At 70.8% G+C, this 56,830-nt stretch carries 52 protein-coding genes and 1 pseudogene (2 of these 53 running past the window's edge); 24 read left to right on the top strand and 29 right to left on the bottom strand.

The features are described from left to right. The 3 genes in view from JIG36_RS01310 to meaB are tightly spaced (each overlapping or abutting the next) and all read left to right on the top strand, a layout consistent with a single transcriptional unit that may run on beyond the window. Window positions 1-693, top strand: partial view of a methylmalonyl-CoA mutase subunit beta gene (locus JIG36_RS01310; RefSeq protein WP_203374104.1) — the end only. It extends 1,119 nt beyond the left edge of the window; only the last 693 of its 1,812 coding nucleotides appear in the window; its start codon lies beyond the left edge, outside the window; it ends in the stop codon at window positions 691-693. Next, entirely contained in the window at window positions 690-2,870 is a 2,181-nt protein-coding gene (gene scpA / locus JIG36_RS01305; RefSeq protein WP_307872513.1) for a methylmalonyl-CoA mutase, read from the top strand. The genes JIG36_RS01310 and scpA overlap by 4 nt, the downstream gene beginning before the upstream one ends. Further along, entirely contained in the window at window positions 2,863-3,822 is a 960-nt protein-coding gene (gene meaB, locus JIG36_RS01300) for a methylmalonyl Co-A mutase-associated GTPase MeaB (RefSeq protein ID WP_307872512.1), read from the top strand. Before scpA ends, meaB begins: the two co-directional genes overlap by 8 nt. An 84-nt stretch (window positions 3,823-3,906) precedes the next feature. Here meaB and JIG36_RS01295 read toward each other — a convergent pair whose 3' ends face one another. Together JIG36_RS01295 and JIG36_RS01290 are read right to left on the bottom strand one after the other, a co-directional pair. After that, window positions 3,907-4,920, bottom strand: coding sequence for a hypothetical protein (locus JIG36_RS01295; RefSeq protein ID WP_203374103.1), 1,014 nt, complete (start codon window positions 4,918-4,920; stop codon window positions 3,907-3,909). Window positions 4,921-5,017: 97 nt separating this feature from the next. Next, complete coding sequence (locus JIG36_RS01290; protein WP_203374102.1) at window positions 5,018-5,617, bottom strand: TetR/AcrR family transcriptional regulator; 600 nt, start codon at window positions 5,615-5,617, stop codon at window positions 5,018-5,020. 124 nt (window positions 5,618-5,741) lie between these two features. Here JIG36_RS01290 and JIG36_RS01285 point away from each other — a divergent pair, with 124 nt between their 5' ends. Continuing rightward, window positions 5,742-6,812, top strand: a complete 1,071-nt coding sequence (locus JIG36_RS01285; RefSeq protein WP_307872511.1) for an NAD(P)-binding domain-containing protein — start codon at window positions 5,742-5,744, stop codon at window positions 6,810-6,812. Here JIG36_RS01285 and JIG36_RS01280 read toward each other — a convergent pair. Genes JIG36_RS01280 through JIG36_RS01260 form a run of 5 tightly spaced genes read right to left on the bottom strand, consistent with a single transcriptional unit; the run spans window position 6,809 to window position 11,787 of the window. Continuing rightward, window positions 6,809-7,915 (bottom strand): Kelch repeat-containing protein, encoded by a 1,107-nt coding sequence (locus JIG36_RS01280; RefSeq protein ID WP_203374100.1) that lies wholly within the window; start codon window positions 7,913-7,915, stop codon window positions 6,809-6,811. The genes JIG36_RS01285 and JIG36_RS01280 overlap by 4 nt on opposite strands. Before the next feature lie 10 nt (window positions 7,916-7,925). Then, complete coding sequence (locus tag JIG36_RS01275; protein ID WP_203374099.1) at window positions 7,926-8,954, bottom strand: acetamidase/formamidase family protein; 1,029 nt, start codon at window positions 8,952-8,954, stop codon at window positions 7,926-7,928. Continuing rightward, window positions 8,951-10,339, bottom strand: a complete 1,389-nt coding sequence (locus tag JIG36_RS01270) for an APC family permease (RefSeq protein WP_203374098.1) — start codon at window positions 10,337-10,339, stop codon at window positions 8,951-8,953. Before JIG36_RS01270 ends, JIG36_RS01275 begins: the two co-directional genes overlap by 4 nt. A gap of 27 nt (window positions 10,340-10,366) precedes the next feature. Continuing rightward, entirely contained in the window at window positions 10,367-11,158 is a 792-nt protein-coding gene (locus tag JIG36_RS01265; protein WP_307872510.1) for a class I SAM-dependent methyltransferase, read from the bottom strand. Further along, window positions 11,155-11,787: a hypothetical protein gene (locus tag JIG36_RS01260; RefSeq protein WP_203374097.1), complete on the bottom strand. Its 633-nt coding sequence runs from the start codon at window positions 11,785-11,787 to the stop codon at window positions 11,155-11,157. Before JIG36_RS01260 ends, JIG36_RS01265 begins: the two co-directional genes overlap by 4 nt. A 200-nt stretch (window positions 11,788-11,987) precedes the next feature. Here JIG36_RS01260 and JIG36_RS01255 point away from each other — a divergent pair, with 200 nt between their 5' ends. The 3 genes from JIG36_RS01255 to JIG36_RS01245 are packed head-to-tail and all read left to right on the top strand — an operon-like array spanning window position 11,988 to window position 15,073. Then, window positions 11,988-13,691 (top strand): S8 family peptidase, encoded by a 1,704-nt coding sequence (locus tag JIG36_RS01255; protein WP_203374096.1) that lies wholly within the window; start codon window positions 11,988-11,990, stop codon window positions 13,689-13,691. Between the two features lie 3 nt (window positions 13,692-13,694). Further along, complete coding sequence (locus JIG36_RS01250) at window positions 13,695-14,717, top strand: ComEC/Rec2 family competence protein (RefSeq protein ID WP_203374095.1); 1,023 nt, start codon at window positions 13,695-13,697, stop codon at window positions 14,715-14,717. Between the two features lie 41 nt (window positions 14,718-14,758). Beyond that, window positions 14,759-15,073: a hypothetical protein gene (locus tag JIG36_RS01245; RefSeq protein ID WP_203374094.1), complete on the top strand. Its 315-nt coding sequence runs from the start codon at window positions 14,759-14,761 to the stop codon at window positions 15,071-15,073. A 9-nt stretch (window positions 15,074-15,082) separates the two neighbouring features. On the opposite strand, the gene JIG36_RS01240 is transcribed toward JIG36_RS01245, so the two are convergent. The 3 genes from JIG36_RS01240 to JIG36_RS01230 are packed head-to-tail and all read right to left on the bottom strand — an operon-like array spanning window position 15,083 to window position 17,940. Next, on the bottom strand, window positions 15,083-16,090 hold the full coding sequence (locus tag JIG36_RS01240; RefSeq protein WP_203374093.1) for a vWA domain-containing protein: 1,008 nt from the start codon (window positions 16,088-16,090) through the stop codon (window positions 15,083-15,085). Next, window positions 16,074-16,658, bottom strand: coding sequence for a class F sortase (locus tag JIG36_RS01235; RefSeq protein ID WP_203374092.1), 585 nt, complete (start codon window positions 16,656-16,658; stop codon window positions 16,074-16,076). The genes JIG36_RS01240 and JIG36_RS01235 overlap by 17 nt, the downstream gene beginning before the upstream one ends. Window position 16,659: 1 nt before the next feature. After that, on the bottom strand, window positions 16,660-17,940 hold the full coding sequence (locus JIG36_RS01230; RefSeq protein WP_236045477.1) for a hypothetical protein: 1,281 nt from the start codon (window positions 17,938-17,940) through the stop codon (window positions 16,660-16,662). Window positions 17,941-18,153: 213 nt separating this feature from the next. Here JIG36_RS01230 and JIG36_RS01225 point away from each other — a divergent pair, with 213 nt between their 5' ends. Then, on the top strand, window positions 18,154-19,548 hold the full coding sequence (locus JIG36_RS01225; protein WP_203374091.1) for a protein kinase domain-containing protein: 1,395 nt from the start codon (window positions 18,154-18,156) through the stop codon (window positions 19,546-19,548). Here JIG36_RS01225 and JIG36_RS01220 read toward each other — a convergent pair. Then, a complete protein-coding gene (locus JIG36_RS01220; RefSeq protein WP_203374090.1) occupies window positions 19,545-21,590 on the bottom strand; it encodes an MMPL family transporter in 2,046 nt (681 codons plus the stop codon). The two genes, JIG36_RS01225 and JIG36_RS01220, sit on opposite strands and share 4 nt — an antisense overlap. A 167-nt stretch (window positions 21,591-21,757) precedes the next feature. On the opposite strand from JIG36_RS01220, the gene JIG36_RS01215 reads away from it, so the two are divergent. Beyond that, window positions 21,758-22,078: a PadR family transcriptional regulator gene (locus JIG36_RS01215; RefSeq protein WP_203374089.1), complete on the top strand. Its 321-nt coding sequence runs from the start codon at window positions 21,758-21,760 to the stop codon at window positions 22,076-22,078. A gap of 386 nt (window positions 22,079-22,464) precedes the next feature. Continuing rightward, entirely contained in the window at window positions 22,465-22,731 is a 267-nt protein-coding gene (locus tag JIG36_RS01210; RefSeq protein WP_203375046.1) for a hypothetical protein, read from the top strand. Here the strand turns inward: JIG36_RS01210 and JIG36_RS54590 are convergent. Beyond that, window positions 22,628-23,185 carry a transposase gene (locus tag JIG36_RS54590; RefSeq protein WP_369076873.1) on the bottom strand — a complete coding sequence of 186 codons (558 nt, stop codon included), beginning with the start codon at window positions 23,183-23,185 and terminating at the stop codon, window positions 22,628-22,630. The genes JIG36_RS01210 and JIG36_RS54590 overlap by 104 nt on opposite strands. A 205-nt stretch (window positions 23,186-23,390) precedes the next feature. On the opposite strand from JIG36_RS54590, the pseudogene JIG36_RS53085 reads away from it, so the two are divergent. After that, a pseudogene (locus JIG36_RS53085) lies at window positions 23,391-23,573 on the top strand (permease prefix domain 1-containing protein); the annotation flags it as partial. A 348-nt stretch (window positions 23,574-23,921) separates the two neighbouring features. On the opposite strand, the gene JIG36_RS01200 reads toward JIG36_RS53085, so the two are convergent. After that, entirely contained in the window at window positions 23,922-24,908 is a 987-nt protein-coding gene (locus tag JIG36_RS01200) for a LysR family transcriptional regulator (RefSeq protein ID WP_203374087.1), read from the bottom strand. Between the two features lie 66 nt (window positions 24,909-24,974). Here JIG36_RS01200 and JIG36_RS01195 point away from each other — a divergent pair, with 66 nt between their 5' ends. Further along, entirely contained in the window at window positions 24,975-25,760 is a 786-nt protein-coding gene (locus tag JIG36_RS01195) for an inositol monophosphatase family protein (RefSeq protein WP_203374086.1), read from the top strand. After that, window positions 25,748-26,347, top strand: coding sequence for an NAD(P)-dependent oxidoreductase (locus JIG36_RS01190; RefSeq protein ID WP_203374085.1), 600 nt, complete (start codon window positions 25,748-25,750; stop codon window positions 26,345-26,347). Before JIG36_RS01195 ends, JIG36_RS01190 begins: the two co-directional genes overlap by 13 nt. On the opposite strand, the gene JIG36_RS01185 is transcribed toward JIG36_RS01190, so the two are convergent. Then, window positions 26,348-27,181 (bottom strand): tetratricopeptide repeat protein, encoded by an 834-nt coding sequence (locus JIG36_RS01185; protein ID WP_203374084.1) that lies wholly within the window; start codon window positions 27,179-27,181, stop codon window positions 26,348-26,350. Between the two features lie 107 nt (window positions 27,182-27,288). Here JIG36_RS01185 and JIG36_RS01180 point away from each other — a divergent pair, with 107 nt between their 5' ends. Beyond that, window positions 27,289-27,480 carry a hypothetical protein gene (locus JIG36_RS01180; protein ID WP_203374083.1) on the top strand — a complete coding sequence of 64 codons (192 nt, stop codon included), beginning with the start codon at window positions 27,289-27,291 and terminating at the stop codon, window positions 27,478-27,480. A gap of 228 nt (window positions 27,481-27,708) precedes the next feature. Continuing rightward, on the top strand, window positions 27,709-28,017 hold the full coding sequence (locus tag JIG36_RS01175; RefSeq protein WP_203374082.1) for a hypothetical protein: 309 nt from the start codon (window positions 27,709-27,711) through the stop codon (window positions 28,015-28,017). 54 nt (window positions 28,018-28,071) lie between these two features. Here the strand turns inward: JIG36_RS01175 and eccB are convergent, their stop codons facing one another. Next, window positions 28,072-29,460 carry a type VII secretion protein EccB gene (gene eccB / locus JIG36_RS01170; protein WP_203374081.1) on the bottom strand — a complete coding sequence of 463 codons (1,389 nt, stop codon included), beginning with the start codon at window positions 29,458-29,460 and terminating at the stop codon, window positions 28,072-28,074. A gap of 74 nt (window positions 29,461-29,534) precedes the next feature. Here eccB and JIG36_RS01165 point away from each other — a divergent pair, with 74 nt between their 5' ends. Continuing rightward, complete coding sequence (locus tag JIG36_RS01165) at window positions 29,535-30,287, top strand: NYN domain-containing protein (RefSeq protein WP_203374080.1); 753 nt, start codon at window positions 29,535-29,537, stop codon at window positions 30,285-30,287. Here the strand turns inward: JIG36_RS01165 and JIG36_RS01160 are convergent. Further along, entirely contained in the window at window positions 30,284-33,124 is a 2,841-nt protein-coding gene (locus tag JIG36_RS01160; RefSeq protein ID WP_203374079.1) for an NACHT domain-containing protein, read from the bottom strand. The two genes, JIG36_RS01165 and JIG36_RS01160, sit on opposite strands and share 4 nt — an antisense overlap. A gap of 170 nt (window positions 33,125-33,294) precedes the next feature. On the opposite strand from JIG36_RS01160, the gene JIG36_RS01155 reads away from it, so the two are divergent. Beyond that, window positions 33,295-34,041, top strand: coding sequence for an SDR family oxidoreductase (locus JIG36_RS01155; protein ID WP_236045476.1), 747 nt, complete (start codon window positions 33,295-33,297; stop codon window positions 34,039-34,041). Between the two features lie 20 nt (window positions 34,042-34,061). On the opposite strand, the gene JIG36_RS01150 is transcribed toward JIG36_RS01155, so the two are convergent. The 4 genes from JIG36_RS01150 to JIG36_RS01135 form a co-directional block, all read right to left on the bottom strand. Beyond that, the gene (locus JIG36_RS01150) at window positions 34,062-34,661 is read right to left on the bottom strand and encodes an RNA-binding protein (RefSeq protein ID WP_203374078.1); all 600 of its coding nucleotides are present in this window, start codon (window positions 34,659-34,661) and stop codon (window positions 34,062-34,064) included. A 70-nt stretch (window positions 34,662-34,731) separates the two neighbouring features. Continuing rightward, window positions 34,732-35,100, bottom strand: coding sequence for a sigma-70 family RNA polymerase sigma factor family protein (locus tag JIG36_RS01145; protein WP_236045475.1), 369 nt, complete (start codon window positions 35,098-35,100; stop codon window positions 34,732-34,734). Between the two features lie 16 nt (window positions 35,101-35,116). After that, window positions 35,117-36,460: an NAD(P)/FAD-dependent oxidoreductase gene (locus JIG36_RS01140; protein ID WP_203374077.1), complete on the bottom strand. Its 1,344-nt coding sequence runs from the start codon at window positions 36,458-36,460 to the stop codon at window positions 35,117-35,119. 69 nt (window positions 36,461-36,529) lie between these two features. Further along, window positions 36,530-37,402: an RNA polymerase sigma-70 factor gene (locus JIG36_RS01135; protein ID WP_203374076.1), complete on the bottom strand. Its 873-nt coding sequence runs from the start codon at window positions 37,400-37,402 to the stop codon at window positions 36,530-36,532. Between the two features lie 91 nt (window positions 37,403-37,493). On the opposite strand from JIG36_RS01135, the gene JIG36_RS01130 reads away from it, so the two are divergent. Then, entirely contained in the window at window positions 37,494-38,777 is a 1,284-nt protein-coding gene (locus JIG36_RS01130) for an alpha-amylase family protein (RefSeq protein ID WP_203374075.1), read from the top strand. Continuing rightward, complete coding sequence (locus JIG36_RS01125; RefSeq protein WP_203374074.1) at window positions 38,771-39,274, top strand: arginase family protein; 504 nt, start codon at window positions 38,771-38,773, stop codon at window positions 39,272-39,274. The genes JIG36_RS01130 and JIG36_RS01125 overlap by 7 nt, the downstream gene beginning before the upstream one ends. Window positions 39,275-39,420: 146 nt before the next feature. Here the strand turns inward: JIG36_RS01125 and JIG36_RS01120 are convergent, their stop codons facing one another. After that, complete coding sequence (locus JIG36_RS01120; protein WP_203374073.1) at window positions 39,421-40,674, bottom strand: AraC family transcriptional regulator; 1,254 nt, start codon at window positions 40,672-40,674, stop codon at window positions 39,421-39,423. Between the two features lie 74 nt (window positions 40,675-40,748). On the opposite strand from JIG36_RS01120, the gene JIG36_RS01115 reads away from it, so the two are divergent. Then, entirely contained in the window at window positions 40,749-41,726 is a 978-nt protein-coding gene (locus tag JIG36_RS01115; protein WP_203374072.1) for an SDR family NAD(P)-dependent oxidoreductase, read from the top strand. Window positions 41,727-42,530: 804 nt separating this feature from the next. Here JIG36_RS01115 and JIG36_RS01110 read toward each other — a convergent pair. Continuing rightward, window positions 42,531-43,433 (bottom strand): SDR family oxidoreductase, encoded by a 903-nt coding sequence (locus JIG36_RS01110; RefSeq protein ID WP_203374071.1) that lies wholly within the window; start codon window positions 43,431-43,433, stop codon window positions 42,531-42,533. Between the two features lie 249 nt (window positions 43,434-43,682). After that, entirely contained in the window at window positions 43,683-45,185 is a 1,503-nt protein-coding gene (locus JIG36_RS01105) for an MFS transporter (RefSeq protein ID WP_203374070.1), read from the bottom strand. A 140-nt stretch (window positions 45,186-45,325) separates the two neighbouring features. Between JIG36_RS01105 and JIG36_RS01100 the strand changes: the two genes are divergently transcribed. After that, a complete protein-coding gene (locus JIG36_RS01100) occupies window positions 45,326-45,916 on the top strand; it encodes a TetR/AcrR family transcriptional regulator (protein ID WP_203374069.1) in 591 nt (196 codons plus the stop codon). Here the strand turns inward: JIG36_RS01100 and JIG36_RS01095 are convergent. Further along, window positions 45,867-46,775 carry a helix-turn-helix transcriptional regulator gene (locus JIG36_RS01095; protein WP_203374068.1) on the bottom strand — a complete coding sequence of 303 codons (909 nt, stop codon included), beginning with the start codon at window positions 46,773-46,775 and terminating at the stop codon, window positions 45,867-45,869. The two genes, JIG36_RS01100 and JIG36_RS01095, sit on opposite strands and share 50 nt — an antisense overlap. Window positions 46,776-46,905: 130 nt before the next feature. Here JIG36_RS01095 and JIG36_RS01090 point away from each other — a divergent pair, with 130 nt between their 5' ends. Continuing rightward, window positions 46,906-47,949: an NAD(P)-dependent alcohol dehydrogenase gene (locus tag JIG36_RS01090; RefSeq protein ID WP_203374067.1), complete on the top strand. Its 1,044-nt coding sequence runs from the start codon at window positions 46,906-46,908 to the stop codon at window positions 47,947-47,949. Between the two features lie 26 nt (window positions 47,950-47,975). On the opposite strand, the gene JIG36_RS01085 is transcribed toward JIG36_RS01090, so the two are convergent. The 3 genes from JIG36_RS01085 to JIG36_RS01075 are packed head-to-tail and all read right to left on the bottom strand — an operon-like array spanning window position 47,976 to window position 52,317. Then, window positions 47,976-49,685 (bottom strand): vWA domain-containing protein, encoded by a 1,710-nt coding sequence (locus tag JIG36_RS01085; protein WP_203374066.1) that lies wholly within the window; start codon window positions 49,683-49,685, stop codon window positions 47,976-47,978. Beyond that, entirely contained in the window at window positions 49,682-50,464 is a 783-nt protein-coding gene (locus tag JIG36_RS01080; protein ID WP_236045474.1) for a hypothetical protein, read from the bottom strand. The genes JIG36_RS01085 and JIG36_RS01080 overlap by 4 nt, the downstream gene beginning before the upstream one ends. A gap of 59 nt (window positions 50,465-50,523) precedes the next feature. Then, the gene (locus tag JIG36_RS01075; RefSeq protein ID WP_203374064.1) at window positions 50,524-52,317 is read right to left on the bottom strand and encodes a CocE/NonD family hydrolase; all 1,794 of its coding nucleotides are present in this window, start codon (window positions 52,315-52,317) and stop codon (window positions 50,524-50,526) included. A gap of 261 nt (window positions 52,318-52,578) precedes the next feature. Here JIG36_RS01075 and JIG36_RS01070 point away from each other — a divergent pair, with 261 nt between their 5' ends. Beyond that, on the top strand, window positions 52,579-55,572 hold the full coding sequence (locus JIG36_RS01070; protein ID WP_203374063.1) for an alpha-mannosidase: 2,994 nt from the start codon (window positions 52,579-52,581) through the stop codon (window positions 55,570-55,572). Window positions 55,573-55,599: 27 nt separating this feature from the next. Here the strand turns inward: JIG36_RS01070 and JIG36_RS01065 are convergent, their stop codons facing one another. Beyond that, window positions 55,600-55,827: a hypothetical protein gene (locus JIG36_RS01065; RefSeq protein WP_203374062.1), complete on the bottom strand. Its 228-nt coding sequence runs from the start codon at window positions 55,825-55,827 to the stop codon at window positions 55,600-55,602. A gap of 37 nt (window positions 55,828-55,864) precedes the next feature. Here JIG36_RS01065 and JIG36_RS53835 point away from each other — a divergent pair, with 37 nt between their 5' ends. Continuing rightward, window positions 55,865-56,494 (top strand): TetR/AcrR family transcriptional regulator, encoded by a 630-nt coding sequence (locus JIG36_RS53835; RefSeq protein ID WP_307872509.1) that lies wholly within the window; start codon window positions 55,865-55,867, stop codon window positions 56,492-56,494. 14 nt (window positions 56,495-56,508) lie between these two features. Here the strand turns inward: JIG36_RS53835 and JIG36_RS01055 are convergent, their stop codons facing one another. Beyond that, window positions 56,509-56,830: the 3' portion of a DUF1304 domain-containing protein gene (locus tag JIG36_RS01055; RefSeq protein ID WP_203374061.1), read on the bottom strand. 29 nt of this gene lie beyond the right edge of the window; the window shows 322 of its 351 coding nt (coding positions 30-351); its start codon lies beyond the right edge, outside the window; the stop codon is at window positions 56,509-56,511.

The following is a 56,830-nucleotide window of genomic DNA, read 5'->3' as shown; positions in this document are numbered from 1 at the left end:
GAGGAGGCCCACGTGGCCCGCGTGCTCGACCCGGCCGGCGGCTCCTGGTATGTCGAACGGTTCACCGACCAGCTGGCCGTCGCCGCCTGGGAGTGGTTCACCGCCATCGAGAAGGCGGGCGGGCTCGCGGCCGGGCTGGGCAGCGGCCTGATCGCCGACCGGCTGGCCGAGGTGTGGACGGCCCGCGAGGCCAACCTGGCCCACCGCCGCGACCCGATCACCGGGGTCAGCGAGTTCCCGAACCTGGCCGATCTCGTGCCCGAACGAAGGCCCGCCGCACCGCCGCCCGGGGGAGGGCTGCCGCGGCACCGCTACGCCGAGGCCTTCGAGCGGCTGCGCGACCGCAGCGACGCCCACCTGGCGGCTACCGGCGCGCGGCCCGCGGTGCGGCTGGTCACGCTCGGGTCGGCGGCGGCCCACGGCGCCCGCCTCACCTTCACCACCAACCTGTTCGCGGCCGGCGGCATCGAGGTGACGAGCGACCCCTCCCCGGTCGCCTGCCTGTGCGGGCCCGACAAGGTGTACGCCGAACACGCCGTCGCCGAGGCGGCCGCGCTGCGCGAGGCCGGTGCGCGGCGGGTGCTGCTGGCCGGGCGGGGCGACTACGACGGTGTCGACGCGTGTCTCCACATGGGAGGCGACGCGGTGGCCCTGCTCACGAGCACGCTGGACGACCTGGGGGTGGCGCCGTGATTCCCGACTTCTCCGCCGCACAGCTGACGTCGCCGGGGCTCGCGCCCGGCTCGGCCGAGGGCTGGCGTGACGCCGTACGGGAGGAAACCGGACGCCCGGCCGAGGAACTGACCTGGCACACGCCGGAGGGAATCGCGGTGCCACCGCTGTTCACCGGCGCCGACCTGCGGGGGCTCGACTTCCTCAACACCTATCCGGGCATCACGCCGTACGTGCGCGGGCCCTACCCGACCATGTACGTGAACCAGCCCTGGACCGTCCGGCAGTACGCGGGCTTCTCGACCGCCGAAGAGTCCAACGCGTTCTACCGCCGCAACCTGGCCGGCGGACAGAAGGGCCTGTCGGTGGCGTTCGACCTGCCCACCCACCGCGGCTACGACTCCGACCACCCGCGTGTGACCGGTGACGTCGGCATGGCCGGGGTGGCGATCGACTCCATCTACGACATGCGGCGGCTGTTCGAGGGCATCCCGCTCGACCGGATGAGCGTGTCGATGACCATGAACGGCGCCGTGCTGCCGGTGCTGGCGCTCTACATCATCGCGGCCGAGGAGCAGGGGGTGGCGCCGGAGAAGCTGTCCGGCACGATCCAGAACGACATCCTCAAGGAGTTCATGGTCCGCAACACCTACATCTACCCGCCGGCGCCGTCGATGCGGATCATCTCCGACATCTTCTCGTACACGTCGCAGCGCATGCCCCGCTTCAACTCGATCAGCATCTCGGGCTACCACATCCAGGAGGCCGGAGCCACGGCCGACCTCGAGCTGGCCTACACCCTGGCCGACGGCGTCGAATATCTGCGCGCGGGCCGGGCCGCCGGGCTCGACATCGACGCGTTCGCGCCCCGGCTGTCGTTCTTCTGGGCCGTGGGCATGAACTTCTTCATGGAGGTGGCCAAGCTGCGGGCCGGGCGGCTGCTCTGGGCCAAGCTGGTGCGCGGGTTCGAGCCGAAGGACCCGCGCTCGCTGAGCCTGCGCGCCCACTGCCAGACCTCCGGCTGGTCGCTGACCGCGCAAGACGTGTTCAACAACGTCATGCGTACGTGCGTCGAGGCGATGGCGGCCACCCAGGGGCACACGCAGTCGTTGCACACCAACGCCCTCGACGAGGCCCTGGCGCTGCCGACCGACTTCTCGGCCCGCATCGCCCGCAACACCCAGCTGCTCATCCAGCAGGAGTCGGGCACCACCCGGGCCATCGACCCGTGGGGCGGCAGCGCCTACGTCGAACGGCTCACCCGCGACCTGGCCGTCAAGGCGTGGGAGCGCATCGCCGAGGTCGAGGCGGCCGGTGGCATGGCCCGGGCGATCGACGAGGGCATCCCGAAGATGCGGATCGAGGAGGCGGCCGCCCGCACCCAGGCCCGCATCGACTCGGGCCGCCAGCCGGTGATCGGCGTGAACAAGTACCGCCCCGACGCCGACGAGCCGATCGACGTTCTCAAGGTCGACAACGCGGCCGTACGGGCGAATCAGGTCGAGAAGTTGCGCCGGCTGCGCGCCGAGCGGGACGAGGGCGCCTGCGTCTCGGCCCTGGAGGCGCTCACGAAGGCGGCCGGCGAACCCGGCACCGGCAACTTGCTGGAGCTGGCCGTCGACGCGGCCCGGGCCCGGGCGACCGTCGGCGAGATCTCGATGGCCCTCGAGAAGGTGTTCGGACGGCACACGGCCCGCATCCGTACGATATCCGGCGTGTACCGGCAGGAGGCGGGCCAGGTGGCCGACATCGAGCAGGCCCGCGCCGCGGCGGCGAAGTTCGCCGAGGAGGAGGGCCGTCAGCCCCGCATCCTGGTCGCCAAGATGGGGCAGGACGGCCACGACCGCGGGCAGAAGGTGGTCGCCACCGCGTTCGCCGACCTCGGCTTCGACGTCGACGTCGGCCCGCTCTTCGCGACCCCGGCCGAGGTGGCCCGGCAGGCGATCGAGGCCGACGTGCACATCGTCGGCGTCAACTCGCTCGCGGCCGGTCACCTCACGCTCGTGCCCGCGTTGCGCGATGAGCTGGCCGCCCAGGGCCGCCCCGACATCATGATCATCGCGGGTGGGGTGATCCCGCCGCAGGACTACGACGCCCTGCGCGAGGCGGGAGCGGCCGCCATCTTCGCTCCCGGCACTGTGCTGGCCGAGGCCGCGCTCGACCTGCTCGCCGAACTGTCCCGGCGGCGCGGTGATTGACCTGCCCGCCATGGTGGACGGGGTGCGCGCCCGGACACCGGCCTGGGTGGCGCGCGCCATCACCCTGGTCGAGTCGACCCGCCGCGACCACCAGGAGCTCGCCCAGCAGTTGCTGGCCGCCCTGACCCCCGACGCGGGCGGGTCGCACCGGATCGGCATCAGCGGCGTGCCCGGCGCCGGCAAGTCCACCTTCATCGACGCCCTCGGCAGCAAGCTCACCGGCGAGGGGCACCGGGTCGCGGTGCTGGCCGTCGACCCGTCCTCGACCCGCAGCCGCGGCAGCATCCTGGGTGACAAGACCCGGATGGCCCGCCTGGCCGCCGACCCGAACGCGTACGTGCGGCCGTCGCCCACCGCGGGCACGCTGGGCGGGGTCGCCAAGGCCACCCGCGAGGCGATTGTCGTCGTGGAGGCGGCCGGCTACGACACGGTCATCGTCGAGACGGTCGGCGTTGGCCAGTCCGAGACCGCGGTGGCCGACATGGTCGACACGTTCCTGCTGCTGGCCCTGGCCCGCACCGGCGACCAGCTGCAGGGCATCAAGAAGGGCATCCTGGAGCTGGCCGACGTCATCGCGATCAACAAGGCCGACGGCGACCATGAGCCGGACGCTCGACGGGCCGCGCGGGAGCTCTCGGGTGCGCTGCGCTTGCTGCGTACGACGGAGTGGACCACGCCCGTGCTGACGTGCAGCGCGCTCGAGGGCACGGGCATCGACGAAGTCCGGGCGCAGCTGACCGCCCACCGCGAGAAGACCGACGTGGCCGACCGTCGCCGCCGCCAGCAGGTCGAGTGGATGTGGTCGATGGCCCGCGACGCCGTGCTGACCCGGTTCGCGACCGATCCCGCCGTGCGTGAGACGGCCGATTCCGTACGGGATCAGATCCTCGCCGGCACCCTCACTCCCGCCCAGGCGTCGCAGCAGTTGCTGGCCGCGTACGACGCCTCATAAAGCGCCCCTCGGCGCGGCCGTCGCGGGCGCCGGCTCAGCGGCCGTCGGGTGGCGTCGGTTCAGCGGCTGTCGGGTGGCGTCGGTTCAGCGGCCGTCGTGGGTGGCTGGTTCAGCGGGGTGGGCGTACGCCGTGAGGCGCTCCGGGCCGTGCGGCAGTCCGTAGTCCGAGATCGCCAGGCTGACGTTGCCCAGGTCCGGTTCGTGCCCGGCCAGCACTCCCACGAGGCGTTGCTGACGCGCCGTGAGGGCGGTGAACGGCGTGCCGGCCGCGATCGGCCCCGCCGGGAACGCCGCCCGCAACGCCACCTCGACCGCCGTCAGCGCGGCCACATCCGTCGACTGCCGGAGGCGGGCCAGGGCGGGTTCGAGGGCGTCCTCACCGATCAGGGGCAGCGAGAGCAGCGCGTAGCCGGCCAGGTCGCCCTCCAGATAGGGCACGAAGTGGTCGGCCTCCCGGGCGCTCGCCGCCCAGCCCAGCAGCTCATCGCGCACGGCCGCCCCGGCCTCGGCACCGCGGAGCCGGGCCAGGGCGACGGCGCCGGCCCAGCGCATCCCCGGACGGTCGTCGGTCATCGCCCGCTCGGCGATCGGCACACCTTCGGGCCGGCCCAGCAACCCGATCGCCACCACCGCGGCCGGGCTGTCCCGCGTGGCCAGAGCGCGCAGCGACTCGGGGTCGCCGGGATACCAGCCCAGGATGTACGCGGCGGAGTCGGCCAGTTCCTCGTCGGCCAGCAGCGGGCGCAGCACGGCCAGCCCGGCGCCGACCGCCTCGTACGCGCGGGCCTCGTCGTCCCCGAGATCGCCGGGCCGGACCCCGCCGGGCAGCCAGGCCGCGTCGGGACCCACCGCGATCAGCCCGAGCAGATAGAGCGGCAGGTCGCGTTCCGGGGTGGACGGCTCGGCGACCAGATCGAGCAGCAGAGGCACGGCGGCCGCGCTCGCCGAGTAGCGGTTGCCCTGGTGGATGATGCTCGTATACAGCTCGCCGAACGCCTCGCGCCGCTCGTCCTCGTCGGCTGACCCCAGCGCGGCGACGTTGCCGGGAACGTCCTCCGCCGATCCGTACGCGTGCCGGAGCCCCGCCCAGTCGACCATCGCGCCATCATGCCAGGCCCGCCGCCCGTTCCCGCCGCGCCCGGGCCAGCTGCGGCCCGGCCGGGATCAGCGCGATGAGGGCCGGGCGGGCCTGCGGTCAGCGGGTCATCCGGTCGACGGCGTCGCACAGCTTGGTGGCGACGTCGGGACCGTCCAGCTCACGGTCGAGGTGGAAACGGTCGGGCAGCGCGTCGATGGCGGCGCGGATGACGACCGCGACCGTGCGGGGGTCGAAGTCGCCGAACTCGCCCGCCTCCTGGCCGTCGCGCAGCAACTCCTCGACGAAGGTGATCAGTTCTTCGCCGTCGGCCGCGGTGTAGCGCAGGGCGCCGTCGGGGCGCCGCAGGTTGCGGAAGATCTCGCCTACGGCGATCAGGGACCGTACGTTGTCGGCCGCGAACAGCACGGCGATCCGGACGTAGGCCAGAAGGCGTTCCCGGTGTCCCTCGGCCGCTTCGAGGGCGGCCATGATGTCGGGCACCGCGCTCGCGTAGACGGTCTCGACAACCGCCTCGAGCAGGGCCTGCTTCGAGCCGAAGTGGTAGACGACGACGCTCTTGGAGATCTGGGCCCGCTGCGCGACCGCCGCCAGTGAGGTGCCGGCGAAGCCTGCCTCGTGCAACGACTCGAGCGCGCACTGCACGAACTGGCGGCGGCGAGCCTGCTCGACGAACGAGAGCTGCCCCTCAGACCGCATGGTCGAAGGCTAGCACGATCGGTTCATTTTTCGACCGACCGGTCGACAACCTGATGTCTACCAGGTCGGAATGCCGGATCGGCGTCACGCGTTGTCGGGGACTGTGACGCGAAGATCGGCAACGGTGGTGGTGATCGGCGGCGGGCAGTCGGGGCTGTCGGCCGCCTATCATCTGGCGCGGCGGGGGTTCGTCAGCGCGCTCGGGGAACCCGGCGGCTCGGCCCGCACGTTCGTCGTGCTGGACGGGGAGGACGCGCCGGGCGGGGCGTGGCGGCACCGCTGGGAGTCGCTGCGGATGGCCACCGTCAACGGGATCTTCGATCTGCCGGGGCTGCCGAAACCGCCCCTCGATCCGAGCGAGCCCAGCCGCGAGGCGGTTCCTCGCTACTTCGCGGCGTTCGAGCGCACCTTCGAGCCGCCCATCCTGCGGCCGGTGCGGGTCACCGCCGTACGGGAGGACGGGGTTGACCTGGTCGTCGAGTCGAGCGCCGGGGAGTGGGCGGCGCAGGCGATCATCAACGCCACCGGCACCTGGACCAACCCGGTGCGGCCGGACTATCCGGGGCGCGAGACGTTCGCCGGGATCCAGCTGCACACGCACGACTACGTGTCGGCCGACCAGTTCGCCGGGAAACGGGTCGCGGTGGTCGGCGGCGGGATCTCGGCCGTGCAGCTGCTCGAGGAGATCTCCCGGGTCGCGACCACATTCTGGTACACCCGGCGCGAACCGGTCTTCCGCACCGACGGCTTCGAGCCCGAGGTGGCCGGCCGCGAGGTGATCGCCAAGGTGGTCGCGGACGTCGAGGCCGGACGGCCCACGGGCAGCGTCGTCTCCTACACGGGGCTGGCCTGGACCCCGTACGCGGTGGCGGCCAAGGAACGCGGCGCGCTGGAACGCCGCCCGATGTTCACGGCGATCGAACCTCACGGCGTACGGGAATCGGACGGCTCCGTGACCACCGTCGACGCGATCGTGTGGGCCACCGGGTTCAAGGCCGCGCTGAGCCACCTAGACCCGCTCGGGCTGCGCAACGCGGCCGGCGGCATCCGGATGATCGGCACCCAGGTCGCCGCCGACCCGCGCGTGCACCTGATCGGTTTCGGTCCGTCGCAGTCGACCGTCGGCGCCAACCGGGCCGGCCGGGACGCGGTGGCCGCGCTGGTGCGCCACCTGCCCGCGCCCGTAGCCCGTTAACTTTTCGGCGTCCAGATCGAGGTCGTGCCGACCAGGGTCTTGTGCTTGTGGGCGCCGCCGAAGAGCACCAGCTCCCGCCCGGCGGTCACCACCGTGTGCCCGCTGGTGTCGTCTCCGGGCGGCGCCGGAACGGTCTGCCACTGGCCCGACCGCGTGTCGAGAACGTGGTTCACAAGCCCGGGATAGAGCGCGCTCGTGCCGTCGAGGGCGCCGCCGCCTCCGGAGGGTGCCTCGGGCAGCGGGGACCAGGCGCCCGAGGCCGGATCGAGGATTCCCCCGTACGGAACGTCGCGTCCCCAGTTGCCCACCTCGCCGCCGTCCTCGGTGCCCAGCGCCGGGTTGACCAGCCGGCCGCCGGTCGCCAGCCACGGCCCAGTCGAGAGCATGGGGGATTCGGGGAGGCGCCGCCACGCCCGGGAGCCCGGGTCGAACACCGCCGCGCGGGTCAGGGTCGGGCCCTCGGCGCCCGGGTTGGGGATCAGCTCGTGGTCGAACAGCACCAGCTCACGCCCGGTCCACGTCATCGCACGGTCCCACGCCGGGCCCAGCGGGTCGTCCGGCAGCGCCGTCCACTTGCCGGTCCGCGGATCGAGCAGGTAGTCCTGGCCGGGCCGCACCTCGTCGCTTCCCCCGTACGCGACGACGTGCGGCCCGGCCGCGACGAGCTGATAACCCGACTGCGGATCGAACGGCGCGGGCAACCGGTCCCAGGTGTCCCGGTCGATGTCATAGACGACGAGTCGGCGTGTCACGGCGTACGGGAGCAGGAAGGCCTTTGACCCGACGACCACGCCCTGAGCGCTCAGCAGTGACACCGGCGAGTCGCTGAGCGTGCGCCAGGTGCCGGTCGCCGGGTCGAGAGCGGCGCCGTCGAGCAGGGGTGTCGGATCCATCGCGCAGCTGGCGTTGGGCGGGCACGGTGGTGCGTCGCTGCCCCCGAAGATCAGAACTTCGCGGCCGGTCCACAGGCCCAGCGACTGCTCGCGCGGCCCGAGCGGCCCGTCCGCCACTGTGCGCCACCCCACGGCCGACTCCGCCGCTTCCCCCGTGGCGCATCCGCCCAGCACGAGCGCGGCCACCACCGCCAACCAGCCGTATCTCATGCGCGTTGGACTACCGGGACCCGCGATCCGGTTCCGCCCGATAGGCGCGGGCCGTCGCGCGGAGGCGGTCGTGGATTTCCCCGTACGCGGTGGCGCCGCCCAGGAACTCCTTGGCGACCTTGGCCAGCATCGTGTAGTTGGGGTCGCACACGTTGCCCACGGGCGCCTCGCCGGCCTGGCTGATCAGCTGGTAGGCGTCGAGCAGGTCCAGCCCGGTCAGCCCGGCCGTCCAGGTGACCAGGTCATGCTGGCTCATCCGGTAGGCGTCCTCCAGCGGCCGCGCCGACCCGGCCGACATCAGCGCGTCGTCGGTCTCGAACCGTGGCGTCGGGGTGGACACCCCCTTGATCAGGTCGAGGATCACCACCGTGTTCATGGCCGCCTCGACGCCCGTGCCGCAGACCTCGCCGTCGCCCTGCCGGCAGTGCCCGTCACCCAGCGCGAACAGCGCCCCCGGCACGTTCACCCCGAAATAGGCGGTCACCCCGGCCCGCAGCTCGGGCGTGTCCATGTTGCCGCCGTGCGCGTCGGGCACGATCGTCATGCGGCTCTCGAACGCGGCCGGCGCGACCCCGGCCGTGCCGTGCATCGGGTCCAGCGGCAGCTCGACGCTGAAGCCGCTGCGCCGGGCGTGGTAGCGCACCACCCCGGCCGCCACGTCGACGTCGTAGCGCCACACCAGCTCGTCCAGCGGCGGGTGCAGGGTGGCCGTGGTGTGGGTGCCGGTCAGCGCCCCGAAGTGCGGGAACGTCGACGACACGGCCCAGTCGCGGGCCGGCACGATCGCGACGAAGTGCACGGCCAGGGTGTCGCCGGGTTCGGCCCCCTCGACGTGGAACGGGCCGGTGACCGGGTTGAGATAGGGGAACTCGCAGACCACCGAGGGCAGGTCACCGACGTCGCGCACCCGCCCGCCGAAGCAGTCCTCGGTGTAGAGGTCGAGCACCGTGCCCGGCTCGACCCGGCGTACGGGCTCCCGGCCGCCGAACGTGTAGGACAGCTCCTCGGGGCTGGGACGGTAGCTGACGACGTCGGTCATGTGCGGTCTCCCTCGTGCTCGTTCATTCCCGCCAGTTCCGGCTTCCGGCCGGTCACGTAGAAGACGATAAGCACGATCACGCCTACCCCGAGCCAGGCGAAGCCGAGCGCCTGGGCCGCGATGTTCGCGTTGATCACCACGTACAGCAGGATCAGGAAGCCGGCCACCGGCACGATCAGGTGCCGCCACCAGTCGCGGCTGCCCCCGCGTACGACGTAATGCACGACCACGGCCACGTGCAGCGCCAGGAAAGCGGTCATGGCGCCGAAGTTGACCAGCGTGGACAGCAGCGAGATGCCGTCGTCCCGGCTCGCCATGGAGAGACCGAGGGCCAGCGACACGACCGCGACGACCAGGGTGGCGTTGGCCGGGACGCGGTGCCGCTCGTTGACGCGGGCCAGGAAACGCGGCATCTGGCGGTCGCGCGCCATGGCGTACAGCAATCGGCTTGTCGCCGCCTGCGCCACCAGCGAATTGGCGAAACCCCAGGCGATCGCGGTGGCCAGCGCGGTCAGGTCGGCCAGCCAGGCGCCACCGGCGACCCGGGCGGCGTCGTAGAAGGCGGTGCCCTCCGGATCACCGTTCGCCAGCAGCCCCGGCGCGTCCGGCACCAGCAGCGAGGCGACCCAGGTCTGCACCACGAACAGCGTGCCCGCCAGCAGCAGCGCACCCACCATGGCCCGGCCGATCTGGCGGGCCTCCTCGCGGCTCTCCTCGGCCAGCATCGAGATGCCGTCGAACCCGAGGAACGACAGCACGGCGATCGACACCGCGCCGAACACCACCGACCATTCGAAGGTGTCCGCGTTGAACAGCGGCGACAGCGAGAAGCCCTCGCCCTTGCCGCCGGCCAGAGCCACGATGCCGACGACCAGGAAGATGGCCAGGATGACCAGCTCGGCCAGCAGCATGACCCGGTTGACCCGGGCCGTCATCCTGATGCCGAGATAGTTGACGGCCGTGTTGAGCACGACGAACGCGACCAGCCAGAGCCAGACCGGCACGCCCGGCACCAGCGAGTGCATGGCGACGCCGGCCACCAGATAGAGCAGCCCCGGCACGAGCACGTAGTCGAGCAGGATCACCCAGCCGGCCAGGAACCCGACCGGCGGCGCGATCCCGCGGCCGGCGTAGCTGTAGACCGAGCCGGCCATCGGGAAGGCGCGCACCATCTGCGCGTACGAGAGAGCGGTGAACATCATCGCCACCATGCCGACCACATAGGCCAGCGCGACCATCCCGCCGGAGCCGCTGTAGACGCTGCCGAAGATCCCGAACGGCGCGATCGGCACCATGAAGACGAGCCCGTAGATCAGCAGATCCCCGAAACTCAGCGAGCGGCTGAGCTCCTGGGAGTACCCGAACCGTTGCAGGTCCTCGCCCATAGACGCACGCTAATCTCATTTCGCGGTTCAGGTAACACCGACGACGACCATCCTGTGGTGGCTCGCAGTCAGAGGCCGGCCGTCCTCGCCGTATGCTGCCACGTCGGTGAAGCCGGCCTCGGTGCACCAGTCGCGCAGCTCGGGGAAGCCGAACAGCCGCTTCACAAAGGTCAGCGTGCGGGCGCGGCCGTCGCGAACGACCGTACGTTCGACCTCGAAACGCGCGGTCAGTGGGTCGAAGCGGTGGCGGTCGACCAGCATGTCGCCGTTGTCAAGAGCGGTCGTGACCCGCGACGGGGTGTACGACGTCAGGAACGCCGGCAGGTTGTCGAGGTCCATGGCCAGGCGGCCGCCGGGACGGAGAACCCGGGCCGTCTCGCGCAGGACGGCCCGGTTCGTCGTGTCGTCGAAGTAGCCGAACGCGGTCGTCCAGCAGATCACCCGGTCGAAACGGCCGGTCCATCCGGTGGGCAGGCTCCGCATGTCGCCGTGAACGTAATCGACCTCCACGCCCCTTGCGGCCGCATCGTTGTGGGCCCGTCGCAGGAAGACCTCGGACGAGTCGAGGCCGGTCACCCGCGCGCCCCGCGCCGCCAGTTCGTTGGCCAGGGCGCCGTGACCGCAGGCCAGGTCCAGCACCTCCGGACCGGGGTCCGGACCCGGCAGGGCCCGGACCCGGTCGGCGATTTCCGAGGCGCCCGCGTACGCCGTCCCGACCACCGGTCCGTGTGTCGGGGACCGGGCCGCGGGTGTGGCGAAGAAATGCAGATAGTCCTCGTCGTACATCGCCGACGCATCGAACAGGTCGTCGGTGCTCACTCGACGGGGCCGCGGTCGACGAAGCTGTAGTTGCCGCGGCCGCCGCCGTCGCCCAGCTCCTGGATGTAGAGCGCCGAGCCGTCGTTCCTGACCTGGACCGCACCGTACTTCTCGTTGGAGATGACGTGGGTGGGGCGGCCCTTGTCGTCCTTCTCGCCGGTGGGCGTGATGCGGAACAGCGTGGTCTCGTTCTCGGCGCACTTCACCGTGCCCACGCTGACCGGCTCGTCGCGGGTGTCGGCCCGGACGCACCACCGTCCGCCTTCCTCACGGGCCCGCAGCGCCTCGATCAGGTACTGGTCGCCCTTGGCCGGCACCAGCCGGAACCGGGCGCCGTCGTCGGTGCCGTCCCCGATCGCGATCGGGCCCTCGTAGGTGGCGCTCCAGTCCTTGTCGTCCTCCGAGATGTGGATCAGCGTCTGCCGCTCGCCCGCGAGGATGTCCTCGACCGGGGCAACGGCCGCGCTCGTGGGTTCGGCCGCCGGTGTGGGCGCCGACGAAACGGTGGTGTCGGCCGCCGCGTTCGACGTGGTGCCGGCCGACGGCGACTCCTCGGCCGCGCTGCACGCCGTCAACGACAGAGCGATGCCGGCGAGGGCGGCGGTGGTGAGAACCGGGGTCGTACGCACGGGGAAGAACCTCCTGAACGGTCAGCGGATCTTCATCCCGTACCCCTCCACGAGCGACGAAACACCTGAATCCGGCATCCGGTAGGCGTTGATGCCGGTAACTCCCGCACTGTCGGGTGTCTGGCATGGCGTTCCCCTCGGCCGTCGGGCAGAGTGGTGCCTCGGTCGACGGGGGTCGGCGACGAACGGGACGGGCAACCATGAAGCGGCGAGAGTTCGATCTGGTCTTCTCCGGCAGAAATCCCCTGCTGCCGTTCGCCACCGACTGCCCGGTCCGGTACGAGGTCTGGCTGGCCTTCGCCACCGACGACGAGCCCGGCCGGCGCCACGACCTCATGCTCCACGCGAGTGAGTGGAGCGCGGAGGAACTGGCGGAGGAGCTGGAGTCCGAACTGGGCGGCGGTGCCGACGTTGCCGTTTCCGGTGACTACGTGGCCGTACGGGTGACCTTCGCGGAGCTCGTTCAGAGCATCCTGCCGCTGACAACTCTGGAATCCAGCCTGACCAGGCTGGAGTCGGCGTTGAACGAGGATCGGGACAGCGTAAGCATCATGTTCACCTCGGTCCGGCCGACCCGCACCGAGGACGATGGGCGGGCGCAACGGCGGGCCGTGGAGGACTGGGAGGAACTGCGCTGGTTCACTCGCCTTCTGACCGCAGTCCAGCGCCGCCAGTTCGAGAACCGGCCGTCCGAAGCGCTGCCGGCTCTGGTCAGCCTGCTGGTCCCGGCCGTTGACGAGCAGCTGACAGCAACCTTCGACGGTTGGGTCGCGTTGCCGGGGAGTCCGTCGGATTCCGGTCCGATCGGTTCCGTGACGTTGAACCGGAAGGCACGCATCGCCGTCACCGAGTCGCGCCGCACGGTCAAGGCCGACGCGGCCGGTTCGTTGTTCGACGTCAGTTGCGCGAACATCACCTGGGCGGTCCTCGACTCCGGAATCGACGCCCGGCACCCGGCCTTCGCCTTGTGCGGACCGGACGGGTCACCGTCGGACGGTTCACGGATCACGGCGACGTACGACTTCACCAGGTTCCGGACCGTGATGGCCGAGTTCGACGGCTTTCTCGTCGACTGGCACGAGATCGAGCACAAGCTGCTGGTGCCCCAAGACGACAAGAACTACGAACCACCGGTGGACGACCACGGGACACACGTCGCGGGCGTGCTCGGCGGGAATTGGAGCGAGGAGAAACTGCGGGGGATCTGCCCCGATATCCGCATGTGGGACATCCGGGTGCTCGAACAGGACGGCACCGGCGACGAGTTCAACATTCTGGCGGCGTTGCAGTTCCTTCGATGGAAGAACGAGCGATCGACGTTTCCGGTCGTGGCCGGCGCCAATCTGAGCTTCGCGCTGAAGCACGAGGTCGCCAACTACTCCTGCGGCTGGACTCCCGTGTGCGTGGAGGCGGACAAGCTGGTCCGTTCCGGAGTCGTCGTGGTGACGGTCGCGGGCAACGCGGCGTTCGTCGACGAGAACGGGTCACGGCTGTCCGACGGCACCTCGCATCGAGCGATCAGCATCACCGACCCGGGAAACACCGAATCGGTGATCACCGTCGGCGCTACCCATCGCACCGACCCGCACCGGCACGGCGTGAGCTTCTTCTCCGGGCGCGGGCCCACGGCGGACGGCCGGATCAAGCCGGACCTGCTCGCGCCGGGCGAGCGGATCGACGGACCGATCCCCGATTCCGGCATGCGCCGGATGACCGGTACCAGTCAGGCCGCGCCGCACGTCAGCGGCGCCGCGGCGATGCTGATGTCCCGTCACCGCGAGCTGCTGGGCCGTCCGGAGCGGGTCAAAGAGATCCTGTGCGGTTCGGCCACCGACCTCGGCCGAGCACCGTCCTTCCAGGGCCACGGCCTGCTCGACGTTCTCCGCGCGATGCAGGCGCTCTGAGTCGTGCTGACCTTCGAGGCCTTGAACGCGAAGCACGGCGACAGCCTGATCGTACGGTGGGGCCGTGGGGACGCCACCCATGTGGCGCTCATCGACGGCGGCCCATCGGGCGTCTGGACCGGCACTCTTCGGCCCCGGTTGCTGGCCCTGGCCGGGAATGGAACCTCCGCGCGCCTGGCCCTGGTGGCGGTGAGTCACATCGACGCCGACCACATCGACGGGGTGCTGAGGCTGCTGAACGAGATGCGCGACGCCCACGACGCCCGGCTGGAGTCGCCCTGGCGGATCGACCGGCTCTGGCACAACGCCCCCGAGCCCGGGATGCCCGCGGCCGGAGCCAGGGCCGGCGCGGCGGCCGCGGTGAGTCAGAGCATCAAGCAGGGCCGTGAGGTCCGTGATCTCGCCGGTCTGCTCGGGCTGGCGGGAAATCCGCCGCTGGGTGGCGTCGTGACGGCGGGCCTCCGCGCCGATGTGGAGGGCATGTCGATCGTCGTCGTCGGCCCTCGACCGGCGGAACTCGCCGCGCAGTGGGCGCGATGGCAGCGATCCGATGCGCAGGCCACGGCCGCCGCGTACAGCGATGCGAACGTCTTCAACCAGGCGAGTATCGTGCTGCTGCTCGCGTACGACGGCGTCACGATGCTTCTCACCGGGGACGCGCGAGGCGATCACATTCTGGCCGGTCTGGCCGAAGCCGGGCGGCTCGACGGCGGCCGGCTGCACGTCACGCTGATGAAGGTTCCCCATCACGGCAGCAGCGCCAACGTCACACCGGAGTTCTTCGAGGCGGTCACGGCCGACCACTACGTTGTCTCCGCGAACGGCACCCACGGACACCCGCACCCCGACGTGCTCGATTGGATCGCCCGTTCCCGCCGGGGCGAGTCCTTCACCGTTCATCTGACGAACCCGATGCCCTCGTTCCACCGGCGTGATTCGGACGACGGATTCGGGATTCGGGTACGGGCGGCTGACCAGCCGGGTGTCCGGGTTGTTCTCCACGATGAAGGAGGTCCCTCCGCATGAGAGGTTTTGAACCGGTGGAGCTGGCCGATGCACTTCGGGCCGTGAAACGCGCTGTCTCACCCGTGCCCGCCGGCACCATCTCGGTGGTCGGCGCCCTGCTGATCGCATATGCCATGTTCGGCGCGCTGTGGGCGTCGAGGCCGCTGGGGACCGTCGAGTACGTCGTCACCCTGCTGGCGGGCATTCTGCTGGTGGTCTCCGGGCCCAGCCTGCTGGCTCGTGAGAAACACCGGGCGGCGTCGGAATTCTCCGAGATGCTGGCGGAGGACCGGAAGGTGTCCTTCGAGTACGAGCGCGCCACGCCCGCGCCGGAGGCGAAGAGGCGCCCGTCTCGTTTCCGGTCGCCGGCCCGGTGACGGCGTCGGTCAGTCCGAGCGTGGGGGGACGGTGGCGCGGCCGTGGGCGATCACGATCGGGGGTGGGCGGCGGCGACGGCGGGTGCGGCGCTGCACCAGCCACGTGACGAGCAGGGCCAGCAGGACGAGGGCGACCGTGGTGGAGGCGGCGGCGATCAGGGCGCGTTCCGGGCCGGTCGAGGACGGTGGGGGAGCGGCCGGCACCGCCACGTCGGCGGTCAGGGTCAGGTCGGGGGTCGTCACCCGCAACGGCACCGCGGCCGGGCGGTCGGCCGGGGTGGGGAACTGCACCAGGTAACGGCCGCGCAAAGTGGTCTCGACCTGGTCGAGGGCGGGCACCACGACCGGGTTGCCGGCGGGGGCGAAGAAGCCGCCGGTGGCCTCGGCTGCGGTGCTCCAATAGGGACTGGCGTCGGCGCTGGTGGCCACCACCAGGATGGAGTCGGCGGCGCGGAAACGGTCGGCCAGCGCCTCCGCGGAGGGACCGCCGGCGTCGGCTGCGCCCGTGTAGACGACGACCACCTTGCGGCCCGCGGGCACGTCGGGGAACTGCTTCGCGGCCAGGGTGAGGGCGGCCGCGGTGTCGCGGGAGCCGTGCGGGCGTACGCCGCCGAGCGCGGCCACGATGCCGGAACGGTCCTGCTGCGGGGCGGCGATCGTGGCGGCGGGGGACGAGTCGCCGATCACCGTGGCCCACGTGCCGGACGGCGCCTCCAGGATGAACCGGGCGCCGGCGCTGAGCCAGGCCGGTTCGGCGTCGGCCGACGTGTCGACCACGATCGTCACGGCCAGGCCCGAGGACATCAGCGGGGTCAGGGAGGCTTCACGCCGTACGCCGTCGGTCGTCACCTCCGCCGTACGGGCTCCGGATCGGGTGCTCGCGCTGAGGTCGACCACCACCGACGTCTGCTGCTCACCGGCCAGCACCGCCTCGACCGGCAGCGGCACGGCACCCGGGCTCAGAAGGAACGCGGCCGCGACGGGGGCGGACAGCAAGCGCTTAAGCCGCGGCCGCATAGGCGATGACGTTGTCACGGTAGCTTCCGCGGGCCTGGTCGAAGCTGCCCCCGCAGGTGACGAGGCGCAGCGTGGGGTCGAGGGAGGGTGCGTACACGAGGTCGGTCGGGAATCGGGTCTTGGCGACCCGCGACACCTTGGTCACCTTGAACGTGGCGGTGCTGCCGTCGGCCCGGTCGACCTCGACCACCGTGCCCGCCCTGACCTTGTGCAGGTTGATGAAGATGCCGGGCCCGTCTGAGGAGTCGACGTGCCCGAGGATCACCGCCGGGCCGTCCTGGCCGGGGCGCGGCCCGCCGTCCCACCAGCCGGCCTCGGCCACGCTCGGCGGGACCTCGACCGAGCCGTCCTTCCGCAGCCCGAGATCGATGATTTTGCTGTCGACCTCGAGGGCGGGAATGCGGATGCGGACCGGCCGGGCCACGGTCTCGTACGTCGTGCTCGACTCGAAGCTGTCGGCCGGGTTCGCGCCCGCGGCGCTGGAGGGCGGCGCCGGCGTGTTCTTCTCGGGGCCGCACCCGGCCACCAGCGCCAGCGCCACCACGAGCAGGGCCGCGAAGCGGTGCATGTCAGTTCTGCTCCACGATGCCGGCCATGCCGCCGAACCCGGTCTGTGCGCCTCCCTTGGGCAGCCGCTCGGCCACCGCGCGGCCGAACGCGTCGGCCAGCGTGCGGGCGAGGTGGAACATGTGGTCGTACGTCTGGTAGGCGATGTCGTGGGCCTTCGCGTACTGCTTGCCCGCGTACGCGTCGGCGTGCTCGAGCAGCATCCGGTCGTGCTCGGACAGCGCCGCCGCCATCACCGCCGGGGTGGCCCGCCCGTTGGTCGCGCCGGACAGGAACTTGCCCATCGTCTGTTCGAAGCCGTTCAGCTTGTCGCGGGCCGCCTGCTGCCGGGCCGAATCCTCGCTCGCGGTGGCCGCCGCGTACGAGACCAGCGCCTCCACGTGTGCGGCCCACAACGTCTGGAACTGCCGGGCCGCCGGAGCGCCGAAGAGGGTGTCGATGGCGGCGGCGATGTCGCTGGTGTTGGCGTTGAGCGACTGGCCCGAGGCGGTGAAGTCGGGCGTGCGGGTGACCGCGGCCCGGGTCGCGTCCTCGATCAGCACGGCGTGTTCGGCCAGCAGCTTGCCCAGCTGCGAGCGCAGCCGCCAGACCGGTTCGTCGAGCACCTTGGTGTCGGACGGCGGGAGCAGCGCCTTGGCCAGGCCCAGACCCAGGTCGTACGTGTGCTGGAAACCGGCCCGGGAGAGCGCGTCGGCCTTCGCGTAGTTGCCGGCCGCGTAGGCGTCGGCCTGCCCGGTCAGGTGCTCGATGTGCATGACCACGAGGCTGCGGGCGGTGGCCAGCGGCAGCCGCCCCTGCGACGCGCCCGAGAAGAACGCGGCCAGCTCACCTTCGTACTCGGTGAGTTCCTCGAGGGCCTCGGACCGTGCGGCGTCGTCGTGGTCGGCCAGGGCGCCCGCGTACGCGAAGAGGGTGACCACATGTTCCGACCACAGCGGCCGGAACTTCTGCGCGGTGGCGTCGCCGAACAACTGCCCGACCAGCGCGGTCATGTCGTTCGTGTTCTTGCCGAGCGACGCGTTGGCCGCCTGCACGAAGTCGTCGTCGCCGCGGAACCGGCTGCGCATCATGTTCGCGGCGAGCACCGAGTGCTGCCCGAGCAGCGCCTCGAACTGCACCGCCAGGTCGGCCGGGCTGCTCGCCGGGGCCAGGGACGCCGTGCCCGCGACCATCCGGCCCACCGCCGCCGGTTCGGTCGAGGCCGTCGCCCGCACCGCTGCCACTCCGGCCGCTGTCACCGTGACCACGGCGACCGCCGCGATCCGGTATCCCAGTCTCCGCATCCGCCCGATCCAACTTCGTCGTTGTCTTCCCAGGCCACACCGTCTCGCCCCGCAGACATTACGCCCGCCATCGACATTGTTCGACTCCACCGGACGGATGACGTGGCCGACCGTATGGCGGGTGGTGGTCGGCAGATCACCGACATTCAGGCGTGCATGGGCAGAGTATTTTTTAGGGGTGCTGGCGGGCACTGCGAGGAGATGGAGCGGGCGATGACGGCGGCAGGCGACCTGATCGCCACGCGCTGGCGTGTGCTGGGGCCGTTGGCCAAGGGCGGCCTCGGGCACGTCTGGCTCGGCGCCGACGAGCGCACGGGCCGCACGGTCGCGCTGAAGAAGTGCGGTCTGCCCAAGTCGCTCACCGCGGAGAAGCGTTCCCTCGTGAGGCTGTGGGTCCCGCGAGAAGCCCGTGCCTTCGCCCGCATCCGCCACCCCAACGTGATCCGCACGCTCGACGTGCTACTCGACGGCGACGCCCCGTGGATCGTCATGGAATATGTGCCGTCCCGCTCCCTGCTCGACCTGATCCTCGACCAGGGCCCGCTGCCCCCGGCCCGGGTCGCCGCGATCGGCCTCGACCTGGTGGCCGCGCTCACCGCCGCCTGGGACGCCGACGTGCTGCACCTGGATGTCAAACCGTCCAACGTGCTGATCGCCGAGGACGGCCGGGCCGTGCTCACCGACTTCGGACCGGCCGGAAGCCGGGCCGGGGTGGCGGCGCTGGCCGAGGCCGACGTCATTCTCGGCTCCCCGAAGTACGTTGCCCCGGAACGCCTCTTCGACCTGGTCACCGACGAGCGCTGCGACCTGTGGTCGCTGGGCGCCACGCTCTACCACGCGGTCGAGGGCCGCACCCCGTTCACCCGCGACACCACCGACGACGCCCTGCACGCGGCCGACGCCGGCACCCCCGACCCGCCCGTGCTGGCCGGCCCGCTGACGCCGGTGCTGCTCGGGCTGATGCGCCGCGATCCGGCCGAGCGCATGACGGCCGACGAGGTGCGCCGCCGGTTGCGCCGCATCGCGCCCGCCTCCCGCCGGGCCACTGTGGTCCGCACCGGAACGGCGGTGGCGGCCGCGGCGGCGATCGCCTTCGCGGGTGTCGCGTTCGCCGACCAGCGACCCACGCCGCCGGTCGCCGCGCCCAGCCCGTCCGTGACCGTGCCGTCGGCGACGCCGGTCGGGCTGCCCGCCGGTTTCGCGTGGTGGACCGAGCCCGACGGCGAGTTCCGGGTGGCGATGCCGCGCGATTGGCGTCCGGCGTGGAAGGACGGGCGTCTGACCTGCACCGCCCCCGGCGGCAACCCGGTGATGGGTGTGTCCGCGTGGACGGCCCCGGGTGATCCGGTGGTCGCGCTCACTACGACCGAGAGCAGGTCCTCGCTGGCCGACTACCGGCGTATCCGCATCACGAACGTGCCCGACACAGCGGGCGCCGTGTGGGAATACTCGTACGACGACCCGAAGGCCGGACGGATGCGCGCGTTGCGCCAGGTCGTGCCGGTGGGCGACCGGGCCTACGCCGTGGATTGGCGCGCCCCGGCCGCCGACTGGTCAGCCGACCTTCCGACCCTGCTGACCGTGATCCCGACTCTCCGGCCGATCTAGTCGACCCGTACGGCGGGAAGGGTCCTCTGCAACCATCGAGGCGCCCACCAGGCCCTCTCGCCGAGCAGGCGCATCACCGCGGGCACGATCAGGCAACGGATGATCAGGGCGTCGAGCAGCACCGCGGTCGCCATGCCGAGCCCCATCATCTGCAGCATGCGGTCGGGGCTGAGCACGAACCCGCCGAAGACCACGATCATGATGGCGGCGGCGGCCGTGATGACACTGCCGGTCTTGGCCAGCCCCTCGCGGACCGCTTCGCGGGCATCGCGCGTACGGGACCACTCCTCGTGCATCCGCGAGACCAGGAACACCTCGTAGTCCATGGACAGCCCGAACACGATGGCGAAAATCATCACCGGTACGTAGGCCTCGATCGGACCCGGTTCGGCCCAGAGCCAGCCGTTCTGGAAGACCAGGACCATCACGCCGAGCGAGGCGCCGATCGAGAGCAGATTGAGCACGGCTGCCTTGATCGCGATCGCCACCGACCGGAACACCAGCAGGAGCAGCAGCGCCGACAACCCGACGACGGCCCCGATGAACAGCGGGAACCGCTCGCCGACGGCCGCCGCGAAGTCCACCGTGGCCGCGGTCGGCCCGCCCACCAGCACCCCGTCCGGCAGGTCGGCGCGCAGGGCCCGCACCAGATCGGCGGTCTCGGCCGCCTGCGGCGACGTCGTCGGGAAGGCGAGACTGGTGATCAGCTGCCCGTCCTCCGACGGCTGCGGGGGCGTCACGTCGGCCACGCCCGGGTGGCGGCCCAGAGCCTCGTACGCGGTCTGGGCCTTGGCCTGGTCGCCGTCGAGGGTCACGATCACGAGCGGACCGTTGGCGCCCGGCCCGAACGACTCGTCGATCAGGTCGTACGCCTGCCGCGTGGTGCTGCCCGCCGGATCGTTGCCCTCGTCGGCCAGCCCGAGCCGCATGCCGAGCGCGGGGGCGCACAGCGCGGCGAGAGCGGCCACGGCGACCAGCAAGGCCGGCACCGGCCAGCGCTGCACGAGCGACGCCCATTCCCGCCAGCGGCGGCCCTGACGCTTGGTGCGCGCGGCGTGCTTGAGGATGTTGCGCTCGATCCGCCGGCCGAAGATGGTCAGCAGCGACGGGAGCAGAGTGAGCGAGGCCAGCATGGTCATGAGCACGGTGAGGGTGACGCTGAGGGCCACGCCCTCGAGAGCGCCCAGCCCCAGCGTGTAGAGCCCGAGCAGCGCGATCACGACGGTGGCCCCGGCGAACAGCACCGAGCGGCCCGCGGTGTCGAGCGCGATCCGGCCGGCCACGTCACGGGAGGCGCCGCCGAGCAGCTCGGAGCGGTAGCGCGCGAACACCAGCAGCGCGTAGTCGATGCCGACACCGAGCCCGACCAGGATCAGCATCGGCGCCGTGTAGTCCGGGATCGTCATCACGTGCGAGGCCAGCCCGACCAGCCCGAACGTGGTGCCCACGGCGAAGACGGCGGTGATCAGCGGCAGCGACGCGGCGAGCAGCGAGCCGAACAGGAACAGCAGGATGACCAGCGCCGCCAGGATCCCGGCGCCCTCGCCCGGGCCGCCGCCCCCTTCCTCGATCTCGCGGATCGCGTCGCCGGAGAGCTCGACCCGCAGGCCGTCACGGTCATGGCCGAGCGCGGTGTCCAGGATGGCGCGCTTGTCGTCGGCCGGGACGAACCCGGCGGCCTCGTCGAGCACCACGGTGGCCAGTCCCACGGTGCCGTCGGCCGAGACGCTTCCCGTACGGGGGTCAGGCGGCTGGACGGCCGTCACGTGCGCGAGCCCGCGCAGGTCGTCCAGCAGCGCGTCGATGCGGGCCTGCTGCCCCTGGATCCCGCCGGCGGCCTGGACGACCACGGTGATGCTGTCGCCCTGCCGCTGGTCGTACGCGTCGAGCAGCTGTTCCGACTCGGTGCCCGGCAGTGAGAAGTCGTTGCGGTAGTCGCTGCCGGCCGCGGTCGACCCGGCCAGGATCGCGGCCAACGCGACGATCCACAGTCCGATGGCGGCCCAGTGGTGGCGCTGGGACCAGCCCGCGAGCCTGGTCATCCGGGTGTCCCGGTCTTCTGCGGTGCGCGCCTCAAGCAGCACGGCTCTTCTCCCGTTAGGTAGCGTGCCTACATGTAGACGGCCAACATAACTGGGCTATACGTAGGCTGTCTACATGCCGATTTTATGTAGGCTGTCTACGTGCTCGCTTTGTGTAGGCTGTCTACGTGAAAGCCGACGCGCTCCGCGGTCACCTCGACGCGCTGATCCTCGCCACGGTCGAGGGCCGGCCCCGGCACGGCTACGCGATCATCGAGGCGTTGGCCGCCCGCAGCGGGGGCGAGCTCGACCTGCCGACCGGCACGGTCTACCCGGCGTTGCGCCGGTTGGAGGCGGCCGGCTACCTGAGCAGTGACTGGTCCGAAGACTCGGGCCGGCGGCGCCGCACTTACACGTTGTCGCGCGCGGGTCGCAAACGCTTGGAGGCGGCCCGAGCCGAGTGGGACCAGTTCGCCCGGGTGGTCGGCAACGTCCTCAAACAGGCGTGACCACCCGGCGGCGGTTTCGGGGGTGTGCTCGCGCGGGCGTGAGTATTCGGCCGCGCTTTCCTGGACGTGCTCAGGTGAGCCTGATCATTCGGCTGCGCCTCCCCGGAGCGTGCTCGAGCGGGTGCGAGCAGTCGGCGGCGCCGATCGGCACAGTTGTCCGGGGTCGTCGGCGGCATGCTCAGGCAGGCCCGATTACCCGGTGTGTTGTCCACAGCCGGGCCGTTGTCCACAGCGCGGCCCTCGGCGGCCCTCGTTGATCACCGTGCCACGCGATAATGGCGTTGGTGGGGTGCCCCCGTGGAGGGTGGGGACTGGTTCGGGACCTCCTAAGGGTCTCAATCACAATCTCCGGAGGGCCGCTGCGGGAGTCTCGGTAGCGTGTACTCATGGCCCGGCTGCCAGAGTTGGATGAGGATCTGGTGAAGTTGCTTCACGATCGCGATGGTGTGGAGACCGTCGTGATGCTCCAGGACGGTCGTCGCTTGGTCGTGTACGACATCGCGTGGGGATACGACATCGGCGACCAGTGGGCTCACGTTACGACGAATATCAGCCCCGGCCGGGAGGGTGCTGCTGTGGACGTGTTCTTGACCAGCGAGGTGGCATCGCTGATTGATCCCGGCACCGACCAGAGGATCTACACCGCTTCGTAGCCGCCGCTCGCCCAGCGAAGCCGCGATCCCGGCAGGCCGGGCGGAACGCCGCGCTGCTGTAGGCCTTGTCCGCGAGCAGGGTTGCGAAGCGTCGGCGGGGCCGGCCTGCCCGGCCGACGATCGGCGGGTAGCAGTCGAGCAGGTCGAGGGCTGGTTTGACGTCGGGTACGTTCGCGCCGCTGGTCAGCACGTAGATCGGGGTGCCGTTGCCGTCGCAGCTCAGGTGGTCCTTGGAGCCACGCTGGCCGGGGTTGACCGGCGACGGGCCTGTCCCGGCACCGAGCTCTTGAGGCAGGTCTTCCCAGCCGATCCCGGTGTGCAGCACGAACAGGATGCCCTGCAAGCACGACCGGCCCGGGACCGGCTGCGGCCCCGGTGACTTCTGCGGCCACGGCGGCAGTAGCGGGTCGATCAGCTTCCACGACTCGTCGTCAACGATCCACGCCTTGCTCATGACGGTCGAACGAGATTGATCTTCACCCCTGGTCCTGATCGACATCGATCGACTCAGCAGATCGTGCTAGGAGCTTCTAAGCCCCGCTTCGGCGCCTACCGGATCAGGCGACCGAGCAGTCCCCCGTGGAGAGCGGGACTGTTTCGGGACCTCCTAGGGGGAATACCCGATGTGACCGGGTGCGAGGGGTTGGCAGGATGACCGCGTGACGTACCTGGCCCAGCTCGACGCCGCCCTCACCGGGCCGCGGCGGGCCAAACGTGACCTGCTGCAAGAGGCGTCCGACCACCTCGAAGACGCCACCGCAGCCCTCGTTGACGCCGGCTGGTCCGAGCGGGACGCCCGGGCGCGGGCCGAAGCCGACTTCGGGCCGGTCGACGAGATCGCCGACGCCTATCAGACGACCTTGGCGGTCGCGGCCTCCCGGCGTACGGCGCTGATTCTGTCCGCTGTTCTGGTGTGCCAGCCGTTTCTCTGGGATCAGGGCGTCAACCTGGCCGGGCTGGCCGACGAGGGCAAGGCGCCCGGCACGTGGTGGTACGCGATGCTCGACCAGGCGATCGAATACGGCGGCTTCGCCATGTTGTGTGCGGCGGTTCTGGGGCTGGTCGCGGTCACCGTCGGCAACCGGTGGGTGCGGGTCGGGCGTCGGCTGGCGCGGGGCACCGCGATCCTCACGTTCGCCTGTTCGTTGCTGTTGCCGGCGATGGCGGTGGGCATGCTCGTCGGCAGCTCCTCACCGGTGTCGCTGTGGCTCTTCGCGGGGCTGCTGCTCCTGCTGCCCCTGCTGGCGGCGGTTGTCAGCGCCGGACGCACGCTCGCCGCCGCCCGTCCGGAATGGCAGGTCGTTCACGGCGTCGCGCACCCGGGCGCGTAGCCAGGCGTGGGCGGGATCGGTGTCGTAGCGCTGGTGCCAGACGCAGACCATCGGCGGGTGGGGGAGCGGCAGCGGCGGGTCGTCGGCGACCAGGCCGAGGGCCTCGATCAGCGGACGGCAGGACGCCTCGGGAACGGTCGTGACCGCGTCGCTCCGGCTCACGATGTGCAGGGCGGTGGCGCTGGTGCCGACGGCGGCCAGCACGCGACGGCTCAACCCGGCGGCGGCCAGCTGCTCGTCGACCGGATCGGTGAGACGGCCCCGGCGCGACAGCAAGATGTGCGGCCGGGACGCGTACGCGGGAAGGTCAAGTGGCCCGGAACCGTCGCGTCGGCGCACCACGACGAGCCGGTCGTGACCGACGGTGGCCGAGCGGAACTCGGGAAGCTGGGGGCGGCCGGCGCCGATCTGCAGGTCGACCCGGCCGTGGCGCAGGTCGTCGTTGTCGGCGGCGGCCTCGGCGGGCAGGCGCAGGCTCACTCCGGGTGCCTGCGACGCGAACGCGCTCAGTAGCGGCGGCGCCAGCGCGGTGGCGAGCGCGTCGTGGCACTGCAGCGTGAAGACGCGCTCGAGGGTGGCCGGTTCGAAGTCGCGGGCCGGCGCGAGCACGTCCTGGGCCTGGGCGAGGATGCCGCCGATGCGGTCGCGGACGGCCAGCGCGTACGGCGTGGGGGTCATCGTGTGGCCGGTGCGCACCAGGATGTCGTCGCCGGTCAGCTTGCGGATGCGGCCCAGCGTACGGCTGACGGCCGGCACCGACAGCCGCAGTCGCTCGGCGGCGCCGGTCACGCTGTTCTCCTCCAGCAGCGCGTGCAACGCCGTCAACAGGTTCAGATCCAGTTGCATGACAGTAAACAATAGCTTTACAAGGTTGCATTGGACGATAGGCCGAGGCTGCCCGATGCTCGATCCATGACCGAGAACGACCTTCAGACCAAGACAATTGACGCCGTACGGGCGGCAGGTGCGCTACTGCTTGAGCGCTACTCCACCGAGAGCCGCCCGGCCGATCTCGACACCCTCCTGGCCGCGCTGCGGGACAACGACGACACCGTCACCGACCTGCTCCGGCCGGCCCTGACCGACGCGCTCCCGGGCTCGGGCTGGGAGGAGGACGAGCACGCGTCCGGTCCCATCGCCGGCGGCGACCGCTGGGTGGTCGACCCGGTCGGCGGCAACGTCAATACCGTGCACGGCATGACCGACTGGAACATCGGTGTCAGCCTGGTCCGCGACGGCCGGCCGGTGCTGGCCGTCCTCTACGCGCCGCTGGCCGACGAGATGTTCACCGCGACCGCGGGCGGCGGCGCGTTCCTCAACGGCTCCCGTCTGCGGGTGAGCGCCAAGCGTGACCTCACCGCGGCACTGGTCGGCACCGGTCAGGCCAAGCCCGGCCGGGACGCGGCGCCCGCCATTCGTCTCGGTGCTTCGGTGGCCACGATGATGCAGCATTCCCTGTACGTACGAGTGTCCGTCCCCGTCGGCCACCAGCTCGCCCAGGTCGCGGTCGGCCGCATGGACGCCCACTGGCAGTTCGACAACGTCCGCTCCCACATCGGCCCGGTGCTGCTCGTGCAGGAGGCCGGCGGTGTGGTGACCGCCCTCGACGGCTGGCCGTGGGACCTGACCAGCGACGGCTACCTGGCCGCCGCCCCCGGAATCCACGCCGCCGCCCTGGAGGCGTTGTGCGCGTCGTGATCCTCGGAGCCACCGGCGCGACCGGCCGGCTGCTGGTGAGCGGCGCCCTCGACCGCGGCCTGGCGGTGACGGCGATCGCCCGTGACCCCCGAGCCGTAGAGCCCCGCCCCGGCCTCACGGTCGTCCGCGGCGACGTCCACGACCCGACGTCCATCGCCGTCGAGGGGGACGTGCTGCTTTCCGGGCTGGGCCTCGTACGGGAAAGCCCGCCCTTGACCCTGACCGCCGGAGCCCGGGCCGCCGTCGCCTCCGGGGTGCCCCGGGTGATCTGGCTGGGCGCGTTCGGCACCGGCCGTTCCGCCTCGGCCGCGAGCGCGGTGACCCGGGCCGTGCTGACCGTGGCCCTGCGCCGCGAACTCCCCGACAAGGTCGCCGCCGACAACACGGTCCTCGACGCGGGCGGAACCGTCTTCCACGCCGGCCCGCTCACCAACCGTCCAGTGTCGACCCACCCGCGCGCGGTCCCGGTCGCCGAGGCCCCACGCCGCCTGTTCCCGGCCACCGTGAGCCGCGCAAACGTGGCCGCGACCATGCTCGACGAGGCCCAGAACCCCCAATTCCCCGGCACGATCGCGGTGCCCCTCTGATCAGCGGTCGAGTTCGGCCCGCGAGGCGAGGGTGTCGGGGTGGTCCGGTCCCAGAACCTCGGCCCGGTCCTTGGCCACCTGGCGGAACAGTTCCGACGCCTCCACCTCCTGGCCCGAACGACGCAGAACGACGGCCAGGTCGTGCTTCGTCCGCAGGGTCGCCGGATGCCGGGCGGTGAAACGGCTCTCCCGTTCCCGCAGGACATCGCGCAACTCCCGCTCGGCCCACCGGAGTTCGCCGAGGGCGGCCCTCGCCATCGCGAGCCCGTTCCGGGTGATCAGCGTCCGCCGGTCGTCGCGGCCGAGTGTGCGGGCCCGTACGGCCAGGACGATCTCGAAATGCTCCGCTGCCTCGGCGAAACGGCCGAGCCCGTACAGCACCTTGGCCAGGTTGTCGCGTGTCGTCAGGGTCGGCTCGGCTTCCTTGCCCAGCACGGCCACGCGGTCCTCGAGCACCCGCTCGTACTCGGTCAGCGCCTCGGCCCGCCGGCCCTGCCGGTTCAGCGCGAAAGCGAGATGGTCGCGGGTGGTCAGCGTCTCGGCGTCGCGCTCGCCCCGCAGCGCGGTCAGGTCGGCCAGCAGCAGGCGGTACTCGGCCTCGGCCTCCTCGAAGTTGCCCATGTCGTCGGTCAGGTAGGCGTAGGTGTGCCGCACGGCGAGGGCGCAGGCCGTGTCCCGGCCGACGGTGCGGGCGACGGTCCGGGCCTCGGCCGCGATCATGTACGCGGCCCGGAAGTCGCCCGCGTGCCGCAGCCCCCGGGCGATGCGGTCGGCTGCTTCGAGATACATCTCCCGCTGCGGCACCTCGGCGTCCGCGAGCTCCGGAGCGAGCACACCGAGGTGCGGTGCGAGCAGCGGCCAGATGCCGCTCTGGCGTTCGGACCGCGTGTCGACTGCTGACCCGGCTGGTCACCACCACTGTCCCCTTCGCGGAGCCCCGCATGACGCCGTTCCCGTCGCGGGTGCGGACACCTATCTCCGTACGCCGTGGCTGCGGCTCGACCGGCTGGAACTGCCCGTGCTGGGCGTCCCGCGCCGCGAGCAGCTCCGGGTCGTCGGCGTTGTCCACGACGAGCAGCCAGGGCGAGGTCTGCTCCTCCAGAGCGGCCCAGACGAGTTCCAGCACGCTCTGACCACTGTGCTGGCGTGCCTTGATCTGCTCGCCGTCGATGCCGAGCGCCGCCGCCAGGTCCCGCAGGCCGGAATCGAGGGACGTCTCGTCGCGCGCACTCAGCCACCAGCTCTGGCCGCCCAGTCGGCTGAACTCCTGCGCCAGGTGCAGGGCCAGGGCCGTCTTGCCGGCGCCGCCGAGACCGCTGAGCACCCGGGCCTGCCCGTCCGGCTCGACCAGCGCCGCGATCGTGGCCTCGACCAGGTCCGTACGGCCGCGAAGGTGCTTCGGGCTCAACCCGACCGGCGGGGCGATCGAGCCGCGGCCGAGCGACTGCCGCACCGGTCCGGGCGGTTCCGGTGTGCGGGCCTGCATCCACGAGATCAGTCCATGGACAGCCACCACCAGAACCAGCACCGCCCCACCGGCGACCAGCGCCGCGCCCTTCATGTCGGTCACCACGTTGGTGATCACCCCGACGACCGCGGCCACCGCGGTGCCCAGCACCGGCAGCATGCTCCGTCCGCTCATTGCGCCGACGCTCTCAGCGTCGTCGTGACGCCGCCATCCGCCGAAACGAGGACACGTTCCGTTCAATCCCGGCGGTTCGCGGTCAGCTGGTTCCGGCCGGGAGCTTGGCCCGGGCCGGGTCGAGCGACGGCCCCGGCGCCAGCAGGCTCAGGATCTCGCTGGGCACGGCCACCGGCTTGACGTTGCCGTAGCCCAGTTTCTGCAGCAGCTCGGGACCGGCCAGCGGGAACATCGTGCCGGTGTCGGTGACGATGCTGATCGTGCCGAGCTGGTCCGCGTCGGGGTTGGCCTGCGAGCCGACCACGGCTCCGGCGCCGCGCGGCACGAAGACGGCGTCGGCGCGCACACCTCCGTCGAACGTCGAGCCGGGAATCGCCGTACCTTCGGGAACTGTGGGGTCGATGCGGATGCCGTCGCGGGCCTGGTCGCGGATGGGCAGGGTCACGCAGGCCCGGGACGGGGTGCCTTCGGCCAGCTTCGGTACGCCGGAGGGCAGCCCACCCGGCTGGCCGGCGTCGGTGATGCGGGTCTGCGACTCGCGCAGGTTGATGAAGTTGTTGACCTCGACCGGCTCGGTCTCGCGGCCCGGCACCGCCTGGAAGAGGCGGGCCTGGAACGGGGTCACCGCGGCCACCCCGTCGACCAGCACCACCGCGAACTGGGTGCGGCCGTTGTCGGTGACCACCTGACCGATCTCGAGCCCGTTGGCCGGGGACTGGCCGCCGGCGCCGGGCAGCTGGGGCGCGACCAGGTCGGGGCCGCTGGGAACGGCGTTGATCCAGGCCGTGGTGACCGGCCACGGCGTCTGCGCGGCGTAACCGAGCGCGCGCTGGGTCACCAGTTCGCGGCCGGGCGGGATGCTGAACTTGCGGTTGCCGTCGACCAGCGACACCCGGCCGCTGGGCTCCCGCACGAGCAGGGCCTCGCGGGCCGCGGTGGCCAGCCGCCCGCCGGACGGGGTGGTGCCGGCCAGCACCGTCGAGCGCAGCCCGGCGTCTTCCCGCTGGGTGCAGACCGACCACGAGCCGGTCAGCAGCGACTTGCGCTCGGGCAACGAGTCGGGCGCGCCCGGGATGCCCAGGGCCGGGCCGAGCGGCACGTCGGACAGCTTGCGGGCCGAGATGCCCTTCACCGGGGCCGGGTTGCCCTCGGAGAGCAGCAGACCCGAGCTGAAGTTGAGCACCGGGTGCAGCCGGCTGTCCGCCTTGAGATAGACGAACTGGGCGCCGGTGCCCTTCTCCTGCAGGATCACGCTCGCGTCGCGCGGGCTGGTGCTGCCGTTGCCGGTCAGGATGCCGTAGACCGCCACGCCACCGACCGCGATCGCCGCGATGAGCAGGCTGACCAGGGCCGTCATGCCGGCCCGGCGCATGGGTGACCGGGCCGGGTCGGGGTCCCGGCTGACCAGGGCCGCCACCACTCGTTGCATCGCGTACTGATACGAGTGGAGCTGGTCCTGGCGCGTCGGCATGGCCTCACTGTAGAGGCCCGGTTCGATGCCGTGGCCCCTAGGCTAGCGGGGGTCCGGTCCGGAAAGGGAGTGTCATGGCAACCGACAACGACGCGAAGCTCGCCGTGCTCATCGACGCCGACAACGCGCAGCCACGGATCATCGAGGCGCTGCTGGCCGAGATCGCCAAGTACGGCACGGCCCACGTCCGCCGTGCGTACGGGGACTGGACCGGCCCCAACCTGAAGGGCTGGAAGGACGAGCTGCTGGCCCAGTCGATCCAGCCGATGCAGCAGTTCGCGTACACGAACCGCAAGAACTCCACCGACTCGGCCATGATCATCGACGCCATGGACCTGCTCTACACGGGCCGCTTCGACGGGTTCTGCATCCTGAGCAGCGACAGCGACTTCACCCGGCTCGCCTCGCGCATCCGCGAGTCCGGCCTGACCGTGTACGGCTTCGGCGAGCGCAAGACCCCGAAGGCGTTCGTGGCGGCCTGCGACAAGTTCATCTACACCGAGAACCTGACCGGCCCCACCGCCCCCGAGCCGGTGCAGCTCAGCGCGGCCGCCCAGCTGCGCAACAACGCGGCCCTGCTCAACCAGCTGCGCAACGCCGTCGAGGCCGCCTCCGACGACGACGGCTGGGCCACGCTGTCGCACGTCGGCCAGATCCTGACCAACCAGAGCCCCGACTTCGACTCCCGCACCTACGGTTACAGCAAGCTGAGCGACCTGATCACCGCGATCAACCTCTTCGACCTGGAACGGCGCGACACCGGGGCGGGAAAGAAGGCGCTGATTCTCGTACGGGACAAGCGACGCCGTACGAAAAAGGAAGGTTAGCCGTTCTGCCGGGCGAGGTGGTCCTGGAACTCGGCGTGCCGGAACTGGTAGACGGTGGTGCCGACCGAACGCAGCAGGCCGAGCCGGTGCGCGTCGTCCAGGAACGTCACCAGATCGGCCGGCAGATGCCCGGTCAACACCCGAGGCGCCCCGGTGACGGTGTTGTACCACCAGACACGCGGTTGCCCGCCGTCGATACGCCAGAACAGCCCGAGCGCGGTGCCCAGGACCAGGATGCCGAGCCAGATCAGCAGGGCCCGGCGCAGGTCTCCGGGCACGGCCAGATCGGCGAGGTCGAGAGTGCCGCGTAGCGTTCCTGAGCCGGTCCGGTCGCCCAGCTCCACGAACATGTCCAGCCGGAAGTCGCCCTCCAGCCGCCAGAAGTCGCCGGTCAGCGTGAGCCGGAACGAGTCCGGTTGCGCCGAGCCGGGCCACAGCCGGACGACCAGCACAGCGATGAGCAGCCACACCAGCCATCGCCGCCAGCTGCGGTGACTGAACACCTGGATGGTCAGCAGCCAGGCCAGCACCACCGCCACGACATAGCGGAGGTGGCCGGTCCACGCCACGTCGAAGTCACCCACCCGCGCGGCGAGCCAACCGACCGGCCCCTCCCGCGTCATCTCGTTCCAGATCGGATTCACCCACAGCAGCCGGCAAGCCACGGCGGCCGCCGCGCTCACCATCGCCGCCAATACCCCGACCTGGACGAAGCGCTGCTGTTGCCCGGTTGCCGACGACTGCCACAGGCCGACCGATTCGGTCTCGTCCCGGGCCGGAACCGGCCGCTTGATCAGTGCCGTGCCGAGAGCGGTGAGACTGAACAGGATCGGAGTCAGAACGGCCCGGAACGACACCAACATGGCGCAGGCGGTGGCGGTCGTGAGCACGATCAGCGGAAGAGCGGCGTCGGGCTGTCCGTAGGCGAGCGTGGCGGACATGCCACCGACAACGCCGGTGAAGATGCCCCAGAAGGCGCCGCTGCGCAGGCCCGGACCGGGGCCTAGCCCATACCAGGGCGGACGGGCGCCGGGACCGGGCGCCTGGATCAGACCGGTCAGGTAGGCCGGCACAGCGAACGCGCCCACAACCGAACCGGCCAGCGCGGCGATCAGAGCGATCCGGCCGATGCCCACCTCCGGGGCGATCAGGGCCAGGGGCACGGCCACGGCCGGCGCCACCAGCATGGCGTGGGCGAGGCTGAACGTGACGACCGGGAGCAGGGCGAACACGATTCTCCGCAGAAGCTGCCAGTCCGCGGACAAGGCCGTCGGCCAGTCCACCTCGCCGTTCTCCTGGTGCTGCTCGGAGAGTTCGAACAGCCGCGCCGGGACGGCGATCCACGCGACCGCGATGCCGATTCCGGTCACTGTGCCGGCGACGGTTCCGAAGACCTGGGCGGTCAGCCAGCCGACCAGCACACACGAGGCGACGACGAGGAGCACAAGGAACACCACGGCCGTACGGGCCCAGCGCGGCGGCAGATCCTCGGCCCGCTCCAGAAGCTCGCCGGTGACGGCGGCGGCACGCTCCACCCAGGACGCGAGCCCGTACGGACGGCTGTTCCGGGTGAGCGAAGGAGCGTCCACCGACCAGTCGAAGTCGCGGGTCCGCCGGCGATCGAGGTTCGCCGCCAGGAAGCGTAGCCACCGCTCGACGTCCGCGCTCTTGTACTGGTTGCGGGGCCGGAAGTAGTCCGTTGCCCGGTCGCTCGGCGGCCGGGCCTCGAGAGTAGCTTCCACCAGCCGGTCGAAGAGGTGGGCGCGCAGGCTGCCGGCGCCGGGAAACCTGTCCTGGTCGAGCAGCGGGGCGGGATCGGCGCGCCGGGTGAGGTAGACGACGTGGAGCAGCCAAAGCCCCAGCGGCGTGGAGACGACCTCGGCGAGCGTGCCGTCCGCGTCGCGGAGCCGGCTCAGGACCGTACGCCAGTTGTCGCCGGGGTCGGCCGGAAGTCGTTGCTCGATGTACAGGGCGGCGGCGTGCGCGGACAACGGTTGCGGCTCGATCACCACCGCCGACGGCAGAACCCGGCCGTACGCCTCGACGGCTTCCCGGTACTCGTCGGCGCGGCTGGTGAGGATGAGCTGCGAGTCCGCGGAGAGAGCGGCGTGGACGGCGGCGAGGAGGGCCGGACGCGCCGTCCCGCTGATCTCATCCAGGCCGTCGATGATCGGGACGACGTGACCCCGCTCGGCGAGAGCGCTGACCACCTCGGCCGGGTGCCCGGGATGGTCTTTCGCGATCCGCTCGGCCACCCACGCCCACAGGTTGGTGTGCCGCGCGGGATCCCAGCCGGCGGCGGAGAGCAGAAGGGGCACCCGCTCGGTGCTGTCCGGAGAACGCTCGCGCAGGAGCTCCAGCAGGATCTGGACCGCGAGCGTCGTCTTACCCGCACCGGCTCCGCCCAGGATCACCAGACGGGGCCGCCTCAACCGCCGGAAGTCGGCCACCAGGGCGGCGATGTCGCCGCTGGAGGCCTCGGTGAGGACACCCTCGGTGAGATTCCCCGGAACGTCCACGAGGTTCTGGTCCTCGGTCATGCGCCACTGGATCGGAATGGGGGCGGTGTCGTCCAAGCCCCGCGCCTTCGACTCCTCCTCCCACTGCCGGCGGATTTCCCGCGCCAACGTCGTCCGCAGATCCGCGATGTTCGCGGCGGTCGGTGGGTCGGGTCGGCGCGCCCGCCACCAGCGGCTCAGTGACGGGAGCAGCAACGGCAGGACGGCCAGCGGGATCGAAACCAGCTGCGCCCAGTTCGCGGCGTCGTCCAGGCCCTGCGCGTGCAGCAGGCGGCCGATCAACAGCAGACAGAGCGGCACCGCGGCCAGTACGAGCACCAGGGCAACGGTCCGGGAACGGGTAGCCCTGGCGCGTCGAGTCACAGAGAGTGCTTACCAAGTCACGCTCGGGTGGGTCAACAAGATCCTCGCGTGTCCGGGGGACGGTGTCACAACCCGGTGGGCTGTCCGGTCGAAGAGGTGACCGACGAAGAACACGAAGGGTTGTGATGGAGATGAAGATCGCCGTGCTGGGTGGGACCGGGCTCATCGGGTCGCAGGTGGTCCGGCTGCTCGGGGAGCAGGGCCACGACGCCGAGCCGCTGTCGCCGGCCAACGGGGTCGACCTGCTCACCGGCGCCGGCCTCGACGAGGGCCTCAAGGGTGCCGAGGTGGTGGTCAACCTGACGAACTCGCCGACCTTCGACGAGAAGTCGCCCGCGTTCTTCCAGCAGACCATGGACACCATGCTGGCGGCCGCGCAGCGTCAGGGCGTCGGCCACGCCGTCATCCTGTCGATCGTCGGCGTCGACCAGGTTCCCGGGCTCGACTACTACAAGGCCAAGGTGCTGCAGGAAGACGTTCTGAAGGCGGGCCCGATCCCGTGGTCGATCGTGCGCGCGACCCAGTTCTTCGAATTCGTGAACGCCGTCCTGTCGTGGACCAGCGACGCCGAGACCGTACGGCTCCCGGCCACCCCCGTGCAGCCCTTGGCCTCGGCCGACATCGCCCGGGCGGTGGCCCAGGTCAGCGTGGGCCAGCCCCTGCTGGGCGTCCACAACGTCGCCGGCCCCGAGGTGTTCACGCTGGACGAGCTGGGCCGCGTGGCACTGCAGGCCCAGGGCGATTCCCGTACGGTCGTCATCGACCCGACGGCCGGCATGTTCGGCGTCGTCCCCGGTGACGTCCTGACCGCCCCCGCCGACGCCGAGATCACCACAACAACGTTCCGCGACTGGCTCGCCGCCCAGAAGTAGCGCCACGCGCAGGGCATCGGCTAGCGGCTGGGCTCGAGGCTCCCCGCCACCGCCGCCGCGGCCGACCGGGTCGTGGCGGCGGCGCTGCGCAGCGACTGGGCGGTGATGACGAGGAACTGGTCGTCGAGGTAGGGAACCGTCCAGTGCCCCTGCCACCAGGGCGAACCTTCGTGGACATAGCCCAGCTCGACGACCGCGACACCGTTGTCCCCGGTGCGGCGGTCGAGCACCTCCTGATCCGGCGCCACCAGGGCGTCCGGCCCGGCCAGCCGCGCCCGGGGCACCGGCCCCTGCGGAAAGATGCTCGCCTCGCCCGCACCCTGAAGATAGAACGGCGTCCCGTCCGAGCCGTCGTGCGGCGAGGCCACCGAGAAGCCCTCGGGCCAGCGCACCCGGAAGGCCGAGGTCTCGATCAGCCAGTGCGGAACGTCGAGCCCGTCCCCGACATCCACGACTTCGCCGCCGTCGACCGCGCGACCGGGCTCGATCAGCACATCCACCGACCCGCCGTCCGTCCAGCGGGTGGCCCGTACCGCGTCGTTCTCCCGCTCGAACGCGTAGGGCCAGTTGGGCAGAACCGTCATCCCGAACCCGTTGAGCCGGGCAAGCACATGAGCCACGGCCGGAACTATATGTGCACGATCCCGCAACGCCGCGCACTCCCTGTGTGAGTCCGCTGGTGCCGGGCCGTCAGTGGCGGTGCCAGCGGGTCAGCTTGGCGGGGTTCAGGACCATCCACAGGTGGGTGATCACGGCGTGCGAGTTGGCCGCGCCGACTACCGACACGGCCGTCCCGGTGGGGGAGCGCGCCACCAGGCCTGGCCGGCCGTTGACGCTTTCGACGGTCAGCGTGGTGTGAGCCAGTGTGGCGATCAGCAGCAACGCGACCTCGGCCGCGCCCCAGACGGGGGAGAGGGGCGCAGCCACCACGCCGCCGCTGTCGCACCAGGCCACCACGTCGGCGGCCAGGCAGGACTCGACAGCGGCGAGGTCGGCGGGAGAGCAGGCCGCGGCCTCGGCGGGGGAGCAGGCCGCGGCCAGACGGCGTACGGGGTGCATGGGCCGGCGGCATGGGTCAGCCGGGACGGCCCGCGGTGGACGTGGCGGCCGGTTCGCCGCCGGTCTCGAACGCGCGCCTCGGGTGCTGCACCGACGCCAGCGACACGATGTCGCGACCGAAGAACAGGGCCGTCGCCCACACGGCGGCCACCCGCACCTTGCGTTCCCAGGTCGGCACGGCCAGCACGTGGTAGCCGCGGTGCATCACCCACGCCGGGAAACCCTTGATCACGATGCCGCGCCACTGGAAGATGCCGCGCCCCAGGCCGAGCGTCGCCACCACCCCGAGGCTGTGGTGCACGTACGGCTTGGGCTCGCGTCCCCGGAGGACGGCGATGATGTTCTTCGCCAGCAGCCGTCCCTGACGCACCGCGTGCTGCGCGTTGGGCACGGTCGCCACGCCCGGACGGTTGATCGCCAGGTCGGGCACGGCGGCGTCGTCACCCGCGGCCCACGCGTCGGCGACCGGAGCGTCGTCGGTTCCGATGCGCAGATCAGCCCGTACGATCACCTGCCCGCGCGCGTCGATCGGCAGGTCGGTGTGGTTGTGGACCATCGGGTTGGCGCCGTTGCCGGCCGTCCACACGATCAGCTCCGAGTCCCATTCCTCGCCGGTCGAGAGCACGATGTGCCCGTCCACGGCCGAGCGCAGCTGCGCGTTGAGGTGCACGTGCCCGCCCCGCCCGGCGAGGTGCCGCACCACCCAGCGGCCCGGCTCGTCGGTCACCTCGGGCAGGATCCGGTCGCGGGCCTCGACCAGGTGGAAGTTCAGCTCCCCGGCCGACAGGGTCGGATACTTCCGGACGAGTGAGTGGGCCAGCGACATCAGCTCGCCGAACCCCTCGACACCCGAGAAGCCCCCGCCGACGAACGTGACCGTGAGCAGGCGACTCCTCGCCGCACCGGGCGGAAGAACGGCGGCCTGGTCGAAAGCGGTCAGCAGCCGGTCACGGATGGCGACGGCCTCCTCCACGTGCTTCATCCCGATCGCGCTCTCGGCCACGCCCGGGATGGCCAGCTTGCGGGTCACGGCGCCGGCGGTGACGACCAGGACGTGGTACGGGAGCGGGAACTCCGGACCCACGGCGGGGCGGACCACGACCGTACGGTGCTCATGATCGATCTTGATGACGCTGCCGTTGATCAACTCGGTCGTCCGCAGGTGCCGGCGTGGCGACACGGCCGCGTGCCGAGCCTCGACCGAACCGGCCACCACCTCGGGCAGGAACGGCTGATACGTCATGTAGGGGCGCGGGTCGACCACGACCACCCGCGCCTCACCTCGGCGCAGTTTCTTCTCCAGGCCCCAGGCCGTGTAGAAGCCCGCGTAACCGCCGCCCACCACCAGAATCGTTCGCATCGTGTCCTCCCGGCAGCTAAGACCGGGCCGGCCGCGATTCTGTGACAGGCCGGCGCCTGTTTCCTCGCGTCAGCGGCGGAAAGCGGCGATCTTTTCCGGGTTCATCATCCAGAGCAGCTGGTCGATGCCGTCGGCAGAGGCCTCGACGGTCAGGATCGCCTTGATCCCGTCGCCCGTCTGCAGCACCGCGGCCGGCCGGCCGTTGATCTCGACGTATCGCGGCTCGACGCCCTCCCAGAAGAACGACGAGAACGCCGTGATGAACTTCGCCACCTTGGCCGCACCGACGACGACCCGGCGGGCCGCCTGCTTGGCGCCGTTGCCGTCGGTCGTGCTCGCCACCTCGGCCGCGAACAGCTTCTCGAGACCGGCGAGATCTCCCGAGCGCGCCGCCGAGATGAACGTGGCCAGCAGTTCCCGTTGGGCCGCGGCCGACACCTGCGCCTTGCGCTCCCCGGCCACATGCTTGCGGGCGCGCGAGACCTGCTGCCGTACGGCGGGTTCGCTGCTCTGCAGAATGTCGGCGATCTGCCCGTACGGATAATCGAACGCCTCGCGCAACACGTAAGCGGCCCGCTCGGTGGGCGTCAGCTTCTCGAGGAGCAGCAGCACCGCGAACTCGAGGGCGTTGCCGGTCTCGGCCCCCAGATAAGGGTCGGCGCTCGTGTCCACCGGCTCGGGCAGCCAGGGACCGATGTACGTCTCACGGCGTACGCGGGCCGACTGAAGGTTGTTGATCGCCAGGCGGGTCGTTGTCGTCGCCAGGAAAGCGGCCGGATTTTCCACGGTCTCGCGGTCGTAGCCCTGCCAGCGCAGCCACACGTCCTGCACGAGATCCTCGGCCTCGGCGGCGCTGCCGAGCATACGGTAGGCGATCCCGAAGAGACGCGGACGCACCTCGGTGAACACCCGCGCCGCTTCGTCCAGATCGCCCAGACTCATGTCGCCCCCTCCCGGCCCCTCATCTTCGCCCGCCGATCTTGGGATTTCCAGTGACGTGTGCCTCCACCGGCGGAGGGGTACGGTCCCGGTCATGAGCTCCTGGACCGATCACGCCGTGTGGTGGCACGTCTATCCGCTCGGCTTCGGCCGCCTCTCGAAGATCGCGGACTGGCTGGACTACGAGATCGAGCTGGGGGCCAACGGGCTGCAGCTCGGGCCGATCTTCGCGTCGGAGAGCCACGGCTACGACACCACCGACCACTTCCGCATCGACCCGCGCCTCGGTGACGACAAGGACTTCGACGCCCTGGTCGAGGCGGCGCGGGCCCGGGGCGTACGGGTGCTGCTCGACGGTGTGTTCAACCATGTCGGGCGCAGCTTCCAGGCGCCCGCGCACTGGTTCACCGGCGGCGACTTCGAGGGGCACGACAGCCTGCGCGTGCTCGACCATTCGCAGCCCGAAGTGCTCGACCACGTCGTACGGGTGATGGACCACTGGCTCACGCGGGGCGCGGACGGGTGGCGGCTCGACGCGGCGTACGCGGTCGACCCGGCGTTCTGGCGGGCCGCGCTCGACCGGGTGCGCCCGGACCACCCCGACGCGTGGTTCGTCGGCGAATACATCCACGGCGACTATCCGCAGGTGCTGCGCGACACCGGGCTCGATTCGCTGACCCAGTACGAGTTGTGGAAGGCGATCTGGAGCAGCCTCAACGACGGCAACTTCTATGAGCTGGCGTGGGCCCTCAAACGGCACGGCGAGCTGCTGGCGGCCGGGGTGCCGATGACGTTCCTCGGCAACCACGACGTCACGCGGATCGCCAGCAAGCTCTCCGACCCACGTCACCTCGGGCACGCCCTGGCGATCCTGTTCACGGTGGCGGGGGTGCCGAGCATCTACTACGGCGACGAGCAGGCGTTCCGCGGGGTCAAGGAGGAGCGCTTCGGCGGCGACGACGAGATCCGGCCCGCCTTTCCCGACAGCCCGTCCGCGTTGTCGCCGCTGGGATGGCCGACGTACCGCCTGCACGAGGAGCTGATCGGCCTGCGGCGGCGAAACCCCTGGCTTACGTACGCCGCGACGACCGCATCCTTCTTGTCCAACACGGCCGTGGCATTGACGTCCACCGCTCCTTCTGCCTCTTCCGGGCCCGCCGCTCGTTCTGGCTCTTCCGGGCCCGCCGCTTCATCCGGGCCCGCTGACTCTTCCGGGCCCGCTGACTCTTCCGGTGGCTCGCTCACCACGCTCCTCAACGTGGGCGACTCCTCCTTCACCTTCCCCGACATTTCGGGCGCCCGTGTTCTCGCGTCCTCGTTCCCGCCCGGTGACCCCGCCGTCGTCCCCGCCCACGGATGGTCGGTGATCTCATGGTGACCTTGCGGCTGGTGTGGCCCCAGTGGCAGGGCGCCGGAGCGTCCAGCGTGCGCGAACTGGCCCCCGAGTTCCCGTTCGACGTGGCCCGGCGTGGTTACGCGGTCGGTTCGGCGGTGCTCGCGGCCGTGCTGCCGCCGCACGACGGCCCGACGGCGGTCGTGCCGGTGGCCATGGACGATTCCGGGCTCGACCTGCGCGACGGGGTCGAGGCCAAGGAGGTGGTCGTCCGCCAGCTCGCGGCGGCGTTCGACACGATCGGTGCCGCTGGTGCCGCTGGTGCCGCTGGTGCCGCTGGTGCCGCTGATGTCGGTGGTGGGGCCGGATGGGACCGGATCGTCACCCTGGGCGGGGAGTGCGCGGTCAGCGTCGCGCCGTTCGCCGCGCTGGCCGACCGCTACGGCGACGACCTGGCGATCGTGTGGATCGACTCGCACCCCGACATCGGCACGCCGGCCAGCGGATATCCGGGCTCCACGCCATGGCCGTCGCCGCGCTGACCGGGCACGGCGACCCGGATGTCCTGCGGCTGTTGCCGGCCACGGTCCCCGGCTCGCGCGTGGCGCTGGCCGGTCTGCACGCGTGGACCGACGACGACACCGGGCGGGCGCGTGTCGCCGGCCCGCGTGATTCGGACTCCGCCTTGCTAGGAGACGGGCCGCAGGCGGTTCCGGAAGCGCAGCGGCGCCTCGCCCACCTCACGTTTGAAGGCCGTGCTGAACGCGGCCTCCGAGGCGTAACCGAGCTCGGCCGCCAGCGATCCGATCCGGACGTCGCCGTCACGGAGGGCCTGTTGCGCCAGCAGCATCCGCCACTGCGTGAGATAGGTCAGCGGCGGCACACCCGCCACCGCCCGGAACCGCTCGGCGAACGTCGTCCGTGACATCGCCGCCGCCCGGGCCAGTTCCTGCAGACCCCACGCCCGTTCCGGGTGGTCGTGCATGAGGTCGAGCGCGGGCCGTAGCCGCTCGTCGCGCAGGGCGCTCAACCATCCCGGCGGCAGATCGTCCCCGGCCAGGAACGCGCGCAACACTTCCAGAAGCAGCAACTGCCCGTGCTGCCGGATCGCGAACGCGGCCCCCGGCCGCACGGCAATCGCGGTATTGCCCGTCCGCTGCCCTTGTGCCGGTTCGGTGGTCGGTGGCCGCCTGCCCTGGGCTTGGTTGGTGGTCGGTGGCTGCTCGCCCTGGACTTGGTCGGTGCTCGGCCGGCCCCCGCCGCGCGCTCTGTTGGCGCTGGGTGGCTGCCCGCCTGTCATTTCGTCGGTGATGCGGTGGATGCAGCCGCGCAGCGAGTTCGTGCCCGGCGTCGATGACCGGACGACCGCGACCGGCGGCAGCGCGTCCAGCAGCAGCCTGCGCCCCGCCGGCGTAACGTCAATCCGCCCGCCGATCACCACGTCATCAAGCTCGGGCTGAATCTCGAACGCGAACCCCTCCTCCGGCATGACCTCAATCGGCGCTTCCCCGTCGCTGCCCGCTCTGCCGTTTCCTTTGCTGCAGGATTCGCCGTCCGCCTCGCCGCTGTCTTTGCCGGACTCAACGCCGCCCGCTTCGCCGCTGTCTTTGCCGGACTCAACGCCGCTGTCCATGCCGGGTTCCACGCGGCGGGCGTCGCCGCTGTCCTTGCCGGTCTCCTCGTTGCCCGCGTCGCTGCTGGTTCTGCCGCCTTCGAGCCGCAGCCACTCCCGGTCCTGGAGGATCGCGACGTCCCCCGCCTCGAGCAACACCGGCGAGTCGAGCCCATCGCAGCTCAACCACACTTTCCCGTACGGCACGGCGAGGAACTTGAGCGGCAGACGCACCTCGGCCCGCGCGTACCACCGATCCCGAGCCGCGAACCCGCCCGACAGCACCCCACGCACCTCAACCAGGTCGAACACCTGAGACAACCGGTCCACGTCTGTACTCTCGCGCAAAAAACCCGAACCGACAACCATTCACCGTACGCCCCCACGCGTGCACGCTGGAGGGCATGAAACAGCACCCCATCGGTTCCGGCTTCACCGCCGCCGCCACTGCCGACGACATCCTCCGGGGCCGCGACCTCACCGGCTTCCACACCGTGATCACCGGCGGCCATTCCGGCATCGGCTTGGAAACCACCCGGGCCTTGAGCCGCGCCGGAGCCACGGTCACCATCGGCGCCCGCACCCCATCGAGCGCGTCGCCCGCCGTAGCCGACCTGGACCGCGTGACGGTCGAGCAGCTGGACCTGGTGGACCCGTCGTCGATCGCAGCGTTCGCAGATCGTCTTCCAGGCCCGGTCCACGCTTTGATCAACAACGCCGGCCTGCCCGCCCCGCGCACCTTGCAGCGCGACGCCCGCGGCTACGAGGCCCAGTTCGCCACCAACCACTTGGGCCATTTCCAGCTGACACTGGCCATGTTCCCGGCCCTGAAGTCGGCCAACGGCGCCCGGGTCGTGAACGTTACTTCCGGAGCCCAGCGTTTCGCCGACATCCTCTGGGACGACCCCACGTTCCAGCACACCCCGTACGACTTCCTGCTCGCCTACGCCCAGTCCAAAACCGCCAACGTCCTGTTCGCGGTGGAGCTGGACCGCCGCTGGTCCGAACACAAAATCCACGCCTACGCAGTCCACCCCGGCGTAGTGGTAGGCACAGCCCTGAACAGCGCCGGCGGCCTGGACTCCCTACGCGAGCAGGGCCTGGTGGACGAGGCCGGCAACCCCATCATCGACCCGTTCCACGGCAAGAAGACCCCCGAACAGGGCGCCAGCACAAGCGTCTTCGCCGCCACAAGCCCCCTGCTCGACACCATCGGCGGCGTCTACTTGAAGGACAACGACATCTCAGTCCTGGACGACCGCCCCCGCCCGATGTCCACGGTGGAGCCCCCGTCCGAGGTCGTCTCCCACTCCATTGACCCCACATCGGCCCGCCGCTTGTGGACCCTGAGCGAAAACTTGCTAGCCGCAACCGCCCCCTGATCCCCACCACAAACCGGCCCGTCAGCCGCCAGGCACCCGCCGCGCACCGTTCCGCCCCAGTCCAGCCAGCCCAGGGCCGCCCGCTCGCTGGTGGACAGCTCGCCCGAACGACTCGCCCGCCCGGCGTTCGCAACAACTCACGCCCAGCGGCCACGCGCTTCCACCGCACCGGGCGCCCCGCGCGCTGCTGCCGGTCGCGCTGCCACCGTTTTCTCGGGCGCGCAGCGCGTTCCGATCGGTCGTTCGGCCCAGCGGTCGTTCGGCCCAGCGGCCGCGTTCGGGCGGGCAGCGCGCTCCGGTCGGTCGCCCGCTCCAGCGAGCGCCCGGCCGAGCGGGTCTCCAGCTCAACGAGCGCCCGTCCCTGCGAACGCCCGTCCCTGTGAACGCCCGTCCCCGCGAACGCCCGTCCCTGCAAGCGCGCGTTCCAAGGGCCGTTTGGCACAGCGGCCGTGTTCGGGCGGGCAGCGCGCTCCGGTCGGTCGCCCGCTCCAGCGAGCGCCCGGCCGAGCGGGTCTCCAGCTCAACGAGCGCCCGTCCCTGCGAGCGCCCGTCCCTGCGAGCGCCCGTCCCTGCGAGCGGCCGTCCGTGCGAGCTCCCGTGTCTGCGGGCGGCCCGGCCCAACGGTCGTTTGGCACTGTGGCCGGGTTCGGGTGGAAAGCGCGCTCCGGTCGGTTGCCCGCCCCAGCGAACTCCTGGCCGAGCGGTCATCCGGCCAGCGATGGTCCGGCTCCGGCGTTCGGCCGCGTATGTCGGTTGTGGGGCTTCAGCACTGGACGGCGTCAGCCCCGTCGGGTGGAACGAGTGTCAGCGGTAGCCCTCCTCGCGGGGTGGGTGGCCCGGGATCATCACCTCGGCGTAGTAGCGCGGGAAGTCGGGGCGGCTGCCGTCGATGTCGGTCAGGTGGAATTCGGTGGCCAGGTCGATGCTCGACAGGGTCTGGCCGGTGAAGCGGACGTTCGCGGGATCGGCGGCCAGGGCGGCGACTCCGCGGCCGACGAAGTGTGGCGACTCGGTGATGCCGAAATGGTCGATCTCGGCACTGCGCCAGGTTTCTTCGGTCACCGCGTATTTGTCGAGCATGCGTTCCGAACGCAGCCAACCCGGCGTGACCGCGACGGCCGCGGCGCCGTGGTCACGCAGCTCGGCGGCCTGCGCCTGGGCCAGACGGATCACCGAGACCTTCACGAGGTCGTAGTAGACGGACTCGCGGTATTCGCCGTCGACCGCCTTGCCGTCGGTCATCTCGACGACCAGGCCGCCGGGGCGGCGGATCAGCAGCGGCAGCGCGTGATGGCTGGTGATGAGGTGGGTGTCGACGCCCTGGTGGAGCATGCGCAGCCCGCGCTCGACCGAATGCTCCCAGATCGGCTTGCCCCACTCGGTGAACATGTCACCGCCCCACACGTTGTTGACCAGCACGTCGAGCCGCCCCTGGTCGGCCTCGATCCGCTCGACGAGCGCCGCGACCTCGCCGGGGACGCTGTGATCTATCCGGACGGCGATTCCCTTGCCGCCGGCGGCGTCGACCAGGGCGGCGGTCTGCTCGATGGTCTCGGGACGGTCCATCTCGGACCGCCCGGCCGCGCTCGAACGCCCGGTGGCATAGACGGTGAACCCCAGCGCCCCGAGCTCGACGGCGATGGCCCGGCCGGAAGCCCGGGTCGCACCGGCCACGAGTGCGACCTTGCCCTTCATCGATGCGGTCATGCGGGAAGCCTGCCACCCGGGTACGACACTTTTCCGCGATGCCGAAGGGAGCAGCCCGCCGCATGGGACAGCCGGCATCAAAGGGCGCAGCCCGCCCTGTGGGGCGGCACCGAAAGGAGCAGCCCGGCGTATGGGACAGGCGGCACCGAAAGGAGCAGCCCGGCGTATGGGACAGCCGGCGCCTCGGTGGCGACGCTGACATGGCGAAGGGGCCGCGGCGAACCGCGACCCCTTCAGCGTGCAGAAGGATCAGGCGTGACGACCGGGGAGGTGCAGCTCGGCGGGCTCGGGCGGCAGGTCGCCAACCCCGGCCGAGACGGCCTCCTCGTGGCGCCGGTGGGCCGAGGGGAGGGCCAGGGCGGCGACCACGGCCAGGACGGCCACTCCGGCGCAGACCCAGAAACCGACGGTGAACGCGTCATCGGTCGGCAACCCCTGGGCAGTGGTCTTCGAGGTGATGACGGCGGCCACCACTGCGGTTCCGATGCTGCTGCCGATCGTACGGGCAATGGTGTTGACGCTTGTGGCCTCGCCGGTCTGGGTGGCGGGGACGGCTTCGATGATCGCGTTGGACATGGCCGCGAAGGCGAACCCGATGCCGGCGCCGGTGAGGATGCCGGAGAGCAGCACCTGCCAGATCTCGCCGTGGGCGATGGCGGGCAGCGCGAACGCGACGACCACGAACACGGCGCCCAGGAACATCGGCAGCTTGGGGCCGAACTTGCGGTTCAGGATGCCGGCGAGCGGGCCGAACAGCACCATCATGACGACCGTGGGCAGCAGGAACAGGCCGGCCTGGGAGACCGACTTGCCGAAGCCGTAACCGGTCGCGGCGGGCAGCTGGATCAGGGTCGGGACGAGCAGGAACGTACCGAACATCGCGAAGCCCAGGATGAGCGCGACCAGGTCGGTGGCCCACACGCCGCGGATCTTCATGAGGCGCATGTCGATCAGCGGCTCGCGGACCTTGAGCTCCACGACGACGAACACGACCAGGCCGACCACGCCGAGCGCCATCAGGCCGATGGTCTTGGCATCGCCCCAGCCCCACGCCTGGCCCTTGCTGATCGCCAGCAGCAGACCGACCAGCGACACCGACAGGATGGTCGCGCCGATGACGTCGAGCTTGCCGGGCGTACGGACGGGGGATTCCTTCATGCCGAAGATCGCGCCGATCAGGGCGATGACGACCAGCACGAGCGGCAGCCAGAACAGGAAGTGCCAGCTCAGGTGCTCGACGATCGGACCGGCGGCGACGATGCCGATGCCGGCGCCGATGCCGAAGATGGCCGAGATCAGGCCGACGGTGGTGGCGACACGTTCGCGGGGCAGCTCGTCGCGGACGATGCCGATCGACAGCGGCAGGATCGCGCCGGCCGCGCCCTGCAGCACCCGGCCGACGATCAGCACGGTGAGGTTGGGGGCCAGCGCGGCCACGACCGTGCCCGCGGCCAGGATCGCCAGCACGGCGATGAGGACCTTGCGCTTGCCGGCCATGTCGCCGAGCCGGCCCAGGATCGGGGTGAGCACCGAGGCCGAGAGCAGGTAGGCGGTGACGATCCAGCTGACGTCGGCCGTCGACACCTGCAGGTCGCGGCCGATGGTGGCCAGGGCCGGCGAGACCAGCGACTGCAGCACGGCGAAGGCCAGGCCACCCAGCGCCAGATAGAGCACGAGCAGTCCGCCGCCGGGGCGGTTGCCCTCGGCCGGGACGGAGGCGGACTCGCCGCGCTCCTGAAGCGTGTGGGTCATGACGTCCCCGAGGTCGAAGTAAATGATTGCTTACTTATTAGAACGAGCCTCGTCCGGTTAAGTCAACAATTGCTTACGTCACACCACCGCTAAGTCAATGCACGTTTACATAGCGTCGTACCCGAGCTAGGCTGCCGGGCATGAGAGGAGAGACGACACGACGCCGCGACGCGAGCCACACCCGGCAGCTACTGCTGGACACGGCCCGCCACCACTTCGCCCGCTACGGGTTCTCCACGACGACGGTGCGCGACATCGCCGACGGCGCCGGGGTCAACGTCGCCCTCATCAACCGCTACTTCGCGAGCAAGGAAGGCCTGTTCGAGGCCTGCCTGAGCAGCGCCGTGACCGACCTGCGGCGCGAGACCGACAGCGCGCCGGCGAACGAGATCGCGGCGAAGATGGCGCAGCGGATCGCCGGTTCGGCCGACGACCCGCGCCACCACGAGACCATGTTGCTGCTGGTGCGCTCATCCGGCGACGAACGGACCGACGCCATGCGCCGGGCCCTGCTGACCTCGATCAGCACCCGCTTGGCCAGTGCCGTCCAGTCTTCGCCGGAGCCGCCCGGTGACGCCGCCCTGCTGCGGGCCCAGCTGCTGATCGGCGCCCTTCTGGGGGCGAGCCTCATGCGTACGTCAATCGCCGTGCCGCCCCTGGCGACCGCCAACGAGGCCCAGATCAGCGACGCCCTGGAAGTTCTGGTGAAGGCGCTGCTGCCCCCGGGCTAGCCGGGAGCGTCAGCTCGGTGGCGGCCCACGACGCCAGCAGGGCCAGGTTGCCGGCGGTGGGGGAGCCGGGCTCGGCCGAGAAGATGGTCAGCGTCAGCTCGGGGTCGGCCCGCAGGTCCGTGCTCTCGTAGGCGAGCCGCAGATCACCCACCACGTGGTGGCGGAACTGCTTGAAGCCCGTGCCGTGGATGCGCACGTTGTGGGCACCCCACCGCCGGCGGAACTCGTCGCTCCGCGTGGAAAGCTCCCCCACCAGGTCGTGCAGGGCCTTGTTGTGCGGGTCCTTGCCGGCCGCCGTGCGCAGGTTCGCCACCATCATGTCGGCGGCCAGGGCCCAGTCCGGATAGAAGCGGTGGGCGGCGCTGTCGAGGAACGTGAAACGGCCCAGGTTGGGGGTGCCCGCCGCGCCGGTGAAGACGTCGTCGTACATGGCCCGCCCGAGCAGATTCACCGCCACCAGGTCTTCCTGGAAGTTGACCACGATGGCCGGGCTGGTGATCGCGTCGAGTGACCACTGCAGGCTGGCGCGCACGGCCGCCGGACGGGGCCGGCGGGCGGGACGCACCAGCGCGTTGCTGCCGTTGGCCTCCTGAGCCAGCCGGAGCAGGTGGGCCCGCTCGGCGTCGTCCAGTTGCAGCGCCCGGGCGATCGCGTCGAGCACCCCCGACGAGACCCCGGCCAGCGAGCCGCGCTCGAGCTTCGCGTAGTACTCCACGCTCATCCCGGCCAGCGTCGCCACCTCGCTGCGCCGCAGCCCGGCGACCCGGCGTGGCCCGGCCGACGGCAGCCCGGCCCGCTCCGGCGTGATCTTGGCGCGGCGGGTGGTGAGGAAATCCCGTACCTCGGCTCGGTTGTCCACCCTCCGACCGTACGTCGTTGGCGTCTGACCTGGGATGTACTGCCAGTACACCTTTCCACGGAGACTTCCTCGCATCCGCCGTACGGGGTGTTGTTGTTCCCGAAGGCACCACCGTTCAAGGAGACTGAGAATGCGCACCGTCAACGCCATCGCGGCCACTTCGGCCACCGCGCCGCTCGTGCGGACCACCGTCGAACGGCGGGACGTGGGACCGCGGGATGTGCTCATCGAGATCCGGTACGCCGGCATCTGCCACTCCGACATCCACACCGTGCGCGGCGAGTGGGGTGAGGTGGCCTACCCGCTCACGGTCGGCCACGAGATCGTCGGTCAGGTCACCGAGGTCGGTTCCGAGGTCACCCGGCACGCGGTCGGCGACCGGGTCGGCGTCGGCTGCATGGTGAACTCGTGCCGCGAGTGCGAGAACTGCCGCGCCGGTCAGGAGCAGTACTGCCTCAACGGCAACACCGGCACCTACGCCGCGGTCGACCGGGACGGCACGATCACCCAGGGCGGCTACTCCACGCATGTGGTCGTCGACGAGGACTTCGTGCTGCGGGTGCCCGAGAGCATCCCGTACGAGGCGGCCGCGCCCCTGCTGTGCGCCGGCATCACCACCTATTCGCCGCTGGCCTACTGGAACGCCGGACCGGGCCGGAAGGTCGCCGTGGTCGGCATGGGCGGTCTCGGTCACATGGCCGTCAAGATCGCTGCAGCCATGGGCGCCGAGGTGACCGTGCTGTCGCAGACGCTCGGCAAGAAGGACGACGGCCTGGCCTTCGGCGCCACCGACTATCACGCCACCAGCGACCCGGCGACGTTCGAGGCGCTCAAGCACACGTTCGACCTGATCGTGAACACGGTCAGCGCGCCGATCGACATGGCCGCCTACCTGGGCCTGCTGCGGCTGAACGGCACCCTGGTCAGCGTGGGGGCGCCGCCGCAGCCGCTCGAGGTGCCGGTGTTCGCGCTGTTCGCCAACCGGCTCTCGTTCGCCGGCTCCGGCATCGGCAGCATCGCCGAGACCCAGGAGATGCTCGACTTCTGTGCCGAGCGTGGCATCGCGCCGCAGGTCGAGGTCATCGGCGCCGACGCGGTGAACGACGCCTACGAGCGGGTGCTGAACTCCGACGTCCGCTACCGCTTCGTCATCGACGTCAACACCCTGCGATAGCGGCACACCCCATTTCCCGTACGGGGTCAGATGGGCGCCCCGCCCAGCTGATCGAAGATCTGCTTGACGATCGCCCGGATGTGCTCGTCGGACGACTTTCCCTGCTGCGAGGGCAGGGGAGTGGGGCAGTCCGGGCGATCGGAGATGCAGTAGACCCACCGGCGCTCGTCCTGGTCGAGTTTGGCCGGACGGTTGCCGGGGTTGCGGCAGTCCGAGGAAATCGTGCTGTAGATGCGGTCGACCGAGCACAGTGGTTTCGAGCCGACCAGCACGAAGAAGACCTGGACACCGTTCTCGCGGTAGCGGCGGATACGTTCGGTGTCCCGCTGCTGCTCGCGGGCGCTGCCCGCCCCGGCCTGCTCGCCATCGGTGATGACGATGACGGCCTGCTTGCGCGGGTTGTTGGCGTCCTCACCCTGCTCGTCGCGCACGAGGTCGGCCGTCTCACGCACGGCCTCGATGACGGGGCTGCTGCCGCCCCGGTTCGGTACGTCCGGCACCGAGATCTTGGTCGGATCACCGAACCCGCCCGCCGACAGCGGCTCATAGACGGCGCCCTGGGCGCCCGGGAACCCGAAGAACGCCACCCGGTCGGTCGCCGACAGGCTGCGCAGCGCGGACGTCATCGCCTCGGCCACCTGCCGCTTGTAGGGCTCGGTGGAGCCGGACTGGTCGAGCGTGATGGCCAGGCTGATCCGTTTACGCAGCGTCTCGCGCCAGCGTTCGAGGATCGCCTCGACCACGGCCCCGTCGCGCCGGGTCAGCCCCGGCCCGGTTCCCGTCTCGAAGCCCGCCTGGTCGAACTCCTTCTGCCACTTGTCGCTGGTCAGCGTCTTGTGGAACGCCTTCGCCAGGTCCATCTTGTGCTTGTCGAGCTGGGGGCGCAGCAGGTAAGGGTGGTCGAGTGTGGGATCCGGTCCGGCCAGGTTGACCGGGCGGTAGTGCTGGGTGAGTTCGGGAAAGCCCTCGTAGACCGCTTCCTCGATGATCATCGCGCCGGGTAGGGCGGTGGTGTCGATGGGCGGTTTGAACGAGCTGAGGTAGTCGACGATCTCGCCGGGGTAGGAGGCCACCGATCGCTCGATCGGGGCCGCGAGGGCGTCGAGCTGGCCGGTGCGAACATCGTCGGCTGAGACGCCGGTGCCACCGCCCGCGGCCGCTTCGAACGCCAGGATCGTGGCCATCGCGCCCGACGTCGAGTTGAGCGCATTTTCCTTGACCAGGTCGAGCCGCCCGGCCGATGCCTGGCCGGCCAGGTCACGCCACGTGACCGATCCACGGCCGCCCAGTTCGGTGGCGAGCGGGGTGTTGAACTTGACGTACAGCCGCATCCGGCTGGACGTGAACGAGCCGAGGCTGTCGTCGAAGCGGCCGGTGTGCTCGTCGAGCAGAGAGTTCCAGAACGAGTGGGTCGGCAGCCATACGTCGGGCAGCTCGGCCATGCTGCCGCGTTCGAGCGCGTCGGCGATGGCCTGCTGCGCGAACCCCGAGCTGATCGCCTTGACGGTGATGCACGAATACTGCTGTGCGGCCCGCTGCAACGCGCCGAGCCCGGAGTCGGGGTCGGCGCGGGCCAGTCCTGGCTCGGTCGAGGACCAGACGATGATCGATGTGTCGTGGCACTTGTCGCCGCCGGGCAGCACAACCACCCCGAGTACGGACGCCAGGATGCCGGCCACGAGGACACTGAAGGCGCCGGCGATGAGTCGGCCGCCGAGGTAGGAATCCATGGTCACCTCGGGATGAGGAAGCCGCACCCGACCCGGGTGAGGTAGCCGGCGGCGCCGCAGACCGCGGACATCCAGAGAACGGTGAAGAAGGACCGCGGAGCGTCAACGGCCGAGATCCAGATCGCGAAGGTCAGCGAGGCGGCCGCCGCGACGGCCGCACCCAGGACGAGCGCTTGAGGGTCGAGGAACCGGGCGAGCCGCCGGGAGTCCGGATAGAGAGCGTGCCGGGTCTCGCGGACGGTAGCTGCAAGCTGACGAGTCAGGGCGGCGGCATCCGAGGGGAGCTTTTGGGGCTCGAACGACTTGACCCGCTTGCGGAGCTGTCCGATCGGTGTCGACTCGTCCTGAGCGTTGGGGTCCTGGTGCCGATAGGTCCAGCCACGCTGACCCAGCTCCGTCATCCACATGGAGTTGCGTTTGGCCTGGCGGTGCTGCTCCACCACGGTCAGTTCCTCGTCGGCGACGGACTTGCCGTTGTCCTGGAGTTTTCCGTACTGCCAGGCGTACAGGCCGACGAACAACTGAGCATGCTTGATCGCGTTCTCCCGCTCGTCCGGCGGGGCGGCGTAGACGAGGCTGACCGCGTCTTTCTCGTGGAGGAGCCAGTACACGACGGCGTCGAGATGTTCCTCCATCTCCTCCTCGGAATGACCTAGATAGATCGACACCGGCTTCTTCGCGGCCTCACGCACCTTCTTGTAGGGCCAGGACACGATTGCTCCCAGCACCATCACCACGCCGCTGCCCAGCCAGGAGCCGATGTGGTCGGTGATCGCAGTCGCCACTGAAGACACGCACGGGCCCCCTCCACTGATGCGTAGAGGTCAATCTTAGGGCTCGTTTGCTACAGCACGGGTACCACCAGGAGCGAGGCGTGATCGCCGCCGTGGAAGATCTCGAAATCGCAGCTGCGGCCCTCCACTGCGGAACCGAACGGCTCGGCCGTGCCCATGTTGCGGGCGTAACGCGGGAACGCACCACCCGCGACCTGCACCCGGAGGCGATGCCCGCGCTTGAACCGGTATGCGGTCGGGAACAGTTCGACGTGGACAGCGCGGATCCCGTCGGGCCCGGGCGCCGCCGCCGTACGCGGGTCGAGCCTCTGAATGCCGTCGACGACGTTGCGTGACACGCCCTTCGGGTCCACGTCGCACAGCCGGACGAACACATCCGCGTACGGGATGGAGGTCCGCACGTGGATCGTGGCGCTGACCGGCCCGACCACGTCGAGATCGCCGTCGAGCACGGGACCGGTGAACACGAGAACGTCGTCGCGCTCCTCGACCCGCCGGTTGTCGGCCTGCTTGCCCGGCGGTTGCAGCAGCGGCCCACCCACCGTCGGCGTCGGCCGCGCCGGGTCATAGGTGAAGCGGCTGACCTCGGCGTCCTTCCCCGGCGCCTGCAGCCTTTTCCGCTTTTCCGTCTCCGGCTTTTCCGGCTCCAGCTTCCCCGTCTCCTGCGTTTGCGGCTCCAGCTTCCCGGTCTCCTGCGTTTGCGGCTCCAGCTTCTCAAGCCTGTCCAGCTTCTCCGGCTCCTCAAGCGACGACGTGAGCCCGCCTCCAAAGCCGAGGTTCAACATCGTTTCCCGTACGCCCTCAGGCGGCCAATTCTCGAAGTCGAGCCACCGGTTGGCCTGTTGCAGATGGACCCGCACCGGCGCCCCGCTCGGTGCCGGACCGCCGTTGAGGTGGTGTTCCAGCCAGACGGCGTCGGTCTGCGCGACCATCCGCAGCTCACCCGGTTCGCCGTGCAGCCACGGCCCGACCACCAGCCGCGCCGGGTTGCCGGCCGCGCGCAACGCCGTGTAGTCGGCCAGGTTGCCGGCGAGGAAGAGGTCCCACCAGCCGGTCACGGTGCTCACCGGTGGCATGCGGGTCAGGTCGGCGCCGTCGTGGTCGGCCTGGCTCCAGAAGTCGTCGCCCGGCTCGGCGTGCGCCACGAAGTCGCGCCAGAAGGGCACGGGCGCGCCCGCCGCCTCGACATCGACCGCCTGCAGCGGCAGCCGCCCCAGCCCGCGCCGCACCCGGGTCTTCACCCGCGGGTCGGGCAGGCCGCCGAGCAGGCCGGGCTGTTCCTGGCGGCCGATCTGGGCCGACCAGCTGAGCGCGGTGTGGATCTGCGGGACGCCGTGCTCATAGAACAGGCGGTTCGTCATGTTGGCCGACGTGATGTGGGGCGAGACGCAGGTCAGAGGCGGGTCGGCGTAGGGCGCGACGGCCCATTGGGTGTGCCCGAAATAGCTGCCGCCCGCCATGGCGACGCGGCCGTCGCACCACGACTGTTTGCGCAGCCAGTCGATGGTCGCCAGGCCGTCGTCGCGCTCGCTGGTGAACGGGCGGAACTGGCCGCCGGAGCCGAACGTGCCCCGCGTGGCCTGTATGAACACCTGGAAGCCGCGACGGGCCAGCGGGGCCGCGAACATGTGGGCGAACGCGCCCGCCTTGCCATAAGGCAGCCTCACCAGCACCACCGGCAGCGGATCGTCATGACCGGTGGGCCGGTAGTGGTCGGCCATCAGCGTCACGCCGTCGAGCATGGGCACCGCGACGTTGCGCCGGACCTCGTAGGGGACCGCCTTCGTGGGCAGGCCGAGAGCGACGTCTGCGATCAGGCCGGCCACCCGGGTGAATCTCGCCATGCCCACGAACCTAACGCGGGTCGCGCCCGGCCACACGGGATCGGCGTGGCGACACGGCTCCGGCCGGGTGTGACTTCGGCTTGGCGTGGCGACACGGCTGCGCCTTGACGCGGCGGTCCGGCTTCGGCTTCGCGTGGCGACACGAATTCGCCCTGATGTGGCGGCACTGATTTGCCTTGACCTGGCGACACGAATTCGTCCGGGCGTGGCGACACGGCTGCGCCTTGGCGAGCCGTACGGGCGAGGGGCAGGATCGGGGTCATGCACGACACCGCACGCACCACCGAGGCCCGCGTCAACCGGTTCGTCCGCGAACACCTCCGGCCGGCCCTCGAGCGGCGACGTGTGGCCCTAGACGTGACGGCGTGGGAGGTGCCCGGCGAGCCGGTGCCGTTCGCCGAAGCCGTGAAGCAGCAGTTCACGCCGGTCGAGCCGGGTGTCGCGTGGGGCCGGCCGTGGGGGACGACGTGGTTCCTGGTCACGGGCGAGATCCCGCCCGATTGGGGGCACGGCCCTGACACCGTAAGGGAAATGGCCGTCGATCTTGGATTTTCGCAGGTGCAGCCAGGGTTCCAGGCCGAAGGACTGGTGTTCCGGCCCGACGGGGAAATCGTCAAGGGTCTCGAACCGCTGAACAACGCGGTCGCGGTGGGGGACGGGCCGATCGAGTTCTATGTCGAGGCGGCCTCCAACCCGAATGTGGCGGACGGGCTGCCGACGCCGATGGGTGATCTGGAGACCGCCGGTGACCAGCCGCTCTACACATTGCGTAGCATCGATCTGGTCGAGCGCGACACGACAGTCGACGCCCTGCTGCAAGACATCTGGACGCTGCTGGGCCTGATGCGCGAGCTCGACCCGTCGCTGCCCCGCCGCGCCGGCATCCTGCGCGCGCTCGAGCGGATGTGTGACGCCGTCGACCCCGACCGGGTCGCCGAGACCGCGGCCGACGGGCGCGCCGAGCTGGCCAAAGCGCTCGCGTCGCCGGCCTATGCGAGCGCCCACCGGGTCGTGGCGGTCGGGCACGCGCATATCGACTCGGCCTGGCTGTGGCCGGTGCGCGAGACGATCCGCAAGTGCGCCCGTACGTTCTCCAACGTGCTCGCGCTGATGGACGAATACCCGGATTTCGTGTTCGCGTGTTCGAGCGCGCAGCAATACGCCTGGATGAAGGAGCACTATCCGGCGCTGTTCGAGCGGATCCGCGAGCGCGTGGCCGAGGGCCGTTTCGTGCCGGTGGGCGGGATGTGGGTCGAGTCCGACACCAACATGCCCGGCGGCGAGGCGCTGGTCCGGCAGTTCGTGCACGGCAAGGGGTTCTTCCGGCGCGAGTTCGGCTTCGAACCCGACGAGGTGTGGCTGCCCGACTCGTTCGGTTACACGGCGGCGTTGCCGCAGATCGTGCGCGCGGTCGGCACCCATTCGTTCCTCACCCAGAAGATCTCCTGGAGCGAGACCAACCGCATGCCGCACCACACGTTCTGGTGGGAGGGCATCGACGGCAGCCGGGTGTTCACGCACTTCCCGCCGGTCGACACGTACAACTCCGACCTGTCCGGCGGTGAGCTGGCCCGCGCGCAGCGGCAGTTCGCCGAGAACGGGCTGAGCGACGTCTCGCTGGTGCCGTTCGGTTTCGGCGACGGCGGTGGCGGGCCGACCCGCGAGATGCTGGAGGCGGCCGCCCGCACCCGCGACCTGGAGGGCTCGCCGCGCGTCGAACTGGGCACGCCGCGCGACTTCTTCGCCGACGCGCTGGCCGGGCATCCGGCGCCGGCCACCTGGTCCGGCGAGATGTATCTCGAACTGCACCGCGGCACGTACACGACGCAGGCCAAGACCAAGCAGGGCAACCGGCGCAGCGAGCATCTGCTGCGCGAGGCCGAGCTGTGGTGGGCGACCGCGGCGTGGCGGGGGCTCGGCGATTATCCGTACGACGATCTGGACGCGGCCTGGCGCACGGTGCTGCTGCAGCAGTTCCACGACATCCTGCCCGGCTCGTCGATCGCGTGGGTGCACCAGGAGGCGGAACGCAACTACGCGGTCGTGGGCGTCGCCCTGACCACGCTGATCACGCAGGCTCAGCAACTGCTCGCCGGTTCCGGTGATTCGCAGGTGGTCTTCAATGCGGCTCCCATCGCGGCGGCCGGTGTGCCGCCCCTGGCCGCCGCGGTCGTCCCGCCCGTGGAGTGGACCCCGCCGGCTCCCGCAGCCGATGGCTGGGTGCTCGACAACGGCGTGCTCCGAGCCGTTTTCGACCAGGCCGGCCTGCTCGTCTCGCTGGTTTCGGAGGGCCGCGAGCTGATCGCGGCGGGTGAGGCCGGGGCATTGCTCCAAGTGTTCCGCGACATCCCCAACCAGTGGGACGCCTGGGACATCGACGCTCACTACCAGCGTCACGTGACCGACCTGCGCGAGGCCGACGCCGTCACCGCCGGCCCTGACTCGCTGGTCGTGCAGCGCTCATTCCGCGACTCGTCGTTCGTGCAGACGTTCCGCCTGGCCGCCGGCGCCACGGAACTCGACATCGAGACCCGCGCCGACTGGCACGAGCGGCAGAAACTGCTCAAGCTGTCGTTCCCGCTCGCGGTGCACGCCGACCGCGCGAGCTCAGAGATCCAATTCGGACACATCCACCGCCCCACCCACGCCAACACGTCGTGGGACAGCGCCCGCTTCGAGACCGTGGCCCACCGCTGGGTCCACGTAGGCGAGCCCGGCTTCGGCGCGGTGGTCGCCAACGACTCCACCTACGGCCACGACATCACCCGCCAGTGGACTGCCGGTGGCGCGACCTACACCCGGGTGCGCCAGTCCCTGTTGCGGGCGCCGCGCTACCCCGACCCGCACGCCGACCAGGGCAGCCACGTGCTGCGTTCGGCGGTCGGGCCCGCCCCGACGGTCCTGGAGGCGCTCGACCGGGGTTATCGCCTCAACGTCCCCACCCGCACGGCCACCGGCGGCGCTGCCGTGGCTCCGCTCATCACGGTGTCGTCGCCGGCGGTGATCGTGGAGGCCGTGAAGCTGGCCGAAGACCGCTCGGGCGACCTGATCGTGCGCCTCTACGAGGCCCGGGGCGCCCGCGCGACGGCCCGGGTCGAGGTGTCGGAGCCGTTCGCCCGCGCCTGGACAACCGACTTGCTGGAACGCGCACCGTCCGAGCCCGTCGTGCAGTCCTCGTCGTGGGCGGCCGGCGAACCGATCGACATCAGTTTCCGCCCGTTCGAGATCGTGACCCTGCGCCTGGCCGCCCAGTAAGTGACCCTACGGCTGGCCGCCCAGTAACTAGCGGGCCGTCTCGGAATAGACCTCTACGTCGTAGAGGAGGCGGACCGGCTCGCCGTTGGTGACGCCGATGAACTGCGGGTCGCCGGCCGGGGTCCAGCCGCGTCGCCAAGCCTCGGCGGTGGCGGCGTCGCGGGACTCGCGGTGGACCCGGTCGGCGCGGTGCATCTCCATCACGCGCCGGGCGGTGGCCCGGTCGCAGTCCACCTCGATGCGAAGCAACGGCATGCCCTTAACTTAACACCGTTAATGTAAGGTGTCCCGGGTGCGGGAATCGATCTGGCTCCGTGAGCGGGCCTCGCCGTCGCGGCAGTCGCCGCTCACGCGTGAGCGCATCGTTGCGGCGGCGGTGCCCCTGCTCGATCGCCACGGTGTGGCCGGGCTGACCATGCGGCGGCTGGCCGAGAGCCTCGACGTGACGGCGACCGCCCTCTACTGGCACGTCACGACCAAGGAGGATGTCCTGGATCTCGCGCTCGACCACATCTTCGGTGAGGTGCCGATGCGCGAGCCGGGGCCCGAGTGGCGCGACGACGTCCGGGCGCTTCTCCGCAGCTGGCGCGATGCGATGCTCCGGCATCCCTGGTCACCGGCGCTGATCGGCCGCCCGGTGCTGGGTCCCGAGGTTCTTGCCCGTACGGAGTATCTGCAGTCAGCGCTGTCCCGGGGAGGCTTGACCGACCTGGAGTTGGCGGTGACGACGCGCCTGCTGGCCAACTTCGTGATCGGGGCGGCGCTGACCGAGGCGTCCCGGGGTGACGGAGACGCGCGTCGCCACATCACGGCCGACTATCCGACCCTGAGCGCCTCGGGTCATCTAGACCCCGCCCGCTGGAACGACGACGTGCTGTTCGACGCCGGCCTCGACGCCATCCTGGCCGGTAGACAGCGTTGATCGGGCTCCGACGATCAGGCGGCGATGACGAAGACCAGGGCCAGCGCGGCGGGAACGGTCTGGACGTAGAGGATGCGTCGGCTGGCCGTGGCCGCGCCGTAGATGCCGGCGATCGCCACGCAGGCCAGGAAGAAGATTTTGGCTGAGGTCAGGTCGGCGATCAGGCCCCAGATCAGGCCCGCAGCCAGGAAGCCGTTGTAGAGGCCCTGGTTGGCGGCGAGCGCGCGCGTCTGCTGGGCGAACTCGGGTGTCAGGCCGAAGGCCTTGTAGCCGCGCGGCTTGGTCCACAGGAACATCTCCAGCGCCAGGATGTATACGTGGATGAGCGCGACCAGC

Source organism: Paractinoplanes ovalisporus (genome assembly GCF_016834655.1).
GTDB classification, from domain to species: domain Bacteria; phylum Actinomycetota; class Actinomycetes; order Mycobacteriales; family Micromonosporaceae; genus Actinoplanes; species Actinoplanes ovalisporus.
This window is presented reverse-complemented; position numbering and strand designations above follow the sequence as displayed.

Bases quoted from the DNA above. Each gene is read 5' to 3' on its own strand.
- JIG36_RS01130 (WP_203374075.1), top strand. From the start codon at position 37,494: ATGAGCTCCTGGACCGATCACGCCGTGTGGTGGCACGTCTATCCGCTC.
- JIG36_RS01290 (WP_203374102.1), bottom strand. From the start codon at position 5,617: ATGCGGTCTGAGGGGCAGCTCTCGTTCGTCGAGCAGGCTCGCCGCCGC.
- JIG36_RS01070 (WP_203374063.1), top strand. From the start codon at position 52,579: ATGCACGACACCGCACGCACCACCGAGGCCCGCGTCAACCGGTTCGTC.
- eccB (WP_203374081.1), bottom strand. From the start codon at position 29,460: ATGCCGACGCGCCAGGACCAGCTCCACTCGTATCAGTACGCGATGCAA.
- JIG36_RS01235 (WP_203374092.1), bottom strand. From the start codon at position 16,658: ATGCACCGCTTCGCGGCCCTGCTCGTGGTGGCGCTGGCGCTGGTGGCC.
- JIG36_RS01090 (WP_203374067.1), top strand. From the start codon at position 46,906: ATGCGCACCGTCAACGCCATCGCGGCCACTTCGGCCACCGCGCCGCTC.
- JIG36_RS01165 (WP_203374080.1), top strand. From the start codon at position 29,535: ATGGCAACCGACAACGACGCGAAGCTCGCCGTGCTCATCGACGCCGAC.
- JIG36_RS01180 (WP_203374083.1), top strand. From the start codon at position 27,289: ATGACGCCGTTCCCGTCGCGGGTGCGGACACCTATCTCCGTACGCCGT.
- JIG36_RS01140 (WP_203374077.1), bottom strand. From the start codon at position 36,460: ATGCGAACGATTCTGGTGGTGGGCGGCGGTTACGCGGGCTTCTACACG.
- JIG36_RS01200 (WP_203374087.1), bottom strand. From the start codon at position 24,908: ATGCAACTGGATCTGAACCTGTTGACGGCGTTGCACGCGCTGCTGGAG.
- JIG36_RS01270 (WP_203374098.1), bottom strand. From the start codon at position 10,339: ATGGGCGAGGACCTGCAACGGTTCGGGTACTCCCAGGAGCTCAGCCGC.
- JIG36_RS01255 (WP_203374096.1), top strand. From the start codon at position 11,988: ATGAAGCGGCGAGAGTTCGATCTGGTCTTCTCCGGCAGAAATCCCCTG.
- JIG36_RS01210 (WP_203375046.1), top strand. From the start codon at position 22,465: ATGGCCCGGCTGCCAGAGTTGGATGAGGATCTGGTGAAGTTGCTTCAC.
- JIG36_RS01135 (WP_203374076.1), bottom strand. From the start codon at position 37,402: ATGAGTCTGGGCGATCTGGACGAAGCGGCGCGGGTGTTCACCGAGGTG.
- JIG36_RS01225 (WP_203374091.1), top strand. From the start codon at position 18,154: ATGACGGCGGCAGGCGACCTGATCGCCACGCGCTGGCGTGTGCTGGGG.
- JIG36_RS01075 (WP_203374064.1), bottom strand. From the start codon at position 52,317: ATGGCGAGATTCACCCGGGTGGCCGGCCTGATCGCAGACGTCGCTCTC.
- JIG36_RS01105 (WP_203374070.1), bottom strand. From the start codon at position 45,185: ATGACCCACACGCTTCAGGAGCGCGGCGAGTCCGCCTCCGTCCCGGCC.
- JIG36_RS01065 (WP_203374062.1), bottom strand. From the start codon at position 55,827: ATGCCGTTGCTTCGCATCGAGGTGGACTGCGACCGGGCCACCGCCCGG.
- JIG36_RS01100 (WP_203374069.1), top strand. From the start codon at position 45,326: ATGAGAGGAGAGACGACACGACGCCGCGACGCGAGCCACACCCGGCAG.
- JIG36_RS01230 (WP_236045477.1), bottom strand. From the start codon at position 17,940: ATGCGGAGACTGGGATACCGGATCGCGGCGGTCGCCGTGGTCACGGTG.
- JIG36_RS01145 (WP_236045475.1), bottom strand. From the start codon at position 35,100: ATGCACCCCGTACGCCGTCTGGCCGCGGCCTGCTCCCCCGCCGAGGCC.
- JIG36_RS01110 (WP_203374071.1), bottom strand. From the start codon at position 43,433: ATGACCGCATCGATGAAGGGCAAGGTCGCACTCGTGGCCGGTGCGACC.
- JIG36_RS01125 (WP_203374074.1), top strand. From the start codon at position 38,771: ATGGTGACCTTGCGGCTGGTGTGGCCCCAGTGGCAGGGCGCCGGAGCG.
- JIG36_RS01155 (WP_236045476.1), top strand. From the start codon at position 33,295: ATGGAGATGAAGATCGCCGTGCTGGGTGGGACCGGGCTCATCGGGTCG.
- JIG36_RS01275 (WP_203374099.1), bottom strand. From the start codon at position 8,954: ATGACCGACGTCGTCAGCTACCGTCCCAGCCCCGAGGAGCTGTCCTAC.
- JIG36_RS01220 (WP_203374090.1), bottom strand. From the start codon at position 21,590: ATGACCAGGCTCGCGGGCTGGTCCCAGCGCCACCACTGGGCCGCCATC.
- JIG36_RS01115 (WP_203374072.1), top strand. From the start codon at position 40,749: ATGAAACAGCACCCCATCGGTTCCGGCTTCACCGCCGCCGCCACTGCC.
- JIG36_RS01240 (WP_203374093.1), bottom strand. From the start codon at position 16,090: ATGCGGCCGCGGCTTAAGCGCTTGCTGTCCGCCCCCGTCGCGGCCGCG.
- JIG36_RS54590 (WP_369076873.1), bottom strand. From the start codon at position 23,185: ATGAGCAAGGCGTGGATCGTTGACGACGAGTCGTGGAAGCTGATCGAC.
- JIG36_RS01280 (WP_203374100.1), bottom strand. From the start codon at position 7,915: ATGAGATACGGCTGGTTGGCGGTGGTGGCCGCGCTCGTGCTGGGCGGA.
- JIG36_RS01195 (WP_203374086.1), top strand. From the start codon at position 24,975: ATGACCGAGAACGACCTTCAGACCAAGACAATTGACGCCGTACGGGCG.
- JIG36_RS01295 (WP_203374103.1), bottom strand. From the start codon at position 4,920: ATGGTCGACTGGGCGGGGCTCCGGCACGCGTACGGATCGGCGGAGGAC.